This is a genomic window from Cardinium endosymbiont of Culicoides punctatus (assembly GCF_004354815.1).
Lineage (GTDB): Bacteria > Bacteroidota > Bacteroidia > Cytophagales > Amoebophilaceae > Cardinium.
In genome coordinates this window covers 1-57,671 of the sequence record NZ_QWJI01000002.1, presented here as the reverse complement: position 1 = coordinate 57,671, position 57,671 = coordinate 1, and the positions used below count along the sequence as shown (strand labels likewise).

Below are 57,671 nucleotides of genomic sequence, written 5' to 3'. Positions count from 1 at the left end.
GTAATGTTTTAATTCTTCTGTAATGTAACGCTCTGCATTGGTCAAGGTCTGTTTACGCATCCAATCTTGCGGGACCTTTTCTTTGTGTGCATTGGGGACTTCCAGGTAATAGCCAAATACACGATTATAAGAAATTTTTAGAGAAGGAATATTGGTCCGTTGGCTTTCTTTTTGCTGTAGTTGAATAAGATAATCTTTTCCATGATGGATCATTGTATTGAGTTCATCTAACCTATCATTGACGCCGGGCTTTATGATGCCTCCTTGGTTGGTTAATATAGGCGGATTTTCCTGTAGCTTATGGTCCATGTTTCCGATCAGGCTATGACAGTTATGTAACCTTTCACTAAGTTTTTGTAGCAAGGGCAGCGCAGCCTGTTCTAACGCTTCTTGTATAGGGTGTATTTGTTCTAATGCCCTTTTTAAGGTAAACATCTCTCTTGGATTGATCCTACCTGCAGCTACTTTAGAGATCAGACGCTCTATGTCACCTATTTGTTTTAAATGACTTTGCAGTAGTTCCTCCAATGCTATGTGGTCTACTATATATTCAACGATGGATAATCTATTTTGAATAGGCAGCACTTCTTTCAGTGGAAATAACAACCACTTTTTAAGCAGTCGAGCGCCCATGGAGGTAATGGTTTTATCAATAATTTCAATAAGTGCAGTACCTCCTGACTGTTGTGGTGTCATAAGCTCTAAGGCTTTAATAGTAAACGGATCTAGCCAAACATATTGGTGTGCTTCTAGCCGTGCTATGGCATGAATATGCTTAACCTCTTTATGTTCTGTTTCTGCTAAATAACGCAAAATAACACCAGCAGAAATGATGCCCGCAGGGTAATGATCTACGCCAAATCCTTTTAATGAACTGGTTCCAAAGTGTGTGTTGAGTAAGCCATATGCATAGTCAAACTGGAAGGCCCAATCTTCCAATGCGTACGTATGAAAGTCATCCTTCGCAAAATCGTTCCAAAGTGTCTGCTGTTTTTTGTTAAAAATAACTTCGGAGGGTGTAAAATTTTGTAATAGTTTTTGGATATACTCGTGATCTCCTTCTGCTAAAAGGAACTCTCCTGTAGAAAGATCCAAAAAAGAGACACCCAATATTTCTTTATTAAAAACAATGGCTGCTAAGTAGTTATTGGATTTTCCATCTAACACGGCATCACTCAAAGAAAGGCCTGGGGTAACCAGTTCTGTTACACCTCGTTGTACAATGCCTTTAGCCTGCTTAGGATCTTCTAATTGGTCACAAATGGCTACACGATAGCCCGCTTTTACGAGCTTGGGCAAGTAAAGTTCTAGGGAATGATGGGGAAAGCCAGCTAACTCAACACTAGATGCCGATCCATTGGATCGTTTGGTGAGTACAATGCCTAACACTTTACTAGCTTTAACGGCATCCTCTAAAAAGGTTTCATAAAAGTCTCCAACACGGAATAATAACAATGCGCCAGGGTATTTTTCTTTAATCGAAAAGTATTGTTTCATTAATGGAGTTAACTCAACAGGTTTTGACATAAGGGTAAAAATAAAAAAGTGCAACAACCAGCAATTTAAAAGTAATGAATTTAGTGTAAAAGAACATGGGCAGCTATGCCTAAATAGGCTTACTATATTTAGACCTATGAGGTACATCCCAGGCTACCTGAAGCAGATTAAAATTCATTTACGCTCCCCCCCTTTTTATCATAAAATAACAAACATGAACTACTTTGTGCATGTTTTTGATCATTTATAGTCAAATTCTTAATTATAGCAAACCAAAGTTTTTGGTTTGCTTATTTACGCAACAGGTCTACTACAAAAACATCAATTATAGACTACTTTGCGAAAGTCCTGTGGTAGTATTTTTACCACATATGTAGACGGATACTTATATAAAACATATTTTTTCGTATATTAATAAAGCCCTAAGTTATTCGTTAATGCTTTTATGGGTTGGTTTTTTTAGAAGGCAAGTCTTTGAGATGCCGCTATTTAAGTTATTACTAAATTGAATAGATCAAAAGTTTGTATTCTTTGAAAGTTGCATGCTTTTCGTACCTTTGTTAATCTAGGAATAGCTTTTTTTAAAAAGTAGTAGCCCATAGGTGTTTTTCTTTTGTTAGCACTTATTTTTAGTGATAAATGGATAATAATAAATTAGTAGAGTCATTCGCAGAATTCGCAAGATCCAGAAATATTGATAGACCTACTGTTATACGTATTTTAGAAGATGTTTTTCGTTCTTTGATTGTTAGCAAATTTGGACATGACGATAATTTTGATATCATTATCAATCTGGATAAGGGAGATTTACAAATATGGCGTTTTCGCGAGATTGTAGATGATCATGCAACAAATGTTGACTTTTCTAGAAAAATAGCCCTTACAGAAGCGAGAAAAATAGAAGCAGATTTTGAACTTGGTGAGGAGCTTTCTGAAGAAATCAAAATTGCTTCTTTTGGTAGAAGAACTGTTATGGCTGCTAAGCAAATGCTGTTGCAAAAGGTGCGTGAACTTGAAAAAGAGGCATTCTATAATAAGTATGAACAACTGGTTGGTTGCCTTATTACAGCCGAAGTGAATCAAGTTTTAAGTAGGGATGTTATTTTGTTGGATGAAGAAAGCAATGAGCTTTATTTGCCGAAATCAGAACAAATCCCTAAAGATCAGTTAAAAAAGGGAGATCATATTCGTGCTGTAATCCAAAAAGTAGAGTTTTATAATACCATACCTCGTGTAATTCTCTCCAGAACCTCTCCTCTTTTTTTAGAAAGGTTATTTGAAAATGAGATTCCTGAAATCCAGGATGGACTAATTTCTATTAGAAAAATAGTCAGAGATCCTGGTTCACGTGCTAAAATGGCTGTAGAATCATTTGATGATAGGATTGATCCTGTTGGTGCTTGTGTTGGGATTAAAGGCTCTCGTATACATGGTATTACTAAAGAGTTGCAGTATGAAAATATTGATATTATAAATTATACTGATAATCTAGATTTATTCATTTCTCGTGCATTAAGTCCTGCATGTATCAATAGAGTTGCGCAAGGACCTGTAAGGGTATCTGTTTATTTGAATCCTGATCAGGTTGCCTTGGCCATTGGTAAAGGGGGACAAAATATTAAATTGGCTGGTAAACTTGTTGGGAAAGAAATAGATGTTTTTAGAGATGAGTCTATAGAAATAAATGATATTCCTTTATCTGATTTCAGTGATGTACTTGAACCATGGATTTTAGAAGAATTACGTAAAGTTGGATTAGATTCTGCTGCAACTGTTTTATCTATACCTAAAGATACGCTTGAACAACGTGCTGACTTAGAAAAGGAGACGATAGATGAGATCTATGCCATATTAAATAAGGCCCTTAATGGTTAACATAAATACCCCTTAGGTAAAAAGAGGTAATCTATGAATTATGAATGAAGAAAAGAACATGCGGCTTAGCCAGGTGGCTCGGAAATTAAATGTGGGAACAGATACTATTGTTTCCTTTCTGTTAAAAAAAGGATTTTCCATTGAAAATAATCCTAATTCAAAAATTACAACAGAGCAATTTGGCCTACTTACTGCTGAGTTTTTATCAGCTGGTATTGATAAAAAAGAAGCCGCACATGTAACCATTAGAAAATCATATGCCACCATTGCGGCACCAGCCAGTAACAGCAGTGATTCTGTCAAGATAGTTGATGATAAAGTTCAGGGACATGCTTTGAAAAAGCATACAACTGTTACACCAGAAAGAGCCTTCATAGAAGAAAAAACAACGGTTAAAGAATATACATCACCTAAGTATGCGTCTTCTATACCGATTTTATCGGGTATAAAGACTATTGGTAAGGTTGATTTAAGCCCAAAGACAACGCCCAAAGTAAAACCTATTTCTACTCCAGTTGTTACCGATACACAGAAAAAAGAATCGAAAGAAGCGCCACTGACGGTTCCGGACACTACAAAAGAATTACCTCCTATTGATATACCAGTAGATAAATCTGACTTAGATCTGGCTCCGAAAAACGTGGAGCACGATTTCCATAAAAAGAAAATAAACTTTGATCAGTCAAGTGATTTAAAAAGACCTACTGTAGTAGGCAAGATGACGCTATCCGAAATCAGTTATCCCAAAAAGAGAGATAAAGACACTAACGTAACCAGCAAGGTAGAGACAAAATCTTATGCGTCGCCTACCTCGTCTGCTTCAAAATCCGTACCTCTATCTGAAACATCAAGACACCAGAAATCGAGAAAGGGAAATACAGCTAATAATGGTAGGTTTTCTGAAATAACTAAAAAAAGTGCAACTGCCAAGTTCATACCTGCTGCTTCTCACCAACAAATAAATAAAAAAGAGAAAGAAATTGTAAAAGAAGGGATCTCTTCGCAAGAAATAGAAGGTCAAATTAAAAAAACCCTAGCAAAAATAAGTAAAGCTACTGGAGATACTGGGCGTTCTAAGTATAAAAAAGATAAACGCAGTGCTATTTTAGAAGCTGCGAGTAAACGTCAACGGCAAGAACAAGAAGAAGCAAAAATTTTAAAAATCACAGAATTTATTTCTGCTAATGAACTAGCTTCATTTATGGGCGTTAGTGTAAATGAAGTGATTTCTACTTGTATGACCTTGGGTATGATTATATCCATCAACCAACGTTTAGACGCAGAAACCATTACAGTAGTAGCTGATGAATTTGGCTACAGTGTGGAATTTGTGGATGTTCGTACAGAAGAAGCTGGTGAAGAAATAGAAGATGTAGAGGGTGAGCTTGTAGAACGTCCGCCGATTGTCACCATCATGGGGCATGTTGACCACGGTAAAACTTCTCTATTAGACTACATTCGTGCTACGAAAATGGTAGAAAAAGAAGCTGGTGGCATTACCCAACATATTGGGGCATATGATATTGTTACGGACAATAATAAAAGAATTGTATTTTTAGATACACCTGGTCATGAGGCATTTACTGCTATGCGAACCAGAGGTGCTAAAGTTACCGATATTATTGTAATTGTAGTAGCTGCAGATGATAGCGTTATGAATCAAACAAAAGAAGCTATTAGTCACGCTCAAGTAGCTGGATGTCCTATCATTATTGCCATTAATAAGATAGATAAGCCTCAATCGAATCCAGAAAAAGTTAAAGAAGATCTCGCAAATAATAATATCCTAGTGGAAGATTGGGGTGGTAAGTATCAATGTCAGGAAATTTCAGCAAAGACAGGCCAGGGAGTGAATGAACTTTTAGAAAAGATCCTTTTAGAAGCCTCTTTTTTAGAGTTAAAAGCCACACCTGCTTGGAAAGCAAAAGGTACCATTGTAGAGTCTTTTTTAGATCCTGGAAGAGGATACATCGCTACTGGAATCGTACAAGATGGCACACTCCATGTTGGAGACGTTATATTTGCCGGGGTATATTATGGAAAAGTTAGGGCCATGTTAAACCACCAAGGTATTGTGCGTAAAACAGCTCCTCCTGCAACACCAGTGCAGGTATTGGGTCTAAATGGAGCGCCTAGAGCTGGAGATACTTTTCGAGTGATGAGCAGTATAAAAGAAGCAGGAGAGTGGGCACAGAAAAGGCAACAATTATTACGTGAACAGACCTTACGAACCAAATCACACGTTACACTTGATGAAATTGGACGTCGCCTAGCTGTGGGAAACTTTAAGGAATTAAATCTAATCATCAAGGGAGATGTAGATGGCTCCATTGAAGCCCTAGCAGATTCATTACTCAAATTAGCACACGAAGAAGTGCAGGTGAATATTATTCACAAATGTGTGGGAGCTGTTTCTGAATCAGATATCCTATTGGCAGCAGCAGCAGAGGCAATTGTTATTTCTTTTCATATGAAACTCTCTGCACAGGCAAAAAAGCTAGCTGAAAAAGAAGGTGTAGAAATTAAACAGTATGCTATTATTTACGATGCTATTAACGATATCCGCCTTGCAGTGCAGGACTTACTAGCCCCTACCATAGAAGAAGTTAATACTGGACGAGCAGAAGTCAAAAAGATATTTCCTATTTCAAAAATAGGAAATATTGCAGGATGTCAAGTACAAACAGGTTTTATCAAACAATCTAATCCAGTACGTGTCATAAGAAAAGATGAAATTATATATACAGGTCCCATTTACACCATAAAACATGGACTAGAAGAAGTTAAACAAGTTAAATCCGTTTCTGAATGTGGTATACATATCAAAAATTTTAATGATATTGAAGTTGGTGATATTATAGAAGGTTTTGAACGAAAACAAATTAAACGTAAACTTGAATAGTGGTTAAGATTTTATGCTAAACCTTAATCACCTATAAAGAAACTTTATTCGAAATATATAAATGAAATTTCTTATATGCTATGCGGATCCAACCTTTAAAATTGCTGCCATAGTAGTTTTTTGGATCTTAAAAACCTTAATCAAACGTGAAAAAGAATCAGATAATGCACAATGGTTAGCAGACGAAGAGGATGAAGACGATGGCGACGGGAGCTATATCTCCCCACTAGAATCATATAATCATAATCAAATAAAAGCAGTAGATAACTACCCTGTATCATTGGTTATCCCATCAGTAGTAGATAAAAATACATCACAAAAAGAGCCTATCCATAGCATCAGCCAAAATTATGTTCCCTATCATAGCAGAAGGGCAAAAGATGTAGTATCTTCTCAAGCACTATTAAACCAAAAGTTACGACGTCAAGCAGTAATAGCTACAAAACTGGGGTTGAAAAAAAAACGAAAGTTTTTTAAAAGTGCCATACTGATGCATGAGTTAATGAAGAGAAAATATTTCATAGCGGATGATCCTCTTTGATTGCCTTTTGTATTCAATCTTTAGGTGGATCTTATTATTTTACCAAAATCTTATATAGGACGTGCATCATCATAATGGATTTAACCCCACATCATCATATGTTCTTTCTGATGCGCATACTACCTATAAGGAGTATTGTATTACAGTCACAGAGGAAATATGTAATCGCAGAATAGATAAGTTTTTGTCAGAAATATTACATATTAGCCGAAATAAAATACAAGAAGCTATTGAAAGACAGCTTATTACAGCAAATAACCACATTATAAAAGGTAATTATGTTGTTCATGTTGGAGATAACATACATGCCAAACTTCCTGTTCCTATAGACATGGATGTCTTGATACCAGAAGATATCCCATTAAACCTCGTATATGAAGATGATCACCTACTTGTTATCAATAAACCAGCCCAAGTTGTTGTGCATCCAGATGCAACCTACCGAATAGGAACTGTAGCCAATGCCCTATGTTATCGATATCAGAACTTACCGCTAAAGGACAATATGCCTACTAGGCCAGGTTTGGTACATCGTATTGATAAGGATACATCCGGTCTATTGGTAATTGCTAAGACAGCAGAGGGCTTAAAATCTCTGGCAGATCAGTTTTATCATCATACGGTTGAACGTACTTATTACCTTTTGGTATGGGGAAGTCTTACAGATGATGCTGGCACTATTGATGTGCATATAGGTCGAAATAGCCATGACCGTAAAATCATTTTAACTTTTACGGATAACCAGCAAGGGAAGCGAGCTGTTACCCATTATCAAGTAATGAAGCGGTTCCATCATGTTACCTTGTTAACCTGCAAATTAGAAACCGGTCGTACCCATCAGATACGTGTACATATGAAGCATATAGGTCATCCCATCTTTGGAGATCTGCTATATGGAGGTAATATAATAGTCAGTGGACAATGGCATGCCTCTTATAAAGCTTTTGTGCAAAATTGTTTCAAAATCATGCCTCATCAAGCATTACACGCAGCTACCCTTGGCTTTCAACATCCTATTACAAATGAGTCTATGTTTTTTGAAGCACCGCTGCCTGAAAATTTTGTTAGGCTTGTACATAAGTGGGAGAAATATATGGCAACACGTTTGTTTTAGAAAATAAAATCCTATTTTTGTAGAAAGGGCTACCTTTATTAGCTATAATAATTACATTATCTCATCGTGGCTATTTTGGCTATTGGTTATTAAGATTTTAAGAAAAAACTAAAAGACTATAGAAATTATGTATACACGAAAATTGTTATGTTTGTTCTTTTTTTTGTATGGATTTCTATGCGGAGGGTGTAAACCTAATAAGACGAGTAATCCTCCCAAAAATACTGATATATCTAAAAAAGATGTTGAGAAAGTTAACAAACTAACACAAGGTTTGATACCTGGCTATAATAATTCTCCACAGCATGTTGAGAAAGTTAACGACCAATCACAAAAAAAGATACAAGAAGAAAATCCCGGAGGAGGAACGCAAGGAGGAGGAACGCAAGGAGGAGGAACGCAAGGAGGAGGAACGCAAGGAGGAGGAACGCAAGGAGGAGGAACGCAAGGAGGAGGAACGCAAGGAGGAGGAACGCAAGGAGGAGGAACGCAAGGAGGAGGAACGCAGCAAAACTTTGCTGATATTCTCCGTAAAATGCGACAAGATATGAATGATAAAAAATATCATATCGTTTTAGGAATGAATGACGAAGAATATGCGAACATACCAAAATTTGATCTTATTGATACCATAGAAAAAAAACATAAAGAAAGGGTTTGTTTTTTTGAAAAAGCAGTAGGTGATGCGGACTTAAAAAAACAAATTAAAAATGTGCTGAACAATTCTTATTTTGTTTTATTGCATGATATGATAGAGAAACAACTTGACAAGTATCAGCTCTTCGGTCTTAAAAAAGAAAATGCTACAGTTATCGCTATCACTAGGGCTTACTATAAAATACAAAGTCAGTTGGACTCTGCATTTCATGAGACTAAAGATGTTAAGGGTTATTTATATGATAATGCTTACGCAACACTAAATAGCGTTTTTAAAGAACTGCTACAGGAATATTATAAAAACAATCCCCCAAAACAGCCTGGTAATCAATCTAAAGAAGCTGAACTAAAAAAAGAACTAGATCAGAAAATTGATCAATGTAAGGCCTTGAGTGAGAAAAAAAAGAGAATTTTTAAACGAATAAATAATAGTAAAGATATTTTTTCTATGCTAGATCTCCCAAATGGAGCGCAAAAGAATGAGATAAAAAAAGCTTTCTTCAAGATTATGTTATCTTGTCATCCAGATAAAAATGATCCTGATGTAAAGGAAATTGCAACTCAGATCACACAACAGCTGAATGCATGTTATGCAAAAACATAACTAGTTTTATTTTTTATCTGTATTAAAGCCATTTATAAATCAATGCATTAATTCTTCTATTTCCTCTGCTTCGATAGGAATATGTTGCATTAAATTTTGTATACCATCGTGCGTTATGGCAATATTATTTTCTAATCTTATGCCTATGCCTTCTTCTCTGATGTAAATCCCTGGTTCTACTGTGAAAACCATCTGTGGTAATACCATATCATATGTGTCACCTAAGTCATGTGTACTAAGACCCAAGTGGTGTGAGATGCCATGCATAAAATATCTTTTATAAGCCGGTACTTCTTGGGTTTGATTTTTAATATCTGTACGGTCTATCAGATTGAGTGTGCATAGTTCATGCTCTACCATAGCAATAACCTCTTTATGGTAATCTGCAAAAGATAGACCTGGACGCAATATTTCTTGGGTCGTTTTTAATATGCGCAACACGCTATTATACACCTCCCTTTGTCGGGTGGTAAATCTTCCATCTATAGGCACTACCCGAGTTAAATCTGCTGAATAGTTCGCATATTCTGCACCTATATCCAATAACAACACCCCGCCCGATTGACAAGGTTGATCATTGTTGGTATAGTGTAGAATACAGCTATTAGCACCACTAGCAATGATGGGAGCATAGGCAAATCCCCTTGATCCCCTGCTAAGAAACGCATATGAAAGCAAGCCTTCTATTTCATACTCCATTAATCCAGGACGGATATGGGGCAAAATAGCACGGAATCCAGCCTCTGTAATGTTACATGCTTCTTGTATAAGTGCTATTTCTCCCTTCTCTTTTATGCCACGCAATTGTTGCATAATAGGTGCAATCCGTCCGTAGCAGTGTAGTGGATAGCGCTGTTTGCACCAATGGATAAACCGCCTATCTCTAGTTTCTACTGTACAAGCTGCCCTTATATGTTCATTGGTATTTAGATATACATATTCAACTAAACCCATTAGTACGTTAAAAGTAGACTCAAATTGGCTGGTCCAGCACACATTTTCAATTCCACTAATATCCCTTGCCTCTTGTTTAGAATACTTATTTCCTTCCCAAATGGCTAACATAGCACCTGTCTCTTTTATAAATAATATTTCTTTCCATTCCTGCCTTATTGCATCGGGATAAAGCAATAAAATGGTCTCTTCCTGGTCTATCCCAGAGCAATAAAATAGATCACTATTTTGTACAAATGGCATAGTACTATCTGTATTTTTAGGTAAAATATCATTTGCATGTAATACCACCAAGCTATTGGGGCGCATATGTGTTAGAAGTTTTTGCCTATTTTTTATGAACAGATGTTTATCAATCGTTTTGTAACGCATAGTCGTTTTTGATTATAATTTTTGGTTCATTATTTTTCAATATTAGTAATAATTATTCAATAGTATATTGACTATTAACCAAAAATTTAATATTTTGCTAAAATAAGGTCTGTTTTATTTTGCCAAGTAATATTTTCATGCGTAAAGCCAAGTACTATTATAATCCTGTTACCTGTAGCTATGAACGTGTTCGTGCCTCTGTATCAACCATCATACTACGTAGTTGTATTTTTCTATTTTTTTCGTTTGCCGCTGCATGTGGCATGGTTCGATACTATAACAATTTTTTTATTTCCCCTAAAGAACGGACATTGTTAGCAGAGAACGAACAGCTACGGTCCTACTACCATGTTGTACAAAAAAAAATAGAACAAAGTACAACGCTTTTAACATCCTTACAAGAACAAGATGATACCATTTATAGGGTTTTATTAAATACGGATCCGCTTTCTTCTGTAGAACGTAATGCAGGCATAGGAGGAGTAAATAAATATGCCCATTTAGGCAAGGATACACTCATTGCTCAGACACTTTCTAGAGTAGACCAGCTGAATAGCAAATTAATTATTCAAAAAAAATCTTATAACTATATCCTTGGCCTTGCAAATAAGGCTGCTAGTAAGTTAAGATCTACACCTGCTTTTCCTCCTGTCTCCAAGCAACATTTAAAAAGAATTTCTGCTCCATTTGGCATGCGTCTACATCCCATACACAAGGTCTATAAAGAACATGAAGGCGTTGATTTTTCTGCTCCCATGCATACGCCCATCTATGTTGCTGCAAATGGCTCTGTTAAATGGATTAAAAATAGCAAAAAAGGGTATGGAAATCATATAATGATTGAACATGGAAATGGATTTCAAACGATGTATGCACACCTAAATAAGATCATCGTTAAGGAGGGCCAGAAACTAGCCAAGGGACAGCGGATAGGCACGGTAGGCAATACAGGATTTTCGACAGCTCCTCATCTTCATTATGAAGTATATTGTAATGGAAAACGAGTAGATCCCATTCAATATTTTGTAGGTGAATTAACCCCTGCTGAATATGATGCAGTTCGTAAACAGTCTGCTAACCAAATACAAACACTTTGTTCTAATTATTAGGTTGGGATCCATTTTGGGCTGAGTATCCATTTTAGGTCTAATGGTTAGTGGTGTGTAGTACTTACCATTTCTTTCTACTGGTTAAATGGAAAAGAAATATTTTACCATCCGAGAAGTTGCGCAGCTTTTAGGGGTAGCTCCTTCTCTAATACGTTTTTGGGAGAAGCAATTTATAGGCATTCTTCAACCTACTAAGAATAGTAAGGGAGCTAGAAGATATGAACAAAAAGATATCACACAATTGCGTTATATTTACGATTTAGTAAAGAAAAAAGGATATAGCTTAGAAGGTGCACGTAAAGTGATACAAAAACATCCTTCTGAACATGCCATTACTTCAGCAGAAGTAGTTGAGCGGTTACATCTATTGCGTTCATTCCTAATAGATCTAAAAGAACAGTTGTAATAAAGTGTTTTATCTGCCTATCTAACCATATACATTAGACTGATTTTGAATTAAATTAAATGAGGCTTTAGCTGGTTCAGCATTTGCATTCTTAAGTTGGTGGTGGTACAAATATATGATGGAATAAGTATTTGATCTTGAGTGTATTTTATATCGTTTAATAAGAAGTGGTTAATTTTTTTTAAGCAAACACATTACAGAAAGCTATTCTGAATACCTCACTAACATAGATATAGTAAATAATGGCTTTAACAAAGACAAAAAATAGAATTATTTATGCAAAAAAATCAATACAATATTCATTATCAAAACAAAAATATAAAATCTAGTTTGAGTAATTTAGTATCATATATTTGTACCACCACCCTATTTTTTTAGCCTTTTCTTCGGAACTAAAATTTCTAATTTGTTTTTTTAGACATATGGTATGCTTACATTATACCTCTCTAGGAAACAAAATTACTCCTTTTTTTGTCTGATTTTTCAGTCCAGTATACCTGTTTTTACAAAAAAATAGCTATATTTGTTTTCAAACTATGGGTTCTTAGCTCAGCTGGTTAGAGCATCTGTCTTACACACAGAAGGTCGCAGGTTCGAATCCCGCAGGGCCCACTTGTAGTGAGAGATTATCCAAAAAGGAAAATAAGTTTGGGATATCGTCACTGAGTGATGAAAGCGCTTATTTGAATTTAAAATTTAAGACTATCATGCCAGTTAGGTTACAACGTAAAGCAAGAAAAAATAGAGTAAGGGCAGCGCAACGTAAGGCCGCTATTAAACGTCTTATGTTTATGCCCCTTATCAAGCGTGTAGATGTGGAAAGTATGCGCAACGATTTTGCGGAAAAAAAGAATGTTTCCTAGGCTATTTGTGTCGCACAATAGATAGGGACATGTTTTTGTGCGTAAATATACTACTTTGCTATAGTACAGCATAGCTGCGCGCTGCTTTTTATGTCTATTTACAGCTTTTATGCTCACTCTTTAACTAGTTTTGTGCTGTTACGGAGTGTAGAACTCTCTATTGTTGAATTAAAGGCGCAACTAAATCCACTTTTAACAGCATGTTTTAATGATTGTCTAATTTCTTCTAATGAAAAAATTAGACAATCTTTGTCCGTAAGGCTGGCACTTCAGGAGTTGCTTAAGCAATTAGGATTACCTATTGTCCTTCTTGTAAAAGATGAGAACGGGCGCCCGTTTTTAAAAAACGACAATCTGCACATTAGCTTTTCCCATACCCGTTATCTTGTATCTGTAGCGCTATCTACGGCCTTTCAAGTAGGTATTGACATAGAAACCACAAGACCTCAATTGGCTGTTGTACAAAGTAAGATATTGACCAAAGAAGAATCGGAACATGTGGGCAACAGTCTTGATAAGTTGGCCATTTACTGGTGTGCCAAAGAAGCTTTGTATAAATGTTTAATGAATCAGCAGAGTTGTAATTTTCAAAAAATTTTTGTTGAGCCATTTCAACTGCAAATAGAAGGACATATTCTAGCACACTTCAGTGGAAAGAAATACTTAATGCACTATAAAAGAATTGATTGTGATATAAATAAGCCTCCCCATTTTTGTGTGTGTTGTGAAGGGCATACATAGCCTATTTTGAATACTTTCTAAGAGACCTCGTTATTGCATTGCAATCTCCCTGAGACGTTTTTGGAGAATTTAGACGACAAGACGGATAAAGAAATAATAAAACCATATGTTGTCCGACTAGGACTCGAACCTAGAGTCTTCTGGACCAAAACCAGACGTGTTGCCATTACACTATCGGACAATTCAATGTCTTACATCTTGTTTGTAGCAAGAGGCAACATGCAAATATACTGAAAATTTGCATAAAAACAACAAACTTTTTTGGGATTATCCAATAGCGATATCTGTGCTGTCTTAGCCTGATATCAAGCATTTAACAACAAAAACCGTATGAAGTGCGTATCTCACCTAAGATACTCTATGCACAGCTGGTGGAAACCTTTGGCGATTCGATCCCTTATGTATCCTGACGATTATACATGTAACCAGAGGTGTCGAGATAATCTAGTCACCATATCTGTTCTGCCTCTTGTCATAAGATTTGTTTTTTGTATATTTACAACAAGTTAGTATTCTACTAACGTGTGTTGCGGATGTGGCGGAACTGGTAGACGCGCTAGACTTAGGATCTAGTACCGCAAGGTGTGGGGGTTCGAGTCCCTTCATCCGTACTTTGTATATTTTATTCGTATTGCATGCAATACGGAGGTTCCTTTTTGGTTTTTTATTTTAAATCTGACTTACCTTGGATATTCAATTTAATAAGATTAATCCTGGACATGGGGTTATTTCTATCACTTTGCATGAACCTGATTATAAATCTGTTGTTGACCAACAGATTAAACATCACGCTAAAAATGTTCGCCTAAAAGGATTTAGATTAGGGACTGCACCCATAGATCTTGTTAAAAAGATGTATGCCCCGGCTCTCCTTGCTGAAGAATTGCCTAAGTTAGCAATGAAAATATTAGGAGATTACATTACGCAAGAATCCATTTCTATTGCAATGGAGCCTATTTTTGTTCCTTCCCCAACAACACAGGATATTTCCAATTCCTCGGAACATACCTTTGCTTTTGAAATTGGTTTACTAGATGATTTTCCTATTGAATTAGGCCTGCACATATCTGTTACTAAATTTGAGATAGGTAGTGCTGGGGATAAATCAGTAGGCGAGTTTTTAGAAGTGCTACAAATGGTTCATGGAGTATCTGTAAATCTTGAAGAAAGTGCAGAAGACGCTATTTTGCATGGCACTTTAAAGGATATTAGTATAGGAAACGATGCTGATAAAGAAAGTGATTTGGATATTCGTATTTCTGTGGCCCATATTCCTGAGCATTTAAGAGAAAGATTCATCGGTCTTCGCGCAGATCAAACGTTAGAGCTTCCAAAGGAGGCTTTAATAAATCACTCTCCTGCCTTTTTAGGTATAAGTGTTGACGAACATAAAGACCTTAGATGCCATAAAACAGCTTCCTTGGGCTTATTTACAGTTTCTAAAATAAATCATGTTACATCAGCACCTTTAACTCCTCAGTTGTTTGATCTAGTATTAGGACAAGGAGTTGTTGATTCTGAAGATCCATTTAGAGAAAGAGTGCGTAATATTATTTTGTTTGATAAACGAGCAGAAGCCCGATATCTTTTTTATAATAATCTTAGAGATGAACTGTTTAAGCATGTTTCTTTTGAACTACCTGATTCATTTGTCAAAAAATGGATCTCTGTACACAATTCTGAAGCAACTATCGATCAGATTGATGAAATATATAAAAACAATTATCTAGCTTTAAAATGGGAAATTTTATTGAGTGAAATAGTTAAAAGAAATAATCTAATTGTAACGCACTCAGATATATTGGATGAAGCTAAAAAAACTTACCTTAGAACCGCTCAACGTTTAGGTGATTTTGATAATCAACCTTCTGAATCAGCTTTTGAGGAAATAGTCACCTCTTTTTTAAAACAAGGTGATGGAAAGTTTTATAGAAAGTTGCATGTGGATTTGAGCAGATCTAGAGCTATAAATTTTATAGAAAAGCATATTTCTGTTATGCATAAGGAAGTTACTGTTGAGCAGTTTGATACTAGGTAATTTTTTTCGAATTACTCATTTTTTATATATTCAGCTCTACTGAACGGTCTTGTCTAAGAATAATGCATATCCTACAAATAAGACGTTTTAATATTAGGAATGTTGTTTTTAACATATAACCTTGCCATATAGTCTGCGGCTCATAAATATAGAAGTAAAAAAACACAGATAGGGCTTTCGCAAAGCCCGCAATAATGCTTACTTTTTTAGAGATGGTTATGTTTAATAATTTCTATAATCAATAAAAAATGAATATATAGAAATATATTATGGCTTTGTTAGAATCGTGGTCTCGGCAGGAATCGAACCTGCATCAAAAGTTTAGGAAACTTCTATTCTATCCGTTGAACTACGAAACCGCTTTACTGCTAAGATAAGTGATTATTAAATTTTTTCAACCGTTTGTTTCTTAAAAATAGCATTTAATCCATCTTGAAAAATTCCCTAGAAGCGTGTACTGCTAAAATAGGGTCATAAAATCTACTCTTTTTGTATATATTACTCCTACATTTTTTTGGGAATAGTGCTTGATTGTTCCTGATATGCTTTTGCTTTTCCAGGTACAACATGCTTTCCCAATGTACTATTGATAACTGTTGGTTTTACAGAGTCTACTATAGTACGTGAACGTAGCCTGTTCATTTTTTTCTTGTAATTATAACCATTCATGATCTAACTAAATGTATTTAAAATGAAAAAGAATTGTAAATTTATTGCCTATGGGAATATTTAAAATATGAGCTACTTTCTTCTGTTATATGATATATGAAAAGATCAAGACTTAATACAGGAAAAAACTCTTTACCTTATCTGTACCGTTAATATAAGTTACAAAAGTATTTGTAAAATGCAATAGCAAAGTTTTTTAAATGTAACAAGCCTAGTATGTTTTTATTTCTTTTACCTGTTTTATAAACACATATTTTGCTTGAAGGAGTAAAAAATGAATTGTTGTATCCTGTATGTGCAAATACAGACACATGGCTATATATGCGGCCAGATAGGTTATAAGATGTACTTATTCAAATCCTTTTTTTGCATTAGCTTAGACATGGATGTTTGTACCATCTCTTGAGTAATTTTAAGAGTTGTATTTGGTAAAATAGTATCAGGCACATCGAAGAGTATAGGGTTTAAAAGATAGCTCATTACAGTTTGTAGTCGTCGTGCTCCAATATTTTCTTCTTCTTCGTTAAGGAGGTAGGCGATAGAAGCAATTTCTTTTTTTGCCTCCTCGTCAAAATGCAATGTTACTCCTTCTACCTCTAGTAGTGCATGATATTGCATAGGCAAGGCACTTTTAGGTTCGTCTAAAATCTTGTAGAAATCCTCTTTAGAGAGACTTTGTAATGTTACTCGAATAGGGAACCTACCTTGTAGTTCTGGAATTAAGTCAGACGGTTTAGCCATATGAAACGCTCCAGCACCAATAAATAGAATGTGGTCTGTATGAATGACTCCATACTTGGTATTAATAGAACTTCCTTCTACAATGGGTAAGAGATCTCGTTGAACGCCTTCTCTACTAACCCCTGGATGATTCCCTGGGGTTGTGCTAGCAATTTTATCAATTTCATCTATAAAAATAATGCCAGAGTTGCTAGCTCTAATTAAAGCCTCTTCTTTAACGGCCTGCATGTCAATAAGTTTTGTTATTTCATCCGTTAAAAGTAGTTTACGCGCCTCTGAAACGGAAACTTTTCTTTTTTTTGTTTGTTTTGGTAAAAAGTTGCTTATCATATCCTGAAAGTTCATCATAATACCTTCTTCTACAGCAGGACTCGCATTCAAACTTATGCTACTAGGATTCATAGACTTACTAAGTTGAATTTCTATTTGTTGATTATCTAATTCACCACTTCTTAATTTCTCTCTAAAACGTTCACGGGTAGCATGTTTGTTTTCTTCATGTTCCGAGCGTTTTTCTATTTCTCCTTTAACTTTAATAGGCGGTAGTAGTATATCTAAAATGGTTTCTTCTACATGTTGACTTGCTTTTTCCTGAAGTTTTTCCATTTGTTCTTCTTTTACCATAGTTATGGCACGCTCTACCAAGTCTCTTACCATGCTCTCTACATCACGTCCTACATAGCCTACTTCTGTAAATTTAGAAGCTTCTACTTTAACAAAAGGGACCTTTGCAATTTTGGCTAGGCGTCTAGCTATTTCTGTTTTTCCCACCCCTGTTGGACCAATCATCAAGATATTATTTGGCATAATATCTTCTTTGAAATCGCTAGAAACCTGCATCCTACGCCATCTATTTCGCAAAGCAACGGCTACATTCCGTTTCGCTTCTGCTTGTCCAATAATATACTTGTCGAGTTCGGCTACAATTTCTTTTGGTGTGAGTGCGTACATATCCATTGACATGGTAGTTTCCATTTGCTTGAGTTTAGTAAAATACTATAAAGAATAAAGATACGTTTTTAAATGTATATAAAGTTGCATTTATTAACCTTCCTATACAAATTTTTCTTTGATTTTTTGTAATATCCCAGATATATAAAAAAAAATTTCTTACTATTGAGTAACATTTAGTATATATGTGATGGATGCAAAACATAAATGGATAGCAGAATTAGAAGTTAAACTTCAATACTTAGAATCAGAAAATAAGCTTTTGAGACAACGTTTAGCTGTTCTAGAACGTCGTTTAGCCAATTTAGACCGACGTTTAGGCCTAGTTTGTAGCGTAAACTAAAAATATATAGACTGACTTGTCTTCCTGAGAGATCATGATACCTGTTACACGTATCATTGATGTAGCTTTCTTTGTTACTTCCTACATGGCTCATTAAGACATATCGAGCAGTAACAAACAAATGTTTAAAAAAATGGGTTGCCAAAAAAACAAAAGTATTTATGTAGTATTATTGTATCTTATACTATCTTTATTTGCATGTAAAACAAATAAGTATGGTATGCATCAAGATACAAAAGACTTAGAGAACAAAAGACCATTAGCAGACGTGTCAATAGGGTCTGATAGTAAAAGACAAAAATTAGGTTATGAGAATATCCCTATTGGTATTGTTTCTATAGAAGAAATGTTATCTACACAGTATTATGTAGATAAGACGGATCATGCTTATAAATTAATGTCTGGTGTTAATAAATACATCTTTCTCTCTCGTCCCCGAAGATTTGGCAAATCTTTGTTTGTTAGCACATTAGAAGAAATAGCTAAAGGAAATAAAGAGCTATTTCAAGATTGTTATATCTATAATTCTGGTTATGATTGGAAGAAATATCCGGTCATTAGGGTGGACTTTGGAGGAAAAGGTAATATGACACCTGATAATCTTCTATTATACTTAGAAGACAAACTAAAAGATGTTGCTTCAAATTATAAATTGACTGTAACAGGTGATACATTTCAATCAAGATTGGAAAACCTTGTTAAAAACATGACAGATCTAGATGGTTATGCTAATAAAATAGTAGTCCTAGTAGACGAATACGATGCTCCATTTATTAACCAATCAGATCCCGTTATAAAAGAAAGTAATCGTTTGATTGTACGAGATTTTCTAACTGAGATCAAAAGCCTTACTTCTAGTAACTTTATTAAGTTAGAATTTATCACAGGTGTTAGTGCTTATTCTTTTAAAGAATGTAAATCTGGACCGAATAATCTAAATGATATTACTTTAGATAAAAATTATGCAACTATAGCTGGTTATAAAGAAGAAGATTTATTACAGGAAGGTTCTGTTTACAGTAAAAAAATAGATGAGTTAGCAGAAGAAAGAAATATAAGTAGGGATATACTAATTGGTGAAATACGTGCTATGTACAATGGTTATAAATTTCATCCTGAAGACAAGACGATATCTGTATATAATCCATTGTCAACATTAATGTTTTTAAGTCGTAATGAATTAGATAACTATTGGATTAATACAGGAACGCCTACATTTTTAGTGAATAAAATGAATAAGTTAAATGCTGATATAAACTTTTCTACTCAACCTATTGAAGTTGTAAAATCTAATTTAATAGAACATAATGAAGATAATTTAACTATAGAAGGAGCTATGTTTCAAGCAGGTTATCTAACTATTAAGGGATATAAAAATAAATTAGGACAAGGAAAATTTAGGAGACCTAATGAGCCAATATTACTAGAATTTCCTAATGATGAAGTTGAAGATTCTTTTTATGATTTCTTAGTACCGGAATTTAAGAAAAAATCGAAATCAGAAGGTGAAAAAATTAAAGATAAAATAATTACAAAACTGAAAGATATAGATCTAGAAGGTTTTGTTAAAGTTATTAGATCATGCATGTCAAGTATACCCTCTAATTTATCTAATCCAAAGCATAATAGAAATGAAGCCTACTACCATACAGCTTTACACTGTTTATTAGAAGGAGCAGAATTAAACCCACTTAGTGAACATGCTACTAGTGAAGGTAGGATAGATATTGTTATTAACTCATTAAGTGATGTTACCTATATATTTGAATTAAAACATGACCAAAATTCTAATACTGCTTTAGGTCAGATAGAAGGTAATAATTATAGAGAGAAGTTTCTTTATAAAGACAAAAATATAGTCCTTATAGGACTTAATTTCTCTAGTAAAATGCGTAATGTTGAACAAAAATTTGATTTTGTCATTTACGATGAAGAAGGTAATCAAACTACTAAAGATACTATACTTGGTAACCGTCAGCATGTAAGTAACAGGGAAGTTACTAGACAACGAGGATAAAAAAACATTCTACACAATTTTTCCAAAATCCCCTAGTAAAATGCTAAGTGGGCATCCAAAATAGCACTATTTCTTCTTGCATCCAAGGCAATTTAATTTTATTGGTTGACCATGGCGGTACCAAGTCCAAATCATCATCTTGGTACATAATGGTTAAATGCCAAGATATAGGTTCAGTTGACTCATCGAAAGCGACTCTATATAATATACCCATTCTATTTAAAAAATATTTTCTAAATAAGTCAGGTGTAATGCCACCCTCAAAAGGGGCTTTTTTACTGAGATCTTCTAAATTTGTCCAACGTTTTGTCACTTTTTCAATAAGTGCTTGACTAGCTATTGCTACGATCTCTTCAGTAGACTCTTTTGGCTTTTCTTCATAACACGCTTGACTGTTTTCTTTGCTGGCATTTTGCTGTATGTCTTCTTCGTACTCATCAGTGTCATTTTCTGCATAGGTTCCTAACCATTCTATATATCCTGTATCTGCTGTATCTATGTGATGATAAGGAAGTAATACTTCATCATAAGAGAGTCCACAAAGTAATTTAGGAAGTGTAAGCTGCCATTCTGGACTTTTTAGCTTCCCAGTAACCAAATATTGCAATAGATAGACCGCATTATGCGCTGCTTGCTGAGAAGCAAATTGATTGCCTCCCATAAGATGCTGTTGCTTAAAAAACTCGAATAAAAAAGGAGATAAAAAAACCAGTCCGGTATTTTTAATATAAACCCGAACTTCCTTATTTAAGCGGGTTGTTTTTTTCTGCGTTCTTTGTTTGTTAAAAATGAAATAAGTTGCTTCTTCCAGTTCTGAATGTTGATCATTAAAATTTTTAGGAGTTATTGCTCCAACAGAAGGTGATCTGTGAAATGGTTCTTTAAGCATCGGCTTAAGTATAGCCATGATATTTTTTTCTTCTTGGTTAATAGCATTTTTCCGTAAAACGGTAGTAATAATCTTGTTTATTACTTCCTGATCATAGCAAATATTGGCTAGGGTAGTTTGCAAAAAATGTGTTTCCTCAATGCGATCTGTTGTAAGTAGATAGTCCATAACAGCAATAGATAATTCTTTTTCCCATGTTGGTAAATGAAACCGTTTGCCTAATTCATGAAGAGAAAGATTCTGGAATAAACTTAGATAGGTTTTTACAAAAGTATATTGCTCTTTTGCTAAAAGCTTTATAATTTTTATATTGACTTTACTGCTAAAATAATGTGTAATGCGTCTAGCAATGGTGGATGGATGACCCTGATTTTTTAACATGGTTAAAAATTTTGATGGGCTATCTGCAATAAATTGTATCAACTCGTTTTCTAACTCGTTGATTGTAAAATTATATTGCCCAGAAAAAGTAGTAAGTCCACCATTGAGTAATAAATGGAGTTTCTCTAAAATCGGGCTTCCGGAGCCAGCTTGAATAGATTCTTTTTGAAGAGATGTATATTTTTTTTCCTGAAGGTCATTTAATAGTCCCGCAAGTGGTTGTGTTTCCATATTACTTGCAGAATCTTTAATCATCATGTTAAATGTTTGCAGCAATGTTGGGGATGTTATTTCTAAGGCATTGCTTATTTTATTAATGACCTGCTCTATCCAGTTAGACTTATTGAATGCCGTATGAACGTTAGGTAGCGTTTCCAACACAGCAGTCCAAAATATGGCTTTTGTATCATTTTTATGTCCTATAGAACCTTGTGTTGCACACCATAGTTGATAACTACTCTGTATGTAATTGGTTATCTCTGCTCCGACAGGACTATACTTTTTAACCAATAAGATAAGTTGTGCATGGGTAAAATGGGCAATAAGCCTTTGGCATACATGCTTTTTAGCTACTACCTGTGTTAGAGAGAAAGAAGGTTGGTGCTCCATTACATCCTTGAATAGCGTAGTTTCATTTTCGTAGGTACTGAGCATGCCTGTATGTAAAAACAGGTTCCAAATTTGCTCAATACGCGTGCGTTTTTGTTGAATCGTTTTTTCAATATCTTGCACAAGAGATGTGGTAATATGCGTCAATAATGTCTTAGAAATCATTGGTAAATGGTGGGCAGCCAATTGTGTGATTTTTGATGGATAGTCTTGGTAAACATCACCCCGTGCTATAGCTTTGATAGCTGGAAGTAATGTATGATGGTAAATAGTCCATGCTTTGCTATCCAGTTGATTTTCATATGATTCGTTTGTAGGCAAAAATATCAGGTCTACTTCATCAATCGTATTTAATTTCAATAAGGATAATTTACTTTTAAATATGGTAAGCGTTTCTACGATATGAGGCTCTTGTTTTTCTCCTGAAAGATGGATCAATTGGTCACATAATATTACAGAATTTAGTTGGGTATGGCTTCCAAGATGCATTACAATACGCTCTATGTATTGCTCCTCTGTAGTGGGTGGATTATGGGCAATGGCTGCTGTAATCAATAGCTCTTTGGCTAAACGAATATCTGTCTGTTCTGCGCTATGATGTAGTAATTTTGATTGGATAACTATGGCTTCTAAAGCAGCTAGTGTTTGTGCTGAAAAAGGAATAAATATTTCAACCAATTTATGCAAGATTTCTTCTGTAGCATGTTGAATCAATTTTTTAAGCATAGTTTGATCTCGACATAGGCCAATCAATTGATCATATATTTTCTGAGGATCTGCCATTTTAAGGCTCTTTGCTATGAAATAGGCTGGAACTTGTTGATATTCAGGAAGCTCACCACTGGTTAAAAAAGTTACTACATTTTCTAAAGAAAAAGGAGATGCACTATCCTGATTTTTTATACCTATGTGATGTATAGATTCTATATCTAGATCATTGCTTTCAGGTACCATGTGCGCTTCCGCTAAAAGGGATAAAAAATTATTTTTAACCATCTGTAAATTTTCAGAAAATGGCTCTTGCTCTAGTATCTGTATGAATTTTTCTTTTTGATCAGGCTTTAATTGAGCAATATATGCTTTTTTCTCCCAATCTGGGATGGTTAATGTTTCTAGTAACATACTATGCACAAATGTTTTAGTAATTGTCTCTGTGTTCATGTACTGTTTTACATATGTTTTGTGATCAGCAGCGTTAGGGGAATTAGCCGCATCTGTAATAACCATTTCAGAAGTCCACTGTGTGACCATCTCTTGTACTTCTGGAACATAATGCTCTTTTGAGCTGCTCAGTGCATTTGTTAAATGCTGTTTATCTATAATGCCCTGCGCAAAGAGTGTATGAAATGTTTCTCTAATTTTTTTAAAAAAAATCACTTTAGGATATCCAAAAGCACAATGAGTCAATGTCATCTCTTTTAGGGATAAGGTAGTCTGCATAGGAGCAGGAGTAGTATCTAATAGTATGTTAGCAACATGAGAAAATATGGGTACAATGGTAGGATCTATAGATGCTATCAATTCAATAAAAAGAGCATCTGGTAGTTTTTTTGCTAATTGTTTTCTGTTTTTTATTTCCTTAAGCCAGCTCTTTACTAGGTCACGTACGAATGGTTTGGATAGTTGTGCTTTAATGTTATGGATTACCTCTAATAACCGATGGGAAGCAATGGCACCACGTCCTATTTTATCTAACTCATTGATTATAAACCCTTGTTGTTGTATTATCTGCCCCTTGGATGTTGATGTTGTTATAGCAAGATCTTGTAAGGTTGCAATCAATTCTTTGGAATGCGCATTACGAGATTTTATTTCTGGTTGTTCGCAGTAGTTATGCAGCTTTTCTAAGACATTTTCATAACCAATAGATTTTGTTATAGCTATCTGTTTAAGTAACATTTTTAGAAAACCTGTACGGTCTACTATCAGGTTTTGTTGATGGACTAAACCCATTAAGGCTGCTGTAAGTAACTGTTTGTGTGGTGTGTATGGTCCATCTGCTAATATACGTGTGTTATATAATAATGATTCAACTTCTGCTATAATAGGTATAAAATCATTTATAGGTCGTTTTAATAAAAGGCTAACTGTATGTTCTATAGTAGTTTCTGAAAAACATGTAACACAACGTTGAATAGATTTTGCTTTTTTGGGTAGATTATGCCAAAATTTTTCTATATATACAGGCGCATTATGGAGCAATTCTAGATATGTTTTTTCTATGTGATATTCAGATTTTTCTGTCATCCACCAAGCAAAATTACCTTCTGAGAGGTAATGTTTTATAGCTTCTAATTTTGCTTCTGGTAGTGGAGTTATTTGATGTGCAGTAGGGTTTCGACTTATTTTTGCTATTTCTTCTTTTAGCGCAGACATCAGTGATTTTTCTATTCGATTGGGAAGTTCTTGTTTAAGATTTTGTATATCTACGTCTCCTGCGGTGATAACCAGTTTATCTAGATGAATTACTACATCATGTGGAACATGTTTAGAAAATATTTTTTCTAATATGGGTGTAATACGTCGTTCCAGCACTTTATTTACAATTTGTTGAATAGTCTTGCTATCAGCAAGATTATCAGTAGTAACTTCAATACGGCTTCTTAGAATAATATGATGATTGGTAGACATATTTGCCTCTGGTTAAACTATAGCAAAAGAAACCTAAATTGGATAAACAATTCGTTAAAAATGCGTTTGGCATTAAGCATTAATATGCTAACTAAGATAATCATAGGTTAGGCTTTTTCCAACTTTGATCCATAGCAATTTCTTGGTGGTTTAATCCCACATTCCGCACCTTTTTTTAGATTCTTATTAATTAAATTAAGATCAATTGATAACATCAAAACTATTTAATATTACTTCAAAAACAACATTTTGTAGAATATATTGTTTAATGAAACACTCATTTCATAATGAATGATTAGGTTTGCTTCTTTATTATACTAAATAAAAAGTTACCATACAATAGTAAAGCAAAAAATTATTACTAATTAGTAGTTTCTAAAACTTATACTCTGTACAAAGTTTTACTTTGGCTATGAAAGTATATTACTATACAATTATAAAAATTATTAGTAATCAATTATAAAATAATTGTAAGATTTGCATTTTTTGGTGCGGAATGTGGGTTTAATCATATGGAGCTAAGGTACCTCCAAAATAACCATAGTTATAGATCTACTATCAAAGTTTCCCAAGGTTATTTAGACACTCATAGAACACCCTGCTGTAATAGCTCTTATTTTATGCTTTTATGCTTATTTTCGGTGTTTGACATACTTCTTGGATGGTAATCTTGTATAATCTGTTTTAGATAATTTCTATCTAAATGGGTATAAATTTCAGTAGTAGTTATAGAACAATGGCCTAGCATTTCTTGTACAGCCCGTAAGTCTGCTCCTCCTTCGACCAAATGGGTAGCAAAAGAGTGTCGGAAAACATGCGGGCCAACGTCCATATCTACCTGAGCTTTTTTTGCAAGCGCTTTTATGATTAAGAAAATCATCACCCGAGTGAGCATTTTTCCACGTTGGTTTAAAAAAAGGCAATCTAGGTGACCCATTTGTATGTTCATCTGCGAACGGACTTCTTCTATATACCGTTTAATGTATTTTAATGCCACAGCACCAATAGGCACAAGGCGTTCTTTATTGCCTTTACCTATTACACGTAAAAAGCCCTCTTCAAAGTAGACATGGCTTAATTTTAAGGCAGTGAGTTCAGATACCCGAACACCACTGCTGTATAATGTTTCTACCATTGCTCTATTACGTATTCCATTAGGCGTAGAGAGATCTATGGCCTTGAACATAGATTCAATTTGATGGACAGATAAAACAGATGGTAGATACCGTCCTAGTTGGGGGCTTTCTATCAGTTGTGTAGGGTCTTCAGCGATATGGTGAGCTGTCAATAAAAATTGATAAAAAGTGCGTAGTGCAGAAAGTATTCTAGCTTGACTTGTTGCCTTCATGCCCACATGATGCAAAGCAGCTAAAAATTCATGGATATGGGTAGGGGTAGTGGTAAGTGGAGAAATTTTTTGTCTTTGTAAAAAGATTGCTAGCTTCTGGATATCTGCGGTATAAGCGGTTATAGAATTTTCAGCAAGAGCACGTTCTAAACGCAAATACATTTCAAACTGCTGCAGGAAGTATTTCCACTTTTCTTCCATTAGTAAACCATTGGCTATCATTTAAATACCATTTAGGGCATACGCTAAATCCTAGATCTTACCTATAAAGCATCTAAATCCTAACGCATGCCCTAAAGGCAAATATAGCAGTAATATATGGCTAAGCTCAAATCTTGATCGATGCTTGTGGAAGGGTAGATGCATTGTTGGTATTTCCTATCCCTTGACCCACTATCCCTTGACTTACTATTCCCTGTAATTTTAGTTTATATTCTGGTTTTAGTCTGCTACTATGCTGCTCAATTTCGTTATAGATGGTTGTTAGCTCTTCTTTACTCAAACAATCTTTTGTAGTAGTAAGAATATATTCAAACATTCTAAAATCAGACTCATTCAAAGATAATATCTTAGATGCACTAGCATGTTCTGGCATATAAGCCCGTGCAAATACGGTACGTCCTTGACCATTTTTACCATCCTTTGCAAATAGGATGCTATGAACTTTAGTTTTATCTAAATTTGCTATACGGTCAAATAACGCTTTAAATAGGTTTTTATCGTTACCCCGCGCAGCAAAATGGAGTGCATTTCTACCTTTAGCATCTTGTAAAACGAAGTCTTCTATAGGGAGTTTTGTAACCAATAGGTTAACTACTGTTTTTAGCTTTTGTTGAATTGCTAAATGCAATGGTGTCAGACCTTCTTCATTTTTCAAGGATAGTGCTCCTATATAAAGTTTTTGAACCAATAATTCTATTGTTTTTTTTCGCTTTCCTTGAATTGCTAAATGCAATGGTGTATTACCTTTAAGATCTTTCGAATATAACGCTAATTGCTTCTTTTTGTGTTCTGGATCATATGGAACTACCTGACCATTCGCGTTTGTATCACTATTTTTGTCTATATTATTGTCTGGTAAACAAAGCTTATTAATTAATTCAATTGCTATATCTTCCCACCCATTTGAGATGGCTAAATGCAATGGTGTGGCCTTTGTGCTTTGGTCTGTTCTAGTAACATCTATCTTGTCTTGCTTTAACAAAATTTCTACTATAGATTTCTTTTTTTCTTCTAGAGCAAGCAGAAGGGAATTTTTGTCTTGTTTAGATCTACTGATATTATTACAATCTATACCATCGTTCAATAAATCTTGAACCATTTTTGGATCTTTTTGGTGTTTTATAGCACGATAGAGTGAATTATTGTCTTGTATTTCAGTTCCATTTGTTCCACCTGATTTACCCCCACACATATCAGATTGTAACGCAATGGATAAAGACAAAGCTATTATGCCTTTTAACCAGAGATTATATTTTTTATTTTGTAATCCATTTGTATGATTCTTCATAGTAATTAGTAGTAGAAATTGTTAGAATTTATTTTAATGATGTTTCAAGGCCCAATTTAGAACTCAGCTATTCCAAAAATATATATAAAACCAAACACGTGGAATCTATAATAATTTTTACAGATACCCATAATTTTACCCCTTGTAAAAGACATTTAAACACCTATCATCATAAGTGCTTAACTATAGAATAACAAATAATTTATAAAAAAACAAATTGGATGGTGATTTAAATTTATTATGATATAAATCATTGAAATTAAGTTTATTTTGTTATTCTTAATAATAAGTATAAGTAGTTAATTATTTCAAACAAATACGCTGCAGGAAACAGCTTTGAAGACCTAACCGATATAAATGTAAAAATGGCTTCAATAAGAAGCTATATAAAAAATATTGGTGCAAATAAAACATAGGTATTGCACTTTAGTGGTGTATACATATAGTGTTTAACTATATGCTACATACAACGCATAGATTTAACTGATGTGTTTTGAAAGTCAAAAAATTATAGTAATATGGGAGCTATATAGACTCATTGGTCTATAATTTTTCTGGAATATAAAAAATCCAATATTCCTTTTTTTAATTATGATTGATCAACTGCTTAAAAATAACAAAACATGGTCTCTTGCTATTCAAGAAGAAGATCCAGATTTCTTTAACAGATTAGCAACACAACAAGCACCGCATTACTTATGGATTGGGTGTTCTGACAGTCGGGTGCCAGCAAATCAAATTGTAGGGCTTTTGCCTGGAGATATATTTGTGCATCGCAATATTGCAAATCTTGTAATCCATACTGACTTAAACTGTTTATCTGTCATACAATATGCAGTAGATATACTGAAAATCCAACACATTATGGTTGTCGGCCATTATGGTTGTGGTGGCATAAAAGCTGCTTTAAATGGTGATCGTGTTGGATTAACAGATAACTGGCTGCGTCATGTTCAAGATATCAAACAGAAATATGCTACTCATTTTGAAAAAATAGAAACAGAGCATAAGAAATGGGATCTTCTATGCAAATTGAATGTCATTGAGCAAACTATAAATGTTTGCCAAACAACTATTGTTCAAGAGGCTTGGGCAAAAAATCAAATGCTTACAGTCTATGGACTTATTTATAGCCTTAAAAATGGGATACTTACAAACTTGGGTATAACCATTAAGCATATGGAAGAGGTAACAACAGTATATGAACAAGCTATTAAGACTATGCTAATTAAGCGTGACGTCTTATGATCACTTCTGTAATATATTTCAATATAATTTTGAACAAAACATGTACCAGATAAGCCAACTAACCTCTTAAGAAGGCTGCTAATGCGGCTAACTTTTCGTCTGATTCACGTTCTGCATCATGTGAAGAAATATAGCCAGGATATGTCTCAAATTTGTTTTTTATGGTAGAGGTCATCTGGTTCCAGTGTTCTGTTTTTGTACCATGGAGTGGAATGAGTTTAACATGTAGATGATTTACACCATAACCTTCAAATATAAGTGCCGTTCTAGCTACCGTTGTAAATTTATTAACCAATATGGAAGAAACATGTTTAGCAGCCCTCATTAGTGAGTAGATTTCATCTAAGGAATGATCAAAGATATAGCTACTGAGATGATGCTTGGGTATTACAACAGTAAATCCCTCTGTATTGGGAAATATTGACAAAAAGGCTAAGTAGCCTGCATCTTCCCATACTTTATGGCAAGGAGCCCTGCCAGCCACAATATCGCAAAATATACAATTTGTTTCTTTGGTACTTTTATCTATATCCATGATTTTGAATATTTTCTATATGCACATGATGTGGCACAGGTATTGTAGAAATAGATTGCAAAATTTTAGGGACAATCGGCTCCAATACTGGGAATAATGTGCTATTATTCATATAGGGCTTCAAAAAAGTAGTGGATGCTGTATAATTCCCTAAAAAAGCTAACAGGCTTATAAAAAATGCCAACTTTGTTATCCCTAAGAATGCGCCCAATAAACTATCAAAAATACCTAAAAAGGTAACGTGTAAAATGGCTTTAATCATTTTACTAAGCAGTAAAATGATACCACCTCCTATCAAAAACATTACAATCCCTAGACATATGGGGGCAGCTGTGGATAAAAATGGGAAATATTTTCTCGTAATAGGCAGTAGGATAGAAAACATGGTTGCCCCTTTAATTAATCCAAATACCAATAGCGAAGATGTAACCAACTCTGAAACAAAGCCCTTTTTAAATCCATTATACCCTCCCCAGGTAAGTAGTAGGATAAATAAAATGTCTAAAACATTCATAGTTAAACTTTAGTTGTTAACGCTACTAATTTAGTAAAATTTTAGGACGATGGCCTAAATTATATGGCGTTAAGTCGTCCAAGCAGTTTGTCTATTTATATAGTAGCAATTACTATTATAAATAGAAAATATTCTATATCAATGATTTATACCATCATATATTTAAGCTACCACCATTATCTTTAACAATAGCATATATCTCTTCCTTAGAAAGCATGGTAATACTTGCTATGGTATCTATATCCATACCTAATGTTAGCATCTTTAAGGCAGTAGCATGAAGTGCTGCTTGTTTACCTTTCTCTAGACCAATCTTTTCGCCTTCTTGTTTGCCTTTTTCTAAACCAATCTTTTCGCCTTCTTGTTTACCTTTCTCTAAACCAATCTTTTCGCCTTCTTGTTTACCTTTCTCTATTCCAATCTTTTCGCCTTTTTCTATACCAACCCTTTCTCCTTCTATTTTTGCAGAGGAAAGGGTATCATCGGCTTCTATGGCTTTTTTTACATAATAATAATAGTTATTACGTTCTGCTGTATCCATCTTAAGTACATTCAGACGATCAGCTACCTTTTGCATATAGGGAGACTTAAAGTCTTGACCTACATCTGAATGTTTCATAAAATACAACCATTCATCTATTTCATTATGGATAACGTTATTAAAGGAAGGTACAGATATAAAAAAGTATTCGGGAAATACATTATGATGCTCATAGGCAATTAACCCTTGGTTAACGATACGCATATCTACAGGATGTTCTTTATCTATACTATGGATAATGGTTTTACCATGGTAAATCGGTTGGTTTAATTCTTTGGTAGCAAAATATAAAATACTGATATGAAAAATCTTCTTTATGCTTGTATAGTCTTGATTACCAAAAATACTATCTACTACCAACCTGGAGCTATTAAAACAGGCCTTATGCATAAAGTGTAAGGTAAAAGCCCGTTCAATTTCTACGATATACTTATTGCCATCTATATCTTCTACTACTAAATCTGCTATAGACCTTTTTAAATCAGCAGCCTCCTTATTGCTTTCTCCATCTAATAAGGCATTTATCCTAACTGGCTTATAGCCTCTGGTATGCAGTAAAGCGGAAATAAAGCCTTCTATAATATCATAATCTCCTTTATTTCTTAACAAATACTTGATCGCATAATCAAAGGATATTAAAGGCTTTTCTAACATGACGCTATTATTTTTAAGGTTAATAAACTATGTATCCATGGAACTAATATAGTCATTAAACCTATTGCATAAGTAAGCCGGTCAAAAACTCAGACTGCTACACATTAGTATTTGCACAAAAATGACCAAAAAATAAGGACTAAACAGTATATTTTTGTCATTTTATAATAAAAAATGGATTTTTGAGTGGATTTTTTAGGCTAATTCAGTAGGCCGATAAATTACCTAACAGGTCTACTCCTATTAGCATAGAAAAAGTGTTGCTTGCATATAAACCATCTAGAAACTATTACTTTAACTATAAAAATCCCAAATAGAAGCAAGCAACACTTTTCAAGTTTCCACTTAGCTGCATCTAATCCAGCTGCTATAGCACACTAGAAGCTAAAACTTATGCCTCCTCCAATCTTATTTTCCACGCCTTCAGAGAGCTTGGAGTCTACTTTATTTTCTTTGGACAGCGTATATTTCGTTGAAACAGTCCAACGTTTACTAAGTTTGTATTTCATTTCTGGGTTCACACTCCATGAACTGCCAAAAGCGATACCTGGTTTATCTGCATCTTTTACCGTAGTAATGTAATCACCCGAAACGGAAAAAGTAAACTTAGGTGTGATACACCATTCTACATCCCCTCCAAAACCATAGGCATTTATACAAAACAAATCACTTTTACTTGGTTCCGTATAGTAAACGGCACACATTTCTTTCCGCACATTACCTTGTATCGCTTTAAATCCAGCCAGATAGTCTCCTAAACCACGAACATAAGTGGCCTGCCCTTTAATAGTAAATTGCTTAGGTACTATTTTATACTGAATACCTAAATTACCTCCCCAAGTAAGTAGATACTCTTTCTTTTCTTTCGGTTGCGTATCATTAACGTCTTTATGGGTATAATCTGTAAATCTACCCAAACCACTTAACCCAATATCAACCCGATCGGTAACCAATCCTAAGCTTAATCCAAAAGTGGGGGAAGTACCTTTTAACTTAAAATTAAGAGGGGAAGTTACATCCTCTTTTTTATCCAATGTAATTGGTTTAGGCTGATCTTTTTTTGCAGGTTTATTTTTATCTATCAGTGGCGCATTTTTATCGAATTTCCCTGTTTGCAATACAACAGGACTTTCAACGGCATAGCCAAGCCTAAACCAATCAAAAGCATGCTCCATTTTTATTTGAAAAATTTTTGCACTTATCAAGGATGCAGTATTGGCTTCCTTATTTGCCAAAATACTACTCGTATACCCTACTGTTAGCATCTTTGCTAGTGTTACAGTAGCTCCCGTCAATGTAACCTTCTCTTTCTTAAAAGAGGCACTTATGTTTATTGCTGCATCCTTGTCACATAATACCTTTGGGACATCTGCCTTACAGGTTAATGTTGCAGCTACCTGATTCTTAGAAGTAATTTCACTATCTTGAATAGCAATAGAAGGATCCATTTTAATTGAACCACTAACCTTAAAACGTGTAGGCTCTCCCTTATCTGCTTCTTCTTCCTCTCCTTCTTCTTTTTCTTTTAGTTCTTTATGCGTATCTGCTGGTTGTTGCTCCCCTTCATTTATAATGAATGTCTCAGAAGCTGATTCATCTTGATTGAGTTTATCATCAGCATATGCAGCATGCGTTATGCCATTTGCTACCAACCAACTTAATAGTGTTATTTTTATTTTCATAATAGCAATAGTTTAATATTGTTGTTAAATTACCATATCTATTTCAATGGTTTCTCCATGAAATCTTTAGAAAAATAGATTAACAAGGTTCAAGCCCATTTCTTTAGCCTGTTCTAGCAATCGAGAATCAAAAACGGATATCTAAACCCAAGTTTCCCAAAATATAGAACACTGTGCCCAATTATACGGAATATACTATTTAAAAACAATGATTTTATATTATTTTTAAGTTTTAAAATGTATTATACTTTGTTCAGTAGCATAGCATAGCCCATCTTAATGCAAAAATATAATGTACACGAAGGCAATGCATAGCTTTAGGAAAGAAAAGGGGCATGCGAAAAATGAAGGTCAATTGCTATCCAGCAAGTCTTGTGTTTCTGTTAACGCTGGGGACTGACTTGTTTTGCTTTTTATACGTTTGGAAGACTTTATCGTCTTTTTCTGTAACGATGCACAACCGCTGGATTGAGGCAACTGCATGGATAATCCAACCTGTACATAGATAGCTGGCTGGCTGTAAACAATGTTATAGGAAGACTGACCCGCAAATTGTTTAAAACGCTGCCATTCTACAGCAAAGCGAGAGGTTAATGAAAAACAATCTGTAAATTGTTGCTCATAGCCAAAGCCAATATTGTAGGCAGCTGCTTGATGCAAATAAGAGCCAAATGTTATTGTTTTGCGCAACATATTACCTAAATGGTGTACATAAAATAACCGAATATCTACAAAAAGTCTATGGGATTCATTGTTAAAACAGTACCAGCCACATTTAGCAAACCATCTGCCTTGAGCTGACCATGTTTTATGTAAGGATAATGTTGTAGAAGTATTACTATGAACTAATTTAGTCGTGTAATTAAATATGAGTTCCCTACCTACACCAACGATTAATTGCTCCCAAAAAGTATATTGCACACCCAGTGTAATGGGAATTGCCCATCCTTTACCTTTAAATGATATATTATTGTTTTTAGGTAAAATGGAAATACCCTTTGCACCAGATTTATGAACACGGTTAAGCGTATGATAAAACCAGTTTTGCTTATACATTTCACCACCATTCGTAATCAAGAAGCATTCTTGTGATGATTTTTTTATAAAACCCATATTTACCAAACTATTTTGGTAGAAAACAGCTCCGGTGCCAAGCGTAAAATCAAAAGAAAAGTTTGACCACCACATGCGATCTCCCATCGGAGCAGTACGATCAGCAGTAGGCGTGTGAACACCCAGCAATTCTTCCAATAATTCATCATTAGATGGGCTATTTAACTCATTTCTATTGTCCGATAGGACTTGTTTTTTGATAGAAATAGTAGCAGAGTCATCATTGATTGTGACATTGGTTTGCTGGGTGTCGGTTTGTTGCAAATATTTTATAAGACTAACCTTATACCAGCCTTGGTCAGTAGCATTATAGGCCCAAAAGGCCATATAGCTTTCTAAGGTAGCTGCTAGATCTGGTTTATGGTCTTGTTGATAATCTTGTATAATTTTAAATGATTTAATTTGAACCCATTCCTGAGTAACAGGATCATAAGCATAAAAATCTTTTATATTTTTATAGTCATCTAAAATGTTTTCCTGCACTTTATTATTGTCATTGTTATCTGGTTTCTGGTTAACCATATTTTTTTTTTCCATTGTATTACGTGTCTCACGTATTGTGGTGGAATTTGTAGCATGTTTGCTATCGATAGCATTTCCGTTGGTTACATCTGGTAACAAAAAAAAGAAATAAAACAGCATGGAGAAAAAAGCAAGTGCCAAATTACTGATTTTTTTTCTCTCGAATGTATTTGTTTTTTTCATGTAAAATGTTGCTTATTGTTTGGCTGTTTTGGAAAAATATTCACAAGTACATATAAGTAACATACAATCATTTTGCAACAAAGATGTATAGTTAGTCTACATGTACGTATAATAGTTCTAAGTAGCTACTGCTACTACTTACATTTATACCCTAAAAATTCCCTAACTTACTAAATAAATTTAGGGGTTGAATACCTCCCTTACCTCAGCGTTTTTTCATTACAAAAAGCTTATTTCACCTGGTCTATATTTTAATGTAATTATTTTTCTTAAACTATCCAATATTTGTTTATCGAGTCATACAAAATAGGCCATAGTTTCCCTTGTACGTTTACCTTACTAGGGCTGAATGAACCTTTTGCAATCATCTGTATTACCTTTAGAGGGCTTACGCAACAGGTAAGCTATCCTTTGCGCCATTTTTTATTAGCAGAAAGGTTCATATCTGATTTTTTTGTTGTATATGTTTTTAGCATATCATACATTACTGCAAGGAGTTGCAAAGTATAGAATTGAGCTATATGATTTTATAGCATGGGCAGGGTTTTTTCGTAACTACCCAGGTACCCTATGTTCTACATACAACAGTTGTTGTTTTTATAGTTGATTTGTAATGAAATACAAAATTCGTGTAAAAATTTTGGTAGCACATTTTCCAAAATATTAAAATTGATAAAAATATTTCCATTTAACAATCAGTAATTTTTATAAACTTCAAAAAAGGTACCTGGGTAGTTACGTTTTTTCAAAAGACCCATCTTTTTAGACAATGGGGGTATCTCAATGTAAGTTCTAAGTATTTATTCTTCTGGTTGTTCTGTGCGAAGTTTTTTAGCTTGTCTATCAAATTCTTCATCTATATCAGAACAGTCGCTAAATACATTGTTTATTGCTAATCTTGCTTTTTTCCTGATAACATCAATGGGATTATTTTTACTCAATCCTTTTTTTACCACTTTTTCAATTATTTTTCTTTTCCTTTCCTGATTTTTCTTAAAATTCTTTATTCGTTCTTCCTCTCTACCTTCCTCTTTAGCTCTATTCATGTCGATTTGTTTTTCGGTTCGTCTTAGTATGTAACGCTGATAAGCATTTTTCTTTTCTTCTGGAAGTTTTAAATAAGTTAATTTATTTTCAATTTTCTTTATGCATGATTGAGGCAAATGTTCAATTTCAGGAACTGTATCATTTTTAAGTATATAAAACCAATCTTCCAAAGCATTAGTTGATTCTCTTTTTTCAAATTCCGGAATAGATATTATAAAATAATCTGGTGTTATATTACTTGCATGAACTATAATTTTATTACCATTCCTATCTCTTTCATCTAATTCCAAAAGAATATCAATTTCTTCATTATTTATGTTATGATATATAGTTTTTCCCCTACATAATGACGACATATTTTTATCTGGCGTAAAATATAAAAGATTGATATGGTATACTTTTTTGATAGTAGAATAATCCATACCTGCAGCAAGTGAATCAACTATAGTACGTGAAGTTGTATAAAGTGCTTTATGAAAAAAAGATCTTTTAATATTACGTTCTATCTCTACTATATACTTATTTCCATATTTATCTTTTACAAGCATATCTACCAAAGAACCCTTGTCTTTTTTACTTCCTTTATTAGTTTCACTCTCAAGAAGTTCTAATATTTCTATCTCTGGTCCACCATAATGAGTAAGTATAGAAGAAATAAAGCTTTCTAATATCTCATAGTCTGTTTTACTTCTTAAAAGGTGTTTAATAGCATAATCAAAAGAAACAAGTTGTTTGGTTCCAGCTGGTGGTACTGGTACTATATCACTATATATGCGATCTTCTTCATCACTTGAATAGTGTACAGGATCCATACCAAGTTTTTGCTGTTTACAAGCAAAAAAAACTGAAGAAATAAAACAAAACGCTGTTAAAATTAATTTATTCATGATAATTAATCGATAATTATTTTTTATTGCTCGGATATGTCTTAATGAGCCATGTAGGCAATAATAGTAAAGAAGGCTACATCAGCGATACGTGTAACAAGTGTATCACTATCTCCCATGAAGACAGATCAGGCTATGTTTTAGTTACGATATAAAGATATAAAAACGTTTTCAAATAACTAGGAATAGTTGATCATTCTAGATGAAGCAATACGTACAACTGAAAAAACTACAAAAGCATGCAATTTCAGATGGCAGATGGAACAATATCACCGTGAAGTTAAACAAGTAACAAGAATAGGGAAATGTCCGTATAAAAATGCCAAAGCACAACATAAACATATTATTTTACTTCAATAATAGCTGGAATTGTTATGGCATGCACATGCATTGACGAAAAATAGGACCATTTATGCTCTAAAACACGAACTTTTAAAGATTGGACTTCCTTTGAAACATATGATGCAACCCCATTTTATTCTATTTCTATCAACAAATATAGGGCTGAAAATTAGCTTCTAAAGAAGTCTCTTTTTCAGGCAAAATTATGGAGTAGTCTATATACAACTTTCAACTAAAAATGAAAAATCCCTGTAATACAATTATTGGAAGAAATAATTTCATGTACAGCTCATCGAACAACTAAAAAAACCAACGCACAAATGCACGTTGGTTCTAAAAGAAAATTTAAGAGCTTTAATTTTCATTATAGTTTGAATAGTCCTTTCTTGGCGTAAAAGGATAGGATGACCTAAGCCGATTGGGTCTTGCTTCTCCCTCTCGCCTTAATGGCCTTCTCGTTTCTCTTTCTACTGGTTCATTGTGAATAATACTCCAGAGTCTTTTTTCCTGAGAAGAAGCAATCATAGAAAATGCAAAACCCGTTGCACCGGCCCTCCCAGTTCTACCAATTCTGTGCGTATAGTCTTCCGCTGTTTGTGGAAAGTCATAGTTGATTACATGTTTAATATGATCAATGTCTAGACCCCTTGCAGCCACATCTGTTGCGACGATAATAGAATAACGTTGATTTCTAAAATCTTCTATCACTCTCTTTCGGTGGTATTGTTTTAATCCGCCATGGATTACCTGGGCATTATAGTTAGCCTCTTGTAATTGATAACAAACATCGTCCGCTTTTATCTGAGTTTTTACAAAAACGATAATAGAACCTTCACGTTCATTAAGTTGTTTTACTAAAATATCAAACTTATCTGATTCTGAAACATAAAGACACTCTTCTTTAATGTTTTTTTCTTCATTATCATCAATTTCTATATTAATTCGTGCTGGGTCTTTTAAATAGGCCCTTGCAAGTTTTTCAATACTTCTATCTAATGTAGCCGAGAACATTAAAGTTTGCCGTTCAACGGGTAGCCGTTTGATAATCTTATCGATTTGAATAGAGAATCCCATGTCCAGCATACGATCAATCTCATCTAATATTAGAAAAGAAGTATCATTGATATGTAATGAGCCTCTATACAAATGATCTTCGACACGACCAGGCGTTCCCACAATAACGTTAGGATGTGACCGTAAACGCATTAATTGCTTCCCAATAGGTTCTCCACCTATTAATAATGCAGTACGTAAATGTTTACAACCACTAGCCATGGTTGACATAACCCCTTCTACTTGTTCCGCAAGTTCTCGTGTAGGAGCTAATACCAATACCTTTGCTCCAGGTTCGTTCATAAGCTGTGCAACTACAGGTATAGAGAAAGCCGCGGTTTTTCCACTGCCTGTTTTGGAAGATCCCAGAATATCTTGACCCGTTAAGGCCACTGGGATGACTTGATCTTGAATTGCAGTAGGCGTATCATACTGCATTCTTGCCAGCGCTCCTAATAGAGCTGATGGCAAGTTGTAATTTTGAAAAGTGTTGTTCAAAGTACGATTTTTAATTTTTAAAGACTTTCAATATGCTGTTACACATCAAAAATTCTAACATTACTAGTAACTTCTTTACTTCTACCATTTTCACTTATTAGTGAATTGATAAATCCAGATCTTTTGATTGGATTAACCCATTTTACTACTCTGTCCATGAGAATATAATCACAAAATATTATAATTAAATATACCTACAGACCTCAGACGTCTAATTAAATTTTCTTAATTTTAGATTCCTGTTAAATGATAGCAAAGCAAAAGCATCTTAAAAACTTTAGAATAATTTACAAGACGCTACTTGCAATATAGTATTTTTATCCTGAAAAAACAACAATTCTTTAAAAGATTCTGATAAAATTAATAGATTTTATCAGAAATAATATGATTATAAGTTACCTAAATAGATCCTCAAATTACTTGTTACCTATCCCAAATAATAGTGTGACGATAGTACCATCTGGGTTTTATCAACTATTTGCCGTAACTTTCTTCTTCCTAGAACATTGACAAACATATAATGCCTAAAATCTGTATCCATGCCTAAAATACCGATCAAAGTTAAAAACAAAAAGAAAGTGTTAAATTACGTTGAATCGATTCTAAAGATATTAATGGAGGACCCGAATTGTACCTATACGACACAACAGTTTCGTGCTTCTCTAAACATTAAAACGAAGTCAGAAAGAATACAATTAAGAAAAAACTTATTAGATCTTTTACAACAAGGTAAAATCAAAAAAATAAGCCAAGGACGTTATCTATTTTTGCATAATCACATTGACTTAATAGGTCGAGTAGACTACGTACGAACCGAATATGCCTATATCGTTATTCCTGATTATCCAAAAGATATATTGGTTCTTCAAAAAAATATGTTATCTGCACTAGATAAAGATTTAGTCAAAGTTCGCTTACTTTCAAATGGACGTCGCAAGCGCCCAGAGGGAATCGTAGTGGAAATTATAGAACGTAATACGGCACCAATTATTGGACGAATCACATCATTATCTGGAGAACAATTGACAGCTGTCTTCAATCAAAGACACGCATCATACTTAGTTGCAATAGAAGAGGGACATTTACTAAAACTACAAGAAAATGATAAAGTGGTTATTGCATTAACCTCCTTTCCTGATAAGAATAACCAATTATCCGGAAAAATTGTCAAACATCTCGGACAAGCTGGTCTCCATGAAGTAGAGATGCATGCAGTAATGGTGGAATTCGGATTAAATGATGTATTTCCAGAACATGTGCTTAATGCCACTAAGGATTTGCCTATGGCTATTCCCACGAAAGAGATAGCACGCAGAAACGACCTAAGGGAAGTCCCCACCTTTACCATAGACCCTGCAGATGCAAAAGATTTTGATGATGCACTTTCCTATCAAAGATTAACTAATGGTCGCTACCAAGTGGGTATTCACATTGCAGATGTAAGTTATTATGTTTTGCCAGATACGTTATTAGATATGGAAGCTTATGCGAGAAATACATCTGTATATCTTGTAGACCGTTGTATTCCCATGCTGCCAGAGTTGCTTTCTAACGAATTATGTTCTTTACGTCCTAACGAAGATAAATTAACTTTTTCAGCCATTTTTGAGTTGGATGATCGTGGAAATATCTATGATCAATGGTTTGGTGAAACAGTTATTCATTCTAATAGAAGATTCTCCTATGAGGATGCGCAAGAAACAATTGATAGACAAGCAGGCGATTTTTATCAAGAACTTACGCAACTGAACCATTTAGCTAAACAGCTTCGAACAAAACGTGTTAAAAAAGGAGCGATCAATTTCGAAACAAGAGAGCTGTCATTTAAGCTCGATGCAAATGGTAAACCACTTCAAATTATGCCTAAGATCCGTAAAGATACCCATAAGTTGATAGAAGAATTTATGTTGCTAGCCAATAGAGAAGTCGCAACTTATGTGGCTAAAATGAAGAAAAAATCTGAAAAGCTTGGTCCTACCTTTATATATAGAACGCATGGCCATCCAGATCCATGTAAACTCAATGATTTCTTCTCTTTTGTACGACAACTGGGATATAAGATTAATGTGGGAAATAGACCAGTTGCTAAAGTTATGCATGAATTAGAAGAGGTAATAAAAGGTAAAGAAGAGGAAAATATTATTCAATCGCTTGCCATCCGTTCCATGGCTAAAGCCCTTTACACTACGAAGCCAGATCCTCATTTTGCATTAGCTTTTACTCATTATAGCCATTTTACCTCACCCATTCGAAGGTATTCAGATTTATTGGCTCATCGTCTATTAAAAAAATACTTAAATGGTGAATGGATTTATGACGTTGATACCTATGAAAAAAAATGTCAATATGCTATAGAACGAGAGGGTATTGCTGCAAATGCAGAAAGGGCATCCATAAAGTATAAGCAAGTGGAATTTATGCAGTATCTAAGGGATGAGGTTTTTGAAGGTATTATTAGTGGTATCACAGAATGGAGTATCTATATAGAAGTTATATCCAATGCATGTGAAGGCATGGTAAGAGTATCAGATCTTTCTGATGATGAGTATATTTTTGACGAAAAAAATTTCCGAGTTGTTGGCACGCGTCATAAAAAAAGTTACCGTTTGGGCGACATGGTAAAAGTAAAAGTGAAAAGCTGTGATGTAGACAAACGGTTGATTCATTTTCTTTTACTCCAGTAGTCAGTTTTTATCTAAGTTAATTTTTTATATTTTTGATGTAGACTTGTTTTACATCTAGTATACAAATAAATGTAAATAAGTAGCAATGCTAGCATTGTAATAGATTTAGCGTGTATAATTTTACAGAACGGGGTGTGGCGCAGCCCGGTAGCGCACATGCATGGGGTGCATGCGGTCGGAGGTTCAAATCCTCTCGCCCCGACCACTAAACTATAAAAGTAAAGATTCTATGAGTAATTATAAGCAAACTTACAGTCTTTCTGTTATAAAAATTTTTCGCGTAAGCTTTATAGTATGATACTAAAAAAAAATCTTAACTTATTGATTGTTATTGCTTTTGCAATAATGTGTAAGACAACAGCATCTGCAGAGGAAGCTAAGGCTCCTTGGTCTATTCCGGTCGTAAACTCAAAAATCTCTACCAACGTATTGTATCTGCCTATTGCAGATGATCGGGTAAAGACAATTCCCATACAAGATTGTGACGAAGTACTCATTGATTTGCTTGTGGTAAATCATCCAAGAATTAAATCAACCATAAGTTTTGATAAACGACCTCAAAAAAAACACAGTGGCTATGCGCATGTTAGACTTGGGGTATATAAAAAACTACTGGCTATGCTAGATTTTTTACCAAAAAATGTTGGCATTGCCTATTTTGAAGCATTTAGGCCATTAAGCAAACAAAAACAATATTTTGATAGGAAATTTAGAGAGATTTTAAGTAAAGTACAAAACAAAGAAATAGCATATCAAGAAGCTTCAAAATATGTATCGCCTTTTATTGATAATATTCCGCCCCATGTTACGGGTGCTGCAATTGATATGATGCTTTTTGTTATTAATGGTCAACGTGAGGAACTAATGGATATGGGAACATGTAGTATTGCCAAGAACCAACATGAAACATTTTCTGAAAAAACAAGTAAAAAACAACGAGAGAATAGATTAATATTACTCCATGCAGCAATTCAAGCTGGATTTATTAATTATGGATTCGAATGGTGGCATTATAGTTATGGTGATAAAGCTTGGGCTTATGTTAAACAACAAGAAGCTGCTATATATGGATTAATCGCTGCACCTAATGAAATACCCTCTATGGATAAGGATACGTATCTAAAGAATTTTAATTAATAGTTATGTTTTTCTGGTAGTAGTTTATTGTGTTAAGAACATAAAGGAGTAATCCGATGTGATGCTGTGTATTGATTGGCTAATCACAAAATGTATCCGACATTCTGCACTAAAAAATGTAATTTTTTACAATTGATTAACAATTAATTATGGCATTTCTATTAAAAATTTTGGCTGTACGTTAGCTTGCGCATTCATTTTCATCTAATAGTCAATAATGCTATATATAAATATATTTAGCATTGTTTTTGATTGTATTCATAATCATAATAAAAACAGATCAGAATATCGGAAATATTTATATAATATCATATTTTAACCATTACTCCATCACGTAACATCGGTTAATATTTTGTATAAATTTCGATATCTTTAAGAAGTAATGGGTATAGGGATGCGACAAAGCATGTATGCTTCTTTGCTCTTAAATTTACAAATAAAACATAAAGTGTCTACCGAGCTAACTGAAAAGAAACAACGTCCTGACTGGTTACGCGTTAAATTACCAACAGGAAAACATTATGCAGCCGTACGTGATATTGTAGATAAACACAAGCTACATACGATTTGTACCAGTGGTAATTGCCCCAATATGGGAGAATGTTGGGGCGTGGGTACGGCAACTTTCATGATTTTAGGCAATATTTGCACCCGTAGTTGTTCTTTTTGTGCTGTAGCTACTGGAAGACCTACTTTTTATGACAAAGAAGAGCCCAAACGGGTTGCTCAAGCCATTCATCTTATGGGCGTTAAACATGCTGTAATCACTTCAGTCAATAGAGATGAGCTTAAAGATCGTGGTGCGGAAATTTGGCACCAGACGGTTCTGGAAACCAAAGCTTTGAGTCCTACAACAAGCATAGAGACTTTGATCCCAGATGTTCGGGGAACCTGGTGGGCGCTTGAAAGAATGATTAGTGCTGGACAGGAAGTTGTGTCTCACAATATGGAAACTGTAGCAAGGCTTTATAGAACCGTTCGTCCTCAAGCAAATTATGCGCGAAGTTTAGAACAACTTAAACGTATTAAAGAGTATGGTAAACGTTCAAAATCAGGAATTATGCTTGGATTGGGAGAAACAGATGATGAGGTTTACAAAATTATGGATGATTTGCGAGAGAATGGATTAGATGTTTTAACGTTAGGCCAATACCTACAACCCACAAAAAAACATCTTGAGGTGGTGGAGTTTGTTCATCCCGATAAGTTTATGCATTTCAAAGAAGAGGGACTTAAACGTGGCTTTGCTTATGTAGAATCAGGTCCACTGGTACGTTCTTCTTATCATGCAGAAAAACATATATGAGATGTTGGTGGTTTAAATAGATTTCTTTCGAAACGCATTATGTAACTCCATGTTATAATAGTCCTCAACTATAGGGCTGAAAATTAGCTTCGAAAAAAGTCTGATGTAGATATTATCCTTTTTTTTATCACATCTTCTTTTTAATTTGTGCTATTATGGGTGAAAAAATTATTTTAGGACTGGATCCGGGAAGTGTCATTATGGGATTTGGTATTATCAAAGAAAACAGCTTAGGTAGTGATACCCAACTGGTAACATATGGTGTTTTTCAATTAAAAAACTATAGAGAACATATGTTAAAAATGCGCCATATTTATACAAGTATGATGGATTTATTACACAAATACACTCCAGATGAGGTAGCTATTGAGGCTGTTTTTCATGGCGCAAATGTGCAATCCATGCTCAAGTTAGGTAGGGCACAAGGCGTGGCCATTGCAGCAGCATTGGCTTGTGAAATTCCCGTCACAGAATACGCACCTCGTAAAGTAAAACAGTCTGTTACTGGAAAAGGCAATGCTTCTAAAGAGCAGGTTGCTGCTATGGTTAGTCATCTATTGGGCATATCTATAGCATCTGTACCCTTAGATGCTTCAGATGCTCTAGCAGTAGCCCTATGCCATAGCCAACAACGTATAGCAACAGCTAATAAAGTTAAAAATTGGTCTCAGTTTGTGGCAACGCATCCCAATCGTATAACATCTTAATGTATATATGCACAAATCTTTATCAAGTTGCCCAGGGAGTGTATGAGCAACTTGAAACGAGACGATTTATACCCTGTATGGTATCCCAGCTAAGCCTATATGATCATTGTAAGGGGAACTACACCATAATCGGTATCGAAAAAAGATTGTTTTTGTGGAACTACATTCCCCGACTCTTCTGCCTCTGCTTGAATTTTCTGAAAAGCATCTAGATCCCCAAGTACAAAAGTGTGCTTTGCTCTATAAACAACCCGGCGTTGTATCACATTAGCAACAGTAAATGCAATGGCTAATAGATATAAAACAAATATACTAACTGCTGCTAGCAAAGAACTTATAGAACTATGATTCAATGTCATTATGACCCAAAATACTATACATGCTAATAGTACAGTCATTAGATCTTTTAATATAATCATCAAAAATCCGCCACCAGTATCTGTAACTTTTAATTGCAGATTTCCTATAGTTGTATTGTTCAAGGTATGTCGCCGCAAGGCTGCCCAGTACCACAAATAAGATAACCCAAATGTAAAAAAAGACAATAATCCTGTAATAATATTGGTAAGTCTCAGTGAACCTATAGGAGCTTTGTGAAAAACAAATGGTATGCCTCCATATTGGGTATGTTTTGTAACATAATCATATGATGCAACATCAAATCTATGCATTAAGAATCCAAAAGAAAGGATATTCAAAAACCTATATAGCAATCTTTTTCCTGCATATATAAAGCAAGACCCCCCTAATGTTATCCGTGCTCCTTTCCAAGTAATACGTGAAAAAACGTAACGATAAGATAAATAGGTAAGTATGTCCGCATAAGACAAAAATAGTATAATGAATGTACTTATACAAAGTAGCTCTGAATTTATTGTTTTTAATTGATCCATACTTAGATGACCAAACATCATTGTATATATATATATGGTCATAATCTTATTACATAGTATAAAGCTATCGAATCCTACAAATAGTAATTGGTAGCAGAAGAAAAGTAAAAAAGTCAATAAAAGAGTCAATAAAAACCCTTTAAATAATTCACCACCCGTTCCTGTATACTTCAGGTTATAAGAACCTAATTTAAACTTACCAATTACATACCGGCGCATTTTTGCCGATCCCCAACAAGAATGGATCCCCAATGTAATTATATGAAAAAATAAGTTTATAAGTCCTAATTTAAATATTTTACCTAATTTCCCCTCATATTCTAACTTATTTATGTCTTCTTCTTGATTCATATTTTCTTCCATTTTATATACCATTTAAATGCTAAAATTAAAAACGAGGAAGGCTATAATATAAGGGAATTATCGGGGATAACTTAACAATAAGCTGGCCATTATCCCTCCTAATATATACGCTTATTTATACAAAAGCCTCAAAATAAACATAGATCTTACCTCGCATCCATTAAGCAATATAAAATAATTTTATACTGAATTCAAATAATTATGGATTTTTAAAAAAAAATATCAACCATCTAAGCGCTATTTGCTGAGCGCAAAAAGCCGTTCTGCGTTTTGAGTGGTTATAGAGGCAATTTCTGAGCATATTACTCCCTTTATTTCTGCAAGTTTTTCTGCAATGTAACGCAAGTAGGCAGGTTCATTGCGTTTTCCACGATAAGGCGCTGGAGTTAGGTATGGGCTATCTGTTTCTAATACCAAGTGGGCAAGATCTATGGTACGTATGGTTTCTGCCAATCCACTTTTAGGAAGGGTAATAATTCCTCCAATACCTAAATATAGACCAAGCTCGATGCATCTTTCAGCCTCTGTGAGATTTCCTGAAAAACAATGCATAACACCTTTCAAAGTTCCATCCTGCTCTTTTTCTAGTATCTGCAATACTTCTTTAAATGCATTCCTACAATGAATGGCCACAGGTAGCTTATATGCTTTTGCTAAACGGAGTTGTATGCTAAATGCCTCTTGTTGCTCCATAGACAAATTCGTATCGTGATAAAGGTCTATACCGATTTCTCCAATTGCTACAAATGAAGCTTTCTGTAGCCATCCTTCTACCAGGTATAGTTGTCGAGTAAAATTTTTTGTTATATGACAGGGATGAATACCCATCATCGGAAAACAATATGTGGGGTAAATGGTTGCTATATCCATCATGCTGGTTATCGTTTCTTCATCTATATTGGGCATACAGATCTTATGCACATAATTTTCTTGAGCCCTTTGTAATATTTTTTTTAATTCTAATTGAAAATCATCTGTGTATATATGTGCATGTGTATCTATAAGTTGTATCATATGTCAATCGTTAGTGATTTATATAAGCTGGGCTCTAGCCCCTAACTCTATGGCTTCCATATGGTTAATATGTTTACCCTGAATTTCAAAACGCAATAGGGTGCGCATATGATGAAACCCATGCTTTCCCGCAGCACCCGGATTGAGAAAGAGTAATGGTGGGTGTTTTTTATCGTGCATAACCCTCAATATATGGGAGTGGCCACATACTAAAATATCTGGAATCTCCTGACCTAGTAATGTGCGTACTTGTGGTGTGTATAAGGGGGGATTGCCAGCTATATGGATCATCCATACTAGAATTTGTTCACATTGAAATTTTTGGATTTCAGGACATTTATTCCTTATTGCTTGGCCATCGATATTCCCATATACAGCCCGAACCTTTTTAAATTTGCTTAATGCTGTTAGCACTATTGGATCACCAATGTCTCCTGCATGCCATATTTCATCACATGGTGCAAAGTGATCAAAAACCTTGGGATCTAGCCATCCATGTGTATCTGAAATTACACCGATTTTCATAGTAGTTGTTTTTCCTGTATAGCTGGAATGGCCATTTCTTTACTTTTCTCTAATACAACTTTATGAAATTAGTGTCCTTGTTCAGGTAGTGTATCTTCTGCTACACTTGTACGCATCTGCGTATCTGCTTTAATATTTTGCATACGGTAGTAATCCATGATACCTAACTGTCCTTGTCTTAAAGCAAAGGCCAATGCCTGTGGCACTTCTGCTTCAGCTAAAATAACCTTAGCTCTGGCTTCTTCAGATTTGGCTTTCATTTCTTGCTCTAAAGCTACTGCCATGGCGCGCTTTTCTTCAGCTTTGGCGTCAGCAACACGTAAATCGGCATTCGCCTGATCTATTTGAAGTTTTGCACCAATGTTATCTCCTACATTAACATCTGCAATGTCTATGGAGAGTATTTGGAACGCTGTGCCCGCATCCAAGCCCCTATTAAGGACCAGTTGTGAAATCTTATCGGGATTCGCTAGTACTTCTTTATGACTCTCAGAAGAACCAATGCTGGTAACAATACCTTCACCAACCCGAGCTAAAATGGTCTCTTCACCGGCACCACCTACCAGCTGTTGGATATTGGCTCTAACAGTAACCCTTGCTTGCGCAATAAGCTGAATTCCATCCATAGCAACAGCAGACACAGAAGGCGTATTGATTACCTTGGGATTAACAGAAATTTGCACAGCTTCAAATACATCTCTACCGGCTAAGTCAATGGCAGTGGCCTGTTTGAATGAAAGACTTATATTTGCCTTATCTGCAGATATAAGTGCTTTAATAACAGAAGGTACATTTCCACCAGCTAAATAGTGTGTTTCAATTTCTGTTGTGGTTAATTTAAGTCCAGCTTTGGTAGCCACTATAAGTGCATCTACAATAACTCTAGGAGGAACCGTTCGGATACGCATAAAAACCAACTCAAATAGTCCAACTTTAACCCCCGAAAAGCGCGCAGTAATCCACAATCCGACTGGGAAAAAATGAAGAAAAACGAACAGGCCAACAGTAAAAAAGAGTCCTAAATAAATCTTTGTAAGGAACACCATATCATTAAATTTAGTAAGCGTGTAAAAAATACAAGGTTATTCATGCTACATGTCATGGTTATCATTTAGCACTTTAAGCCATGTTAAAAAAGTTATATCCCAATGTATATATAACAAAATTAATCTATTTTACATAGTTATCAAAAATGTGGCTAAAAATCTGAGAAACCCGAAAACTAAACTTGTTCCTTTGGAGGTTAAACCACTATTTCAACTATCTTAGGTTATCATTATTAACAAGCTTTTCATCATGCCTAATATGATGTTGTGCTAACAAATTAGCTGCTAAAGCAATAAAAGGCAATGCAATACCTATTTTATAGTTACTTAACCCATTAGGGAAATATACTCCATCCATCTTGTGTATAAAAAAAATGAGCAATAACATAAGCGTAATAAGCCCAGCATGTATGATAGTAGTAAGTTGAAGCTGTAATTTTCTGTTATCATGTCTAAGGATAGTATATACCAAAAATACAAGCATAAAAAGAATGAGTAAAAGAGATGAATTATAAGGGAATAATGTATTTTGTCCAGAAGAATGTATCACAGCATACGCATTAAGATACAAAGAACAAGTACCATCAACAGAAGTTTTTGTCCATATAGTAATCTTAATAAGGGCTGCTATAGATATAAAAACTACTGCTAAATATATAGATTGTACTCTTTGAAGCATAGAAAAATCCTAAACGAATAAAAAAACAGAAAAAAAGACAAGCAATAAGAAAAACGAAAATATAAAAAAAGAGAACAATACAAATCAAACATATGTTCTCTCAAAATCAGTTTGATCGTATTATTCTCTAAAAGACCGAATAGCTAAGTACCCTAGCAGAACAAGCTACACAACACGTAAAAAATCATGTAAGCACTTTACGCTTGTACTAGAACATAAACCTTTCCTTTTTCTAATTTTATACAAGCGGTCTGGACGGGACTCGAACCCGCGACCTCCTACGTGACAGGCAGGCATTCTAACCAACTGAACTACCAGACCGTTCATTCATATTAATGGCTGTAAATATTTTTTACTAAATGTAAATTTAATACATAAAATTATATTTATCAAAATAATCATCATTATTTACCAAAATAATTGCAACTTCAAATTGTCTCACGTAACTTCATGTCATGATAATGAAGTATTATGGTAGAATGAGTTAGTTTAGTTAAAAAATAGACATAATCTATATCTCTAGCAACTTACTAGGATAAACCATACTTTAAGAAAGAATAAGGTTCTTGTTGAATAAAAGATTATAATAGTTTTAAACTCAATTACAAATTATGACTAAAGCAGAAGTAATATTAGCAATATCACGTAAAACAGGTCTTGAGAAAGAAGACATTAGAATCATAATAGATGGGTTAGTATCCGTAGTTCAGGATTCTGTTGTAGCAGACCAACGTGTACACTTTAGTGGATTTGGTAGCTTTTTTAGGAAGAAACGTGCAAAGAAAATTGGACGCAACATCAGTACAAATACAGCAATCGTTGTAGAGGAACATTATATACCAGCTTTTAAGCCTTCTAAATTTTTCATGGCTAAGATTAAGGCTTCTAGTTAATGGGCATAGGCAAAATTAATATTCTTTTATACATAGCAGGTGTCCATTGTTAGCTATGTCAGGCTGTTTGGTTTATGCATCATGAGGGGTTCCGTAAAGGATTGTATAATGTGCAAACTGAGTAAAGGTATCTAGAATTAGATAAAATAATTATAAGTTATCTACTCAGTTTTGCACATTATCGATAAGCTCTTTCTCTGTTTTTATACGATAGGTCACGTAATAGAGCCATTTTTTCTTAAAAAAACCAATGATTAAGATAAGTACCCTGCTTTAATCTTATATAGCTTCTAACTATGCAGCCTGAATGCAACCAAAATAGACTTAGAATATAACCCAGAAAGCTTGTCTATGCTACATAGGTAAAACATGATACCTAACCATATAGCTTAATATTTTTTTTACTTTCATATTTATTAAGACATGCGCAAGTATGGTGTCTTTTTATTACAGATCATTGCAATTTTTTGCCCTTGTATAGTAAATGCCCTACATTCTTTTGATGATTATATAGAACAAATATACCAACGACATAATTTTACAGAAGAACAAGATTTTGAATCTATTAGAGAAGCATTACAAGATGCTTATGCTGTTCCATTAGATTTAAATAATATATCTCAAGAAGAACTATCTAGTTTAGGAATATTATATGAGGATCAAATAAAAAATTACTTTAACCATATAGCTCATACGGGCGCTCTTTACGCTCTGTACGAATACAAGCTATTCCCAGTTTTGATTTAACCACTATAACGTTATTAGTACCTTTTGTTTATGTTGTAGAAAACTATGGCACACCATCAAAGGGTAGTAATCATGCTTTAAATCAAGGGAATAGCTTTTTTCTCTTTCGGTATGAAACACCCATTCAATCCACTACTCATCAACAGTCTACACAGAAACGGTCAAATAGTGCACCATTGGGCAACTTGGATAAGTATATTGCCCAATCTTTCTTAAAGTATAACAATGATATGACATGGGGCATTACAGCTAGAAAACAAGCGGGAGAAGCATTTTGCTGGGATCATGATACACATCGATATGGATTTAACTTATGGTCTGTCTTTGTTCAATTAGATGGCCAAAAATACTTTAAGCGCATGGTCATTGGTGATTATCAAGTTGGCTATGGGCAAGGTTTATTATTAAGTAGTGGTTATTTTCTTCCAAAAGGCTCAGATGTGCATACTATAATATGTTCTCATAACACAGGCATTCGTCCTTATAAAGGGATTAGACGTGTAGGTTTACGTGGCCTTGCTATTACATCTGTCTTAGGAGGTATTGAGCTAACTGCATTTTATGCAACCAATAATTTGGATGCGAAAATAGCAATAGGTGAAGATGGTCAACCCTATACCAGACATATAGATCCTACTGGTAAATACGATACAAACAATAATTTAAAGAAAAAAGGGACTGTTCATGAGCAGGTGGTTGGAACAACCATTTTAAGAAAATCTAATAGAAATCAAACAGAACTAGGCATTAATATAATGTATAATTATTATGATGTTCCCATTCTTACGGAGGAAAATTATGCTGTTCCATACTTATTGCAAGGGCAATGTGCCTTAGCTACCAGTTTATTTTATCGTTTCTTATGGAAGAATATAATCTTATTTGGAGAATATGGCATCAACTTTTCTGATCCAGCTACTAAAAATAAACAAGGTAAACATGCAGTAATTCAAGGCATTTTGATAAGTCTTTCTCGTTATGTAGATTTTTCTTCTTCCATATATTATTATGGAACAGGGTTTTATAGCCCCTACGGGGGGTCCGTACATGCTACAGATAACGCAAATAAAAAAGGATTGAATGCGATTGTTAAACTAACCCCTTGCCCAAGTTGGCAAATAGTAGCTGATTGGCATACTTTTGCTGTTTTACATCCTAAAACCAGGAGTTCCATAGTAGGAAGTGGTAATCATTTCACAACACGTTCTTGTTATGTCTTTAACCGAAAGACTTTATTTACCATTCAACAGAGATTTAAAGAGGGCCCTAAAGCAAATTCGAAATTCAAACAAAATAAAACGATCCAAGACAATAAAGATAAAGCTATAAAAAACAGCATTAAATGTAAGGTTGATCACCAAATTACCCCTGCTTGGCGCACAAATATAGAAGCCCAATATGTGTATCATGCTTATTCAAATCAAACATATCATGGATATGCAGCATCTTCTAGGCAAAAGTGGAAGGTCAAAAAATGGCAATTATCGTGGAAGATAACTGGTTTTAAGGCAGAAGATTATACTACTCGACTCTATTTTCATGAGCCAGGTCCATTATATGGCGGAACACGGTTTACTCCCTATTATGGAAATGGCATAGCTACTAGTTTTTTAGTATGTTGGAAGCCGATTTCATGGTTTCATTTAGCGTTAAAGTATGGGTTGGTTTATGCTGTTAGTGATTTACATCAAATAGCTAAACCGAAAAGCACGCGCAGTTCTTTATCCACTCAAAATAAGCAGAATGGTCTTATACAAGTCATAGTACGTTTGTAATGGCAAAAACTAGACAGCACTGGTTTTAACGTAACAATCCAAGCTACTGACCGTTAATAACGATATGTATAAAGGGGCTCCTGGGGCTTTAAAAAAACATATTTTCTTGCTGTATCTAAGATTATCGAAATCTTTTGGTGTAAGTAAGACTGATTCCAGAGAGACTAAGTGTTGAAAATCCACTTTCTAGTGGATGCTGATAAAGCTTAGCAGTCATATTATTCATCTTTGAAAATAGATAGGCAATTTCCCAATCATTTATTAGATTGGAAGATTGACCAAGTGCAGTTGAAAGCCTAAGATTCCGTCCTAGAAGCATATAACTAACTTTTATTTTAGTTTTTTCTAGCAGATTTAGATTTCTTTTGTTCCATTGAGCAATACCTAAATCTGTTTCTATTTCTAGATTTCGGTCTATTTTTGAGACTAAATCTTGTATTTGTTGAGACAATAGGTCATTTATACTATTGCTTAGTGCATCCCACCCATTAATCTCTTTTGTATTATACACTTTTTTAGCCATTAATAGGCTTAAAATCTGTTTGCCACGATAATTCTTATCCAATAATGCTTTTGATGTGCATTCTTCCAATGCATTATTTAATTCAGAATCGATGCTCTTTACTGGGAAAGAAACACTATAAGTAATATGTGGATTCCCTAAAGAGCCACTTGCATAAAGAGAAATTTCTGCTGGAATAGGTCGCTTATCATTGCTTTTAGGACATAGTTCCGTTATAGATGCCATCTGTGTATAGGATGCCCGAATGTGCGCAATGCCTTCTTGTGGATAACCACTAAAGGTTACTTGGCTATTGGGTATGATGGTGAAATTTTTCTGAATTAAATTGTAAACAGAAATAGCGCAACTGCCTTTTTTAAAAATATAGTCACCTATTAGGTAGGGTTTACGATCAGTTCCTATCTCTAGCTGAATATTTCCTACGCCTCTTCCTTTAATCATGTCCTTACTATTGTAAGAGCCAAATAAAACCGTAGTTTTTACGGTTGGTAAAATAGTTAAATTAAGTAATAATTTTATAGATAGCTTATCTTTATTTTCTTCTTTGGTATCCGTGGATGTATCATTTTCTTTGCTATTATTTGGTTGTTTATAAACAAACCGAACCAGTTGTGTTGTATTATCGATCTGATCCTTATTGGATGTAATAATGCTAAAATCACCCTTGTCGGTTGTTGCCTTAGCTTTAAATACTAGGTTGCGAATAGGCCCTTGTATTTGTAGTGTCCCACTGCCATATAAATTGCCATAAAAATCAGCATTATGTATTTGCGTTGTATTTAACAGATGTAGCGTTGATACTTTCCCAGAAAGTGACAAAGGAAATCCATTGACTAACTCAAGCGTTCCACACAAGTTGGCATAACCTGATTGGCTATCATGCAACTGTAATGAATGAATGTGTAAGATGTTTTTTTTTGCTTCTATTGTACCATTTATTTGATAAAGTGTATTCCAAAAATCTATTTTGAGTTGTCCTTTATCTACGTTACCCTTTCCATTTAACTCAAGTTTGTGCAAATGATTCCCTGTCAACTGAAACTTACCAGTTAGTTTTCCTTTTATTTCTGAAAAAATAGATATAACAAAAGGATTAACTAAATCAAGTTCCATTTGGTTTAATGTAGTAGTAAGCGATAGATTGTTTTTTCCCCCACCCAGCGTGTAGTAACCGTGTGCTTCTAATGGTGTATGTCCTTTATGCACTAATTTCCCTTCTAGAGCTAGTTTGTTTTCTAATTCATTCCAGTATACTTTTGCAGTAAAATCACCTATTGATTGATCTTTAACCTTACATTCTTTTACATGTATGTTGCCTGTTGTAGTAAGTATATTTTTTATATGGTGGACTGCTAATGTAGCATCTATAGTGCCTTGACATGGTCCTTTAATTACTTCTGAAAGATAATGAATAGGAATGTCATGTATCTTACCATATAGCGCATTGTCCTTGCTCGATTCGCTAAGTTTTCCTCCAATATGAATCGTTCCTTGTCCATCTGTTATAAATAGGTCTCCAATGGCGACCTCTTTTTTAGAAACAAAACTAGATCTTTGTGTTTGTATGCTCCACACCTGATCTTTCACTGTTAAGTTAGATGGTAATAAGTCAATTTTTATACTATCTTGTGTAAAAGATCCTGAACCTTCTACAAAAAGGGAGCTTTCATATGCTGGTATTGTTAATTTATTTGAAATAAAAAACATATTTTTGCTGACCTCAAGCTGCAAGGAAAGCATAGCTGTTTCAATCTTTTTATGCCAGTTTTGCTTTTCTGAAGTACAGTTTAATTGCACAGATCGAAGCTTTTCATTCGTTGCGTGATGAATCGTTAAATCAACCTTTGCTTGCTCAAACTTCAATGCTTTAAAATAAATATCTGAGGACTTCGTTACTTTTAAGGAACCATGGTATTCTTTATCATAAATAAAATAACCTACTAATGTAGTAGCAGGAGATACATAGATATTCTGTGCAAAACAATTCAATATAGGAGATATGTTTTTGCAATGGATGGTATATTGTACATTAACTAAATCGGGTATGTTTTCGTTATTTGCCTGATTTTTGATCTTATGGATCCAATGGGTTAGATGCTTGATGAAACTGTTAATGGTAAATTTCCCTTCTAGTTTACAGTCGATTAGAGGTGAGGTCAGGGTGAGTAGATTTTCTGTTCTAGATGACAATGAATTTATTTTTAACTCTTTTACCATTAGTTCGTTTTTCGATTTTTTAATCTTTGTCTGATCAAATGTACATTGCCCTACTGGAAATTTGTCAAAAACATGATCCATATTTAAGGAAAATTTTGTACTAATCTTTAATGGATAGTTGGTTAAAGCAATTTTTTCTAAATGAAGTTTTCTTATGATACCATCTATTTTTAGGTTATTTGGTTGCTTAAAATTATAGCTTCCCTCTATGGCCAAATCAGCATGTATATCTTTGCTATTTAAATGAAATGTCATCATTCTGTTATCTATGCTACAGGAGGTTGTCATATTTTTATAATCATATGTACTACTGGTCATTTCCATTCGGTCTGCAACTGTATGGATGCTAAAGGTGTTGCTATGTATATCATAGCCCCTTCCTTTGACCTGAAGTAACGCAGAAATAGATGATATAGGGAAACTTGGCAAGATCTTATGTATGGCTATATCTGTTAGCTCTATTTTACCATTGTACATTAAGTCTTTTTCTTTATCAAAGTATTCTATTGCAAGATTTGTAGATACATTGCCTAAATTTGTGGAGAACTGTCCCGTCAGATTATTTTTTTCGGCATTACCAGTTAGTTGGGCATTATTGAATAGTATATAGGTCAGTTTATTTAAATAGGGCATTATTAGAGTCTCTTTTTCGAGATAGGGTAAAAGATCTGTGGTATGCAGTAGGCCATTTGTAACGGAAATGTTCTTTATGGTATTTTTGTCTTTGCCTCTATAGCAACCTGTAGTCTCCACATAACTGCCTAAATTTCCAAAGGAGAGCTTGCAGTTCTCCCATATCACACAATCAGATGCTACAGACATCGCTCCATGTAGTTTGTAACATGTGTTGATTTCCTGAAAAGAACTTAAGAAATGGGCAAGGTCAATGGATGATAAAGTTGTTTCATTAAACGTTGCTTCGAACAATAGCTCTTCTTTTTTATTTGAAAGTTTAGCCATTTTATTTTTATTGCTGAGCTTAAAATCTCCTTGTAGCCTACTATGGTTTGTTAAAAGCTGACAGTCATTAAGCGCAAGGCTATTGGGGGTAATGGCAAACTGTGTAGTTAGGTTTTGTAATGGAAGGGGTAGACCACTAGTACCCTTATAAGAGAGATTAGTTATTTTGCCACTGTTGTAGTTGGTAGAAGAGCAAAAATTTTCTACAGAGAGATGTATATCTTCTACTATAATACGTTGTTGCCTCTCCTGGCTATAATAGTCAATATAGATATTATTAAGAAGCATATTTCTGATAAAGAGATCAGTTTCTGTTTCTGGCACAAAGGGAAAAATAACCTTTGTATAAAAGGACATGATGTTTAAGTTTTGGTTGCTATCTTCTTCTAAGAAGAATTTGCCATTAGATATGGTACATGTGTCCACGATATCCGGTTTAAGCAAAAGCAGACTAAAGGGTTTAATTTTGCAATGGAGTTGATGAACATGAAAAAGGTGTTGTTGTTGGGGATCTATTGCTTCTATGCCTGATAGGGTAATGTGTTGTAGCCAGGTTAGTTGTATGTTATCACATTTGATTTTATATGGTGTCGTTTTATTTATTTGATTTAAAAGTCTATGAAGTAATTTTTGCTGCACTACAGGTAAATGCAATAGGCCTATAACAGTCATAAAACATATAGGAATAGCAACTAAAAGCGTTGTTGCTAAACGTATACACCATGCCTTAATGTTCTTTTTTATTTCTTTCACAAGGTAAGTAGTAGTTTTTTTATCCATTTAATTGTTTTTCCTTTATGGTATTTATAAAGGCGTTACGCATAAACTGAATCAATCTAAAATACTAACTAATCTTGTTTTTAGCTAACCAATGCATAGAGAAATTTTCGATAGCACTTATATTTCTGTTTTTTAGCCATTCTCAAGTTGTCCAACCCTATATCTTTTATTTTGAAAATAAAAGATATAGATGTAAACTTGTGGTAGTGAATAATACCTATTCCTAACGATAGAGACCGTTCGGTCATTCATTGCTATAAGTAGTCGGCCCTGAAGTATTATTTATTACATTGGTTATCAGATTTAAAAATGGTATTTTTGCACTAAAAAATAACAAGTTTTTGCTATGTTTTGTACAGAAACCTTGCAAATTGATGATAATACCTTTCAAGCACAAACAGGTCAAGTAAATTGCTCCAATGACTCATTGTTATGTTTTATCATTTTATATATAATATGACTTAAAATCAATTTAATTTCTCAAATTAATGATCATGCACAAAAATTTTTGTTACAAATAAAATATGCAAAATGGGTTAATTTTTCCTTGTTTTATAAACAAATTTATATGTGAATATGTAATTGAAAATCAACCATATGGTGAATACTTCAGGGCCGACTATGTACTTTTCTATTTTACATAGGTTTTATCCCACATTCCGCTAGTTTTGTCCCAAGGCATAAAAATTACGTTGATTCTTTATAACTCCCCAGGTGCCTTTTTTGAATTTTGTAAAAAAAAACTGATTGTTAAATATAAATATTTGGTGGTGGTACAAATATATGATGGGATAAAAGACTGACATTGAGGATTTTCCACTATATTTGATAAAAAACGGCT

39 protein-coding genes, 6 tRNA genes and 1 pseudogene (1 of these 46 running past the window's edge) are annotated in these 57,671 nt (G+C 34.3%); 24 read left to right on the top strand and 22 right to left on the bottom strand.

Features of this window, described 5'->3' with window-relative positions; translation table 11 throughout:
* Nucleotides 1-1,527, bottom strand: partial view of a DNA mismatch repair protein MutS gene (gene mutS / locus CCPUN_RS00640; protein WP_133281659.1) — the 5' portion only. It extends 1,095 nt beyond the left edge of the window; 1,527 of the gene's 2,622 nt are visible here — the first part of the coding sequence; it begins with the start codon at nt 1,525-1,527; its stop codon lies off the left edge, out of view.
* Nucleotides 1,528-2,136: 609 nt separating this feature from the next.
* On the opposite strand from mutS, the gene nusA reads away from it, so the two are divergent.
* The 5 genes from nusA (at nt 2,137) to CCPUN_RS00615 (ending at nt 9,190) form a co-directional block, all read left to right on the top strand.
* Nucleotides 2,137-3,372 (top strand): transcription termination factor NusA, encoded by a 1,236-nt coding sequence (nusA, locus tag CCPUN_RS00635; protein ID WP_133281658.1) that lies wholly within the window; start codon nt 2,137-2,139, stop codon nt 3,370-3,372.
* 40 nt (nt 3,373-3,412) lie between these two features.
* The gene (gene infB, locus CCPUN_RS00630) at nt 3,413-6,274 is read left to right on the top strand and encodes a translation initiation factor IF-2 (protein ID WP_133281657.1); all 2,862 of its coding nucleotides are present in this window, start codon (nt 3,413-3,415) and stop codon (nt 6,272-6,274) included.
* Between the two features lie 61 nt (nt 6,275-6,335).
* Nucleotides 6,336-6,815 carry a hypothetical protein gene (locus CCPUN_RS00625; protein WP_133281656.1) on the top strand — a complete coding sequence of 160 codons (480 nt, stop codon included), beginning with the start codon at nt 6,336-6,338 and terminating at the stop codon, nt 6,813-6,815.
* Between the two features lie 61 nt (nt 6,816-6,876).
* Nucleotides 6,877-7,929 carry an RluA family pseudouridine synthase gene (locus CCPUN_RS00620; protein ID WP_133281655.1) on the top strand — a complete coding sequence of 351 codons (1,053 nt, stop codon included), beginning with the start codon at nt 6,877-6,879 and terminating at the stop codon, nt 7,927-7,929.
* Nucleotides 7,930-8,056: 127 nt separating this feature from the next.
* Nucleotides 8,057-9,190 (top strand): J domain-containing protein, encoded by a 1,134-nt coding sequence (locus CCPUN_RS00615; RefSeq protein WP_133281654.1) that lies wholly within the window; start codon nt 8,057-8,059, stop codon nt 9,188-9,190.
* A 39-nt stretch (nt 9,191-9,229) separates the two neighbouring features.
* Here CCPUN_RS00615 and CCPUN_RS00610 read toward each other — a convergent pair whose 3' ends face one another.
* Nucleotides 9,230-10,516, bottom strand: a complete 1,287-nt coding sequence (locus tag CCPUN_RS00610) for an aminopeptidase P family protein (protein WP_133281653.1) — start codon at nt 10,514-10,516, stop codon at nt 9,230-9,232.
* 137 nt (nt 10,517-10,653) lie between these two features.
* On the opposite strand from CCPUN_RS00610, the gene CCPUN_RS00605 reads away from it, so the two are divergent.
* The 5 genes from CCPUN_RS00605 (at nt 10,654) to CCPUN_RS00590 (ending at nt 13,635) form a co-directional block, all read left to right on the top strand.
* Nucleotides 10,654-11,625 (top strand): M23 family metallopeptidase, encoded by a 972-nt coding sequence (locus CCPUN_RS00605; protein WP_133281652.1) that lies wholly within the window; start codon nt 10,654-10,656, stop codon nt 11,623-11,625.
* 85 nt (nt 11,626-11,710) lie between these two features.
* Entirely contained in the window at nt 11,711-12,031 is a 321-nt protein-coding gene (locus tag CCPUN_RS00600; RefSeq protein WP_133281651.1) for a MerR family transcriptional regulator, read from the top strand.
* Between the two features lie 538 nt (nt 12,032-12,569).
* Nucleotides 12,570-12,643: transfer RNA gene (locus tag CCPUN_RS00595), tRNA-Val, on the top strand.
* Between the two features lie 95 nt (nt 12,644-12,738).
* Nucleotides 12,739-12,894 carry a hypothetical protein gene (locus tag CCPUN_RS04675; RefSeq protein ID WP_165941875.1) on the top strand — a complete coding sequence of 52 codons (156 nt, stop codon included), beginning with the start codon at nt 12,739-12,741 and terminating at the stop codon, nt 12,892-12,894.
* Between the two features lie 90 nt (nt 12,895-12,984).
* On the top strand, nt 12,985-13,635 hold the full coding sequence (locus tag CCPUN_RS00590; protein ID WP_133281650.1) for a 4'-phosphopantetheinyl transferase family protein: 651 nt from the start codon (nt 12,985-12,987) through the stop codon (nt 13,633-13,635).
* Between the two features lie 109 nt (nt 13,636-13,744).
* Here the strand turns inward: CCPUN_RS00590 and CCPUN_RS00585 are convergent.
* Nucleotides 13,745-13,816: transfer RNA gene (locus tag CCPUN_RS00585), tRNA-Gln, on the bottom strand.
* A gap of 348 nt (nt 13,817-14,164) precedes the next feature.
* Between CCPUN_RS00585 and CCPUN_RS00580 the strand changes: the two genes are divergently transcribed.
* Both CCPUN_RS00580 and CCPUN_RS00575 read left to right on the top strand, forming a co-directional pair.
* A tRNA-Leu gene (locus CCPUN_RS00580) sits at nt 14,165-14,246 on the top strand.
* A 74-nt stretch (nt 14,247-14,320) separates the two neighbouring features.
* Nucleotides 14,321-15,673, top strand: a complete 1,353-nt coding sequence (locus CCPUN_RS00575; protein WP_133281649.1) for a trigger factor — start codon at nt 14,321-14,323, stop codon at nt 15,671-15,673.
* Nucleotides 15,674-15,960: 287 nt separating this feature from the next.
* On the opposite strand, the gene CCPUN_RS00570 is transcribed toward CCPUN_RS00575, so the two are convergent.
* Together CCPUN_RS00570 and hslU are read right to left on the bottom strand one after the other, a co-directional pair.
* Nucleotides 15,961-16,032 (bottom strand) — tRNA-Arg (locus CCPUN_RS00570).
* Nucleotides 16,033-16,678: 646 nt separating this feature from the next.
* On the bottom strand, nt 16,679-18,046 hold the full coding sequence (gene hslU / locus CCPUN_RS00565; RefSeq protein WP_275541298.1) for an ATP-dependent protease ATPase subunit HslU: 1,368 nt from the start codon (nt 18,044-18,046) through the stop codon (nt 16,679-16,681).
* A 178-nt stretch (nt 18,047-18,224) separates the two neighbouring features.
* Here hslU and CCPUN_RS04665 point away from each other — a divergent pair, with 178 nt between their 5' ends.
* Nucleotides 18,225-18,377 (top strand): hypothetical protein, encoded by a 153-nt coding sequence (locus CCPUN_RS04665; RefSeq protein ID WP_165941873.1) that lies wholly within the window; start codon nt 18,225-18,227, stop codon nt 18,375-18,377.
* Between the two features lie 220 nt (nt 18,378-18,597).
* Complete coding sequence (locus tag CCPUN_RS00560) at nt 18,598-20,394, top strand: AAA family ATPase (RefSeq protein WP_165941872.1); 1,797 nt, start codon at nt 18,598-18,600, stop codon at nt 20,392-20,394.
* Between the two features lie 43 nt (nt 20,395-20,437).
* On the opposite strand, the gene CCPUN_RS00555 is transcribed toward CCPUN_RS00560, so the two are convergent.
* The 3 genes from CCPUN_RS00555 to CCPUN_RS00545 form a co-directional block, all read right to left on the bottom strand.
* Nucleotides 20,438-24,904: a contractile injection system tape measure protein gene (locus CCPUN_RS00555; RefSeq protein WP_133281646.1), complete on the bottom strand. Its 4,467-nt coding sequence runs from the start codon at nt 24,902-24,904 to the stop codon at nt 20,438-20,440.
* Between the two features lie 613 nt (nt 24,905-25,517).
* Nucleotides 25,518-26,453, bottom strand: a complete 936-nt coding sequence (gene xerD, locus CCPUN_RS00550) for a site-specific tyrosine recombinase XerD (protein ID WP_133281645.1) — start codon at nt 26,451-26,453, stop codon at nt 25,518-25,520.
* A gap of 127 nt (nt 26,454-26,580) precedes the next feature.
* On the bottom strand, nt 26,581-27,762 hold the full coding sequence (locus CCPUN_RS00545; protein ID WP_133281644.1) for an ankyrin repeat domain-containing protein: 1,182 nt from the start codon (nt 27,760-27,762) through the stop codon (nt 26,581-26,583).
* Nucleotides 27,763-28,353: 591 nt separating this feature from the next.
* Between CCPUN_RS00545 and can the strand changes: the two genes are divergently transcribed.
* Nucleotides 28,354-29,010: a carbonate dehydratase gene (gene can, locus CCPUN_RS00540; RefSeq protein WP_133281643.1), complete on the top strand. Its 657-nt coding sequence runs from the start codon at nt 28,354-28,356 to the stop codon at nt 29,008-29,010.
* A 58-nt stretch (nt 29,011-29,068) separates the two neighbouring features.
* Here the strand turns inward: can and CCPUN_RS00535 are convergent, their stop codons facing one another.
* From CCPUN_RS00535 to CCPUN_RS00510, 6 genes are all read right to left on the bottom strand, one after another.
* A complete protein-coding gene (locus tag CCPUN_RS00535; RefSeq protein ID WP_133281642.1) occupies nt 29,069-29,545 on the bottom strand; it encodes an HIT family protein in 477 nt (158 codons plus the stop codon).
* Nucleotides 29,532-30,059 (bottom strand): CvpA family protein, encoded by a 528-nt coding sequence (locus CCPUN_RS00530; RefSeq protein ID WP_133281641.1) that lies wholly within the window; start codon nt 30,057-30,059, stop codon nt 29,532-29,534. The genes CCPUN_RS00535 and CCPUN_RS00530 overlap by 14 nt, the downstream gene beginning before the upstream one ends.
* Nucleotides 30,060-30,213: 154 nt before the next feature.
* Nucleotides 30,214-31,254 (bottom strand): PD-(D/E)XK nuclease family transposase, encoded by a 1,041-nt coding sequence (locus CCPUN_RS00525; RefSeq protein ID WP_133281640.1) that lies wholly within the window; start codon nt 31,252-31,254, stop codon nt 30,214-30,216.
* A 377-nt stretch (nt 31,255-31,631) separates the two neighbouring features.
* Nucleotides 31,632-32,936 (bottom strand): hypothetical protein, encoded by a 1,305-nt coding sequence (locus CCPUN_RS00520; RefSeq protein WP_133281639.1) that lies wholly within the window; start codon nt 32,934-32,936, stop codon nt 31,632-31,634.
* Between the two features lie 351 nt (nt 32,937-33,287).
* The gene (locus CCPUN_RS00515) at nt 33,288-34,754 is read right to left on the bottom strand and encodes a hypothetical protein (RefSeq protein WP_133281638.1); all 1,467 of its coding nucleotides are present in this window, start codon (nt 34,752-34,754) and stop codon (nt 33,288-33,290) included.
* An 800-nt stretch (nt 34,755-35,554) separates the two neighbouring features.
* Entirely contained in the window at nt 35,555-36,688 is a 1,134-nt protein-coding gene (locus CCPUN_RS00510) for a PD-(D/E)XK nuclease family transposase (protein ID WP_133281637.1), read from the bottom strand.
* 189 nt (nt 36,689-36,877) lie between these two features.
* Between CCPUN_RS00510 and CCPUN_RS04880 the strand changes: the two are divergent.
* Nucleotides 36,878-37,210: pseudogene (locus tag CCPUN_RS04880) on the top strand (hypothetical protein); the annotation flags it as partial.
* A 174-nt stretch (nt 37,211-37,384) separates the two neighbouring features.
* Here CCPUN_RS04880 and CCPUN_RS00505 read toward each other — a convergent pair.
* Nucleotides 37,385-38,581: a DEAD/DEAH box helicase gene (locus tag CCPUN_RS00505; RefSeq protein WP_133281636.1), complete on the bottom strand. Its 1,197-nt coding sequence runs from the start codon at nt 38,579-38,581 to the stop codon at nt 37,385-37,387.
* Between the two features lie 539 nt (nt 38,582-39,120).
* Here CCPUN_RS00505 and rnr point away from each other — a divergent pair.
* The 5 genes from rnr (at nt 39,121) to ruvC (ending at nt 44,415) form a co-directional block, all read left to right on the top strand.
* Nucleotides 39,121-41,265 carry a ribonuclease R gene (gene rnr / locus CCPUN_RS00500; RefSeq protein ID WP_133281635.1) on the top strand — a complete coding sequence of 715 codons (2,145 nt, stop codon included), beginning with the start codon at nt 39,121-39,123 and terminating at the stop codon, nt 41,263-41,265.
* Nucleotides 41,266-41,393: 128 nt separating this feature from the next.
* Nucleotides 41,394-41,470: transfer RNA gene (locus tag CCPUN_RS00495), tRNA-Pro, on the top strand.
* Between the two features lie 89 nt (nt 41,471-41,559).
* A complete protein-coding gene (locus CCPUN_RS00490) occupies nt 41,560-42,402 on the top strand; it encodes a M15 family metallopeptidase (RefSeq protein ID WP_133281634.1) in 843 nt (280 codons plus the stop codon).
* A gap of 394 nt (nt 42,403-42,796) precedes the next feature.
* Nucleotides 42,797-43,708, top strand: coding sequence for a lipoyl synthase (gene lipA / locus CCPUN_RS00485; protein ID WP_240034333.1), 912 nt, complete (start codon nt 42,797-42,799; stop codon nt 43,706-43,708).
* A gap of 155 nt (nt 43,709-43,863) precedes the next feature.
* Nucleotides 43,864-44,415: a crossover junction endodeoxyribonuclease RuvC gene (gene ruvC / locus CCPUN_RS00480; RefSeq protein ID WP_133281632.1), complete on the top strand. Its 552-nt coding sequence runs from the start codon at nt 43,864-43,866 to the stop codon at nt 44,413-44,415.
* 95 nt (nt 44,416-44,510) lie between these two features.
* Here ruvC and CCPUN_RS00475 read toward each other — a convergent pair whose 3' ends face one another.
* The 6 genes from CCPUN_RS00475 to CCPUN_RS00450 form a co-directional block, all read right to left on the bottom strand.
* On the bottom strand, nt 44,511-45,659 hold the full coding sequence (locus tag CCPUN_RS00475; RefSeq protein ID WP_165941871.1) for a DUF898 family protein: 1,149 nt from the start codon (nt 45,657-45,659) through the stop codon (nt 44,511-44,513).
* Between the two features lie 249 nt (nt 45,660-45,908).
* On the bottom strand, nt 45,909-46,685 hold the full coding sequence (locus CCPUN_RS00470) for a TatD family hydrolase (RefSeq protein WP_240034332.1): 777 nt from the start codon (nt 46,683-46,685) through the stop codon (nt 45,909-45,911).
* An 18-nt stretch (nt 46,686-46,703) separates the two neighbouring features.
* Nucleotides 46,704-47,210 (bottom strand): metallophosphoesterase family protein, encoded by a 507-nt coding sequence (locus CCPUN_RS00465; RefSeq protein WP_133281630.1) that lies wholly within the window; start codon nt 47,208-47,210, stop codon nt 46,704-46,706.
* A 68-nt stretch (nt 47,211-47,278) separates the two neighbouring features.
* Nucleotides 47,279-48,256, bottom strand: a complete 978-nt coding sequence (gene floA, locus CCPUN_RS00460; RefSeq protein ID WP_133281629.1) for a flotillin-like protein FloA — start codon at nt 48,254-48,256, stop codon at nt 47,279-47,281.
* Nucleotides 48,257-48,470: 214 nt separating this feature from the next.
* Nucleotides 48,471-48,935, bottom strand: coding sequence for a DUF4293 family protein (locus CCPUN_RS00455; protein WP_133281628.1), 465 nt, complete (start codon nt 48,933-48,935; stop codon nt 48,471-48,473).
* Nucleotides 48,936-49,182: 247 nt separating this feature from the next.
* Nucleotides 49,183-49,256, bottom strand: a tRNA-Asp gene (locus tag CCPUN_RS00450).
* A 290-nt stretch (nt 49,257-49,546) separates the two neighbouring features.
* On the opposite strand from CCPUN_RS00450, the gene CCPUN_RS00445 reads away from it, so the two are divergent.
* The 3 genes from CCPUN_RS00445 to CCPUN_RS00435 all read left to right on the top strand — a co-directional run bounded on the left by CCPUN_RS00445 (nt 49,547) and on the right by CCPUN_RS00435 (nt 52,350).
* Nucleotides 49,547-49,828, top strand: coding sequence for an HU family DNA-binding protein (locus CCPUN_RS00445; RefSeq protein WP_133281627.1), 282 nt, complete (start codon nt 49,547-49,549; stop codon nt 49,826-49,828).
* Between the two features lie 423 nt (nt 49,829-50,251).
* Nucleotides 50,252-50,575 carry a hypothetical protein gene (locus CCPUN_RS00440; protein ID WP_133281626.1) on the top strand — a complete coding sequence of 108 codons (324 nt, stop codon included), beginning with the start codon at nt 50,252-50,254 and terminating at the stop codon, nt 50,573-50,575.
* 185 nt (nt 50,576-50,760) lie between these two features.
* Nucleotides 50,761-52,350, top strand: coding sequence for a hypothetical protein (locus CCPUN_RS00435; RefSeq protein WP_133281625.1), 1,590 nt, complete (start codon nt 50,761-50,763; stop codon nt 52,348-52,350).
* Nucleotides 52,351-52,471: 121 nt separating this feature from the next.
* Here CCPUN_RS00435 and CCPUN_RS00430 read toward each other — a convergent pair whose 3' ends face one another.
* Nucleotides 52,472-56,830, bottom strand: coding sequence for a translocation/assembly module TamB domain-containing protein (locus CCPUN_RS00430; protein WP_133281624.1), 4,359 nt, complete (start codon nt 56,828-56,830; stop codon nt 52,472-52,474).
* Nucleotides 56,831-57,671 lie beyond the last annotated feature (841 nt).

What these genes read in the sequence shown, in the direction of transcription:
- nusA (WP_133281658.1), top strand. Translation starts at nt 2,137, where the DNA reads ATGGATAATAATAAATTAGTAGAGTCATTCGCAGAATTCGCAAGATCC.
- infB (WP_133281657.1), top strand. Translation starts at nt 3,413, where the DNA reads ATGAATGAAGAAAAGAACATGCGGCTTAGCCAGGTGGCTCGGAAATTA.
- CCPUN_RS00625 (WP_133281656.1), top strand. Translation starts at nt 6,336, where the DNA reads ATGAAATTTCTTATATGCTATGCGGATCCAACCTTTAAAATTGCTGCC.
- CCPUN_RS00615 (WP_133281654.1), top strand. Translation starts at nt 8,057, where the DNA reads ATGTATACACGAAAATTGTTATGTTTGTTCTTTTTTTTGTATGGATTT.
- CCPUN_RS00610 (WP_133281653.1), bottom strand. Translation starts at nt 10,516, where the DNA reads ATGCGTTACAAAACGATTGATAAACATCTGTTCATAAAAAATAGGCAA.
- CCPUN_RS00605 (WP_133281652.1), top strand. Translation starts at nt 10,654, where the DNA reads ATGCGTAAAGCCAAGTACTATTATAATCCTGTTACCTGTAGCTATGAA.
- CCPUN_RS00600 (WP_133281651.1), top strand. Translation starts at nt 11,711, where the DNA reads ATGGAAAAGAAATATTTTACCATCCGAGAAGTTGCGCAGCTTTTAGGG.
- CCPUN_RS04675 (WP_165941875.1), top strand. Translation starts at nt 12,739, where the DNA reads ATGCCAGTTAGGTTACAACGTAAAGCAAGAAAAAATAGAGTAAGGGCA.
- CCPUN_RS00590 (WP_133281650.1), top strand. Translation starts at nt 12,985, where the DNA reads ATGTCTATTTACAGCTTTTATGCTCACTCTTTAACTAGTTTTGTGCTG.
- hslU (WP_275541298.1), bottom strand. Translation starts at nt 18,046, where the DNA reads ATGTCAATGGATATGTACGCACTCACACCAAAAGAAATTGTAGCCGAA.
- CCPUN_RS04665 (WP_165941873.1), top strand. Translation starts at nt 18,225, where the DNA reads ATGGATGCAAAACATAAATGGATAGCAGAATTAGAAGTTAAACTTCAA.
- CCPUN_RS00560 (WP_165941872.1), top strand. Translation starts at nt 18,598, where the DNA reads ATGCATCAAGATACAAAAGACTTAGAGAACAAAAGACCATTAGCAGAC.
- CCPUN_RS00555 (WP_133281646.1), bottom strand. Translation starts at nt 24,904, where the DNA reads ATGTCTACCAATCATCATATTATTCTAAGAAGCCGTATTGAAGTTACT.
- xerD (WP_133281645.1), bottom strand. Translation starts at nt 26,453, where the DNA reads ATGGAAGAAAAGTGGAAATACTTCCTGCAGCAGTTTGAAATGTATTTG.
- CCPUN_RS00545 (WP_133281644.1), bottom strand. Translation starts at nt 27,762, where the DNA reads ATGAAGAATCATACAAATGGATTACAAAATAAAAAATATAATCTCTGG.
- can (WP_133281643.1), top strand. Translation starts at nt 28,354, where the DNA reads ATGATTGATCAACTGCTTAAAAATAACAAAACATGGTCTCTTGCTATT.
- CCPUN_RS00535 (WP_133281642.1), bottom strand. Translation starts at nt 29,545, where the DNA reads ATGGATATAGATAAAAGTACCAAAGAAACAAATTGTATATTTTGCGAT.
- CCPUN_RS00530 (WP_133281641.1), bottom strand. Translation starts at nt 30,059, where the DNA reads ATGAATGTTTTAGACATTTTATTTATCCTACTACTTACCTGGGGAGGG.
- CCPUN_RS00525 (WP_133281640.1), bottom strand. Translation starts at nt 31,254, where the DNA reads ATGTTAGAAAAGCCTTTAATATCCTTTGATTATGCGATCAAGTATTTG.
- CCPUN_RS00520 (WP_133281639.1), bottom strand. Translation starts at nt 32,936, where the DNA reads ATGAAAATAAAAATAACACTATTAAGTTGGTTGGTAGCAAATGGCATA.
- CCPUN_RS00515 (WP_133281638.1), bottom strand. Translation starts at nt 34,754, where the DNA reads ATGAAAAAAACAAATACATTCGAGAGAAAAAAAATCAGTAATTTGGCA.
- CCPUN_RS00510 (WP_133281637.1), bottom strand. Translation starts at nt 36,688, where the DNA reads ATGAATAAATTAATTTTAACAGCGTTTTGTTTTATTTCTTCAGTTTTT.
- rnr (WP_133281635.1), top strand. Translation starts at nt 39,121, where the DNA reads ATGCCTAAAATACCGATCAAAGTTAAAAACAAAAAGAAAGTGTTAAAT.
- CCPUN_RS00490 (WP_133281634.1), top strand. Translation starts at nt 41,560, where the DNA reads ATGATACTAAAAAAAAATCTTAACTTATTGATTGTTATTGCTTTTGCA.
- lipA (WP_240034333.1), top strand. Translation starts at nt 42,797, where the DNA reads ATGCGACAAAGCATGTATGCTTCTTTGCTCTTAAATTTACAAATAAAA.
- ruvC (WP_133281632.1), top strand. Translation starts at nt 43,864, where the DNA reads ATGGGTGAAAAAATTATTTTAGGACTGGATCCGGGAAGTGTCATTATG.
- CCPUN_RS00475 (WP_165941871.1), bottom strand. Translation starts at nt 45,659, where the DNA reads ATGAATCAAGAAGAAGACATAAATAAGTTAGAATATGAGGGGAAATTA.
- CCPUN_RS00470 (WP_240034332.1), bottom strand. Translation starts at nt 46,685, where the DNA reads ATGATACAACTTATAGATACACATGCACATATATACACAGATGATTTT.
- CCPUN_RS00465 (WP_133281630.1), bottom strand. Translation starts at nt 47,210, where the DNA reads ATGAAAATCGGTGTAATTTCAGATACACATGGATGGCTAGATCCCAAG.
- floA (WP_133281629.1), bottom strand. Translation starts at nt 48,256, where the DNA reads ATGGTGTTCCTTACAAAGATTTATTTAGGACTCTTTTTTACTGTTGGC.
- CCPUN_RS00455 (WP_133281628.1), bottom strand. Translation starts at nt 48,935, where the DNA reads ATGCTTCAAAGAGTACAATCTATATATTTAGCAGTAGTTTTTATATCT.
- CCPUN_RS00445 (WP_133281627.1), top strand. Translation starts at nt 49,547, where the DNA reads ATGACTAAAGCAGAAGTAATATTAGCAATATCACGTAAAACAGGTCTT.
- CCPUN_RS00440 (WP_133281626.1), top strand. Translation starts at nt 50,252, where the DNA reads ATGCGCAAGTATGGTGTCTTTTTATTACAGATCATTGCAATTTTTTGC.
- CCPUN_RS00430 (WP_133281624.1), bottom strand. Translation starts at nt 56,830, where the DNA reads ATGGATAAAAAAACTACTACTTACCTTGTGAAAGAAATAAAAAAGAAC.